The sequence below is a fragment of the Psychrobacillus sp. FSL W7-1457 genome, from assembly GCF_038593405.1.
GTDB lineage: Bacteria > Bacillota > Bacilli > Bacillales_A > Planococcaceae > Psychrobacillus.
In genome coordinates, this window is record NZ_CP151993.1 from 57,672 (window position 1) to 115,342 (window position 57,671).

The following is a 57,671-nucleotide window of genomic DNA, read 5'->3' on the forward strand; positions in this document are numbered from 1 at the left end:
TTCTATTCTTTGACGAACCATTTCAAGTAGAAAAAGTATTCTTGATTGTACTATTACTTGCTGGAGTAATTGGGTTGAAATTAATTACAAAGGAAAAAGTTCAGGAAAGGAGTGAATCTTAATGGCTTGGATTTCATTAATTTTAGCAGGTGTTTGTGAAATGTTCGGAGTGGCGATGATAAGTAAATTGCATAAAGATCGTAATTGGCAAGCGGTAGTACTCTTAATACTCGGATTTGGAGCAAGTTTTCTTCTTTTGGCTTATTCCATGAAAACTCTTCCTATGGGAACAGCGTATGCTATTTGGACAGGTATTGGAGCCTCTGGAGGAGCGATATTAGGTATGGTTTTATATGGAGAATCTAAAGACCCGAAACGACTAATTTTTATTGGAATGATTTTAGGCGCCGCTGTTGGCCTAAAACTCGTATCATAAGATGATACGTGATGGATATATCTTTAAGCTAAATGTGGAATAATTATTTATAGGCTGCCTCTCCCTTCCTAAAAAAATAATTTCACTATAATTTATTTAGCAAATGAGTCAATTTTATAAATATCATCATTCTGGGAAAGTTATTACAATAAAGCAGAAATCAATTATTAAAAAGCATATATATGTCATATTCAATCTAATCGTTAAGATTTGTTATATAAAAATAAAGTATGATTTAACAAAAAAATATATATATTACTTGTTTTGTCATGTATTTGTCAAGAGATAATTCCTTGAAAAAAACCCTCTTTTCCTATATAGTCAAAAGAGGAAATTAGCCCACTGGAGGGAATATCAAATGACAAATACCTATGCAGTTGTTTTGGCAGCTGGTAAAGGCACTCGTATGAAATCTAGTCTATATAAAGTATTACATCCTGTGTGTGGAAAACCAATGGTAGAACATGTTATTGATAACATGGATCAGGTAGGGGTAGAAAGAATCGTGACTATTGTTGGTCATGGTGCCGAATTAGTGCAAAGTAAGCTTGGAAGCAGAAGCGAATATGCTTTACAATCTGAGCAACTAGGTACAGCACATGCTGTTTTACAAGCAGAAGAAGCTCTTTCTAACCTGAAGGGAACAACTATTGTTGTGTGTGGCGATACTCCTTTAATAACAGCAGAAACTATTAAGGAATTGCTTAAACATCACAAAGAAACAAATGCAAAAGCTACTATTTTGACTGCAATAGCAGATGATCCAGCTGGTTATGGACGAATTATTCGTACTGAGCAAGGGAACGTTAAGTCTATAGTAGAAGACAAAGATGCAAATTCAGAAGAGAAGCTTGTCAAAGAGATTAACTCTGGTACTTACTGCTTTGACAACGAAGCATTGTTTAAATCATTAAAGTTAGTAAAAAATGAAAATACTCAAGGTGAGTATTATTTACCTGATGTTATTGGAATTTTACAACAAGATGGAGAAGTTATTTCTGCATATGCAGCGAAAGACTTTGATGAAACGCTTGGAATTAATGATCGTGTTGCACTATCGCAAGCAGAACAAATTATGCGTGCTAGAATAGCCAAACACCATATGCGTGAAGGGGTAACTATTATAGACCCTCAAAGTACATATATAAGCAGTGAAGCAACAATTGGCTCTGACACTGTTCTACAGCCAGGAGTTATCATTGAGGGTAAGACAATTATCGGAGAAAAATGTACAATTGGCCCAAATAGCCACATAGTCTCTAGTGTCATTGGTGATGAAACAACTATTCACTCTTCTGTTGTATTATCAAGTGAAGTTGGTAACCATACCTCAGTAGGCCCATTCGCACACATACGACCAGACTCTGAATTGGGTGACCAAGTTAAGATTGGTAACTTTGTGGAAGTGAAAAAATCGGTAGTTGGCAATGGGAGTAAAATCTCTCACCTAAGCTATATGGGCGATGCATCTATAGGAACTAATGTGAATATTGGTTGCGGAGCTATTACGGTTAATTACGACGGTAAAAATAAATTTGTAACAACTATTGAAGACGATGCATTTGTTGGATGTAATTCTAATCTAATAGCACCTGTAACAATCGGTAAAAAGGGATATATAGCAGCTGGATCTACGATTACTAAGGATGTTCCAGGTGAAGCACTTGCTATTGGTCGTGCTCGACAAGAAAACAAAGAAGGCTACGTAAACAAACTCAATCTAAAATAACCAATTACTATTCAGGAGGATTATCATGACTCATCGATATGAAAATGCCAAACTAAAAATATTTACTCTTAATTCGAATAAGAAATTAGCAGAAGAAATTGCAAAAGAGGTTGGAGTTCCGCTAGGGAAAAGTACTGTAACAAGATTTAGCGATGGCGAAGTCCAAATTAATATCGAAGAGAGCATACGTGGATGTGATGTATTTATCGTTCAATCCACTTCAGGTCCTGTAAACGAAAATATAATGGAATTATTAATCATGTTAGATGCAGTTAAACGTGCTTCTGCTCGTACCGTAAGTGTTGTATTACCATATTACGGATATGCTCGACAAGACAGAAAAGCTCGTGCTCGTGAACCGATCACAGCTAAGCTAGTAGCTAACCTGCTAACTTCTGCTGGAGCAACTCGCGCAATTGTTTTAGACTTGCATGCACCACAAATCCAAGGTTTCTTCGATATTCCAATCGATCATTTAGTAGCTGTGCCTATCTTATCTGACTACTTCTTAACGAAAAACCTAGATCCTTCTCAAATTGTTATTGTTTCACCTGACCATGGTGGAGTTACTCGTGCACGTAAAATGGCAGACCGTTTGAAAGCGCCAATTGCTATTATTGATAAACGACGTCCACGCCCTAATGTTGCAGAAGTAATGAACATAGTTGGTAATGTAGAAGGAAAAACGGCAATTTTAATCGACGATATTATTGATACTGCGGGAACTATATCGATTGCTGCTGCGGCCTTAATGGAAAGCGGTGCAAAAGAAGTGTATGCATGTTGTACACACCCAGTGCTATCGGGGCCAGCAATTGAACGTATAGATAACTCTGTTATTAAAGAATTGGTTATTACAAACTCTATTCAATTACCAGAAGATAAGCACTCACCAAAAATTAAAGAACTATCAGTTGCAAAATTATTAGGTGATGCAATTGTTCGTGTATTTGAAGAAAAATCTGTAAGTACTTTGTTTGATTAATCTCATAGATGTTTGAATCATCCTCCCGAAGGGTATCTTATCTTTAGTTACCAATTACATCGGGAGGATGATTTTATTTATGGCTACGATTATTAAAGCACAAAAGAGAGAACATAAAAACAATACCAAGCTAAGAAATAGTGGGTACATACCGGCAGTTGTATATGGTTTTGAAACAGAGTCTCAACCAATTGCGGTAGATGAAAAAGATTTAATAAAAACATTACGTGAAGTTGGTAGAAATGGCGTAATGAAAATTGATGTAGAAGGTCAATCTCTAAACGTTGTATTGAATGATTATCAAATGAATATATTAAAGGCTCAAATGATTCATGCGGACTTTCTCGCGATTAATATGAAGGAAGAATTAGAAGTAAGTGTAACAGTTAACACAACTGGAACTTCTGTAGGTGTCTCAGAGGGTGGATTACTTCAACAGCCAAACAGAGAACTTACTGTTATTGTAAAACCTTCCGATATTCCAGATTCTATAGAAGTAGATGTAACTAATATCGCTATCGGTGATACGCTAACAGTTGGAGACGTTCGTGAAAAGGTAGATTATAAAATAGTCGAAGATGACGACTATACTTTAGTAACTGTATCTGCTCCAAGAGTTGAGACAGAATCGGATACTGAAACAGAAGCTGAGGCAGATGCCGAAGGAACAGAAGAAGCATCCTCAGAGGAATAAAGTAATAGGGTGAGTCCCTACTAAAATTATGCAAGCAATCCTAAAGGCGAGAATGATGTTTAATCGACATTCTCGTCTTTAGTTATGCACCGATACAATTATTAGTTTAGGAACTGGGTTCCATTCTTTTGCTTTAAAAGAAGGTGATGTTCCAAGTGAACAAACTGATTTATGGGCTTTACTCATCCCTCTTATGTTAAAATAAAAGAAATAAGGTTAAAAGGAATGGAAAGAAATGAAAATGATCGTTGGCCTAGGAAACCCAGGCAAGCAATATGAAGGAACAAGACATAATATTGGTTTTCATGTAATAGATGAACTGTCCAAGCGTTTAAACATTCCCCTCAATCAATCAAAATTTAATGGAATGTACGGCGCTGGCTTTGTAGGAACTGAAAAAGTGATGCTTCTAAAACCTTTAACATATATGAATTTATCGGGAGAATGTATCGTTCCGATGATGAATTATTTTGATGTAGAGGATGAGGAATTAGTTGTTATTTATGATGATTTAGACTTACAAGCTGGGAAGCTACGACTTCGCCAAAAGGGAAGTGCGGGAGGTCATAACGGGATTAAGTCCATCATTCAACATTTGGGTACACAGGAATTTAATCGAATTCGAATCGGAGTGGACCGTCCAAAAAACGGGATGAAGGTTCCAGACTATGTACTCTCCAATTTCACCAATGAAGAAAAACCAGAAATTGATTTAGCGATTAAAAAGAGCGCGGATGCTTGCGAACAATGGTTTACGAAGAGCTTTCTTGAAGTAATGAATGTTTTTAATGGTGCATAAAAGTTGAAGTAAAAGCCTATACTTCCTAAAAAGGGGGTTAATGGCTATGCCGATTCGTTATAGATGTCGCCATTGTGAAACAGAAGTTGGTCAGCTACCATTCGATTCCATAGACGAGGCTTTTTTAGAAAAACACAATATTGAGCCAGAAGAACAACACATATATATACAAACGGGGGCTGAGGGAGATTATACGATACAGTGTATTTGTGAAGAGTGTCAAACCTCTTTGCAAAAGTTTCCTAGCTATTATGCATTAAAAAAATGGATACAGTAAACGCTTTGGCACACTTCGTGCACAAAGCCTTTTTCTGTTTTTAATTGTAGCGTAAATCGTTTGTATGTTTATTAGATAAGGGTGGGTGAAAATGGAATTACTAAGTAATGTATTAATCGAAGATAAACAAATGCAAAAGCTAGTGAAAGATTTAGAGAATGGTATAGACCAAACATTAATCACGGGTCTATCAGGAAGCGCACGTGCTGTCTTTACTAAAATGCTTCATAAGGAATTAGATAAACCCATTCTGATTGTTACACCGAACCTTTTACACGCTCAAAAGCTTGCTGAGGATTTAGTCAAGCTAATTGGAGAAGACTTAGTTCGTTTATACCCAGCCGATGAATTGATAGCTGCAGATATAACTATTGCCAGCCCCGAATTGCGTGCACAACGTTTAGAAACATTAGATCACATGTTAAATATAAAAAAAGGTGTCTATATTGTTCCAGTGTCTGGCCTGAAAAAGCGAATGGGGAACGTAGAGGATTGGAAAAATAGCTCCATCTCCCTGAAGGAGGGAGAGGATCTTGTATTAGACAATTTCCTGCAAGGTTTAGTAGACATGGGTTATGTACGTCAGCCGATGGTTACCACTCCAGGAGAGTTTGCATTACGAGGCGGTATTATAGATATATATCCACTATATTTGGAAGATCCTATTCGGATAGAGTTATTTGACACAGAAGTAGATTCCATTCGTACCTTTTCTGCAGAGGATCAACGGTCATTAAAAAAATTAAAAGACGTTCGTATTTTACCTGCGACTGAATATGTTTTAACAAAAGAGAAAAAAATGATGCTAGCACAAAAGCTCGAGGAAGCATTAGCGGAAAGCTTGAAAAAGGTTAAGCTGTCGGATATTAAAGAAAAATTTTATCAAAATATACAACAGGATATAGAACTTTTAAAACAAGGAGAACAACCAAAGGAGTTTATGAAGTACATCTCCTTGATAGAAGAAGACAGCTTTTTAGGAAGTTATTTTGATCCACAAGGAATTGTTATGTTCGATGAGCTTGGAAGAATCCAAGAAGTAACAGAGACTTTGGAAAAAGAAGAAAATGATTGGTATCTTTCCTTATTAGAAGAAGGGAAGACTGTCCATAGTGTAAAACCGTCGTACCACTTGAAAGAAATCATTCATATGCTTTCTAACTATAAGGTGTACCTATCATTATTTTCACGTACTTTTTCTGGCATTGTTATAAAGAAGGCGATGAGCGTTTCGTGTAAGCCTATGCAAAATTTCCATGGACAAATGCATCTGCTAAAAAATGAAACAGAGAGATTTGCTCAAGGTAAATTTAGAGTAATTATTTTAGCAGATGGTAAAGACCGTGTTCAAAAAGTCCATACGGTTCTAGAAGATTATGAAATAGTTTCCCAGATTGGTACGTCTACAAATGATTTAAATAACCCAGGAATTTTTATCGTAGAGGGAGATCTGGAAGCAGGTTTCGAATTACCTCTTCAAAGAATAGCCGTCATAACGGATTCGGAATTGTTTAAGCAAAAGAGTAAGAAAAAATCTCGTACACAAAAAGTGACGAATGCTGAACGTATAAAAAGCTATTCAGAAATAAAGCCTGGAGATAATGTTGTACATATCCATCATGGGATAGGGAAATATATAGGAATAGAAACCTTGCTTGTGAACGGCGTTCATAAAGACTATTTGCATATACGTTATCGAGGCGAGGATAAACTCTATGTACCAGTAGATCAAATAGATCTTATCCAAAAGTATGTTGCTTCAGGGGAAAAGGATCCGAAGCTTCATAAATTAGGCGGAACCGATTGGAAGAAAACAAAATCCAAAGTTTCAGCGGCAGTTCAAGATATTGCAGATGAGCTGATCAAGCTCTACGCTAAGCGTGAGGCTGAGGTTGGATATGCTTTTGAGCCTGATGGAGAGATGCAGCATACCTTTGAGGCAGCTTTCCCGTATGAGGAAACTGAGGATCAGCTACGGACAATTCAAGAGGTTAAACGAGACATGGAGAGACCAAGACCGATGGATCGTCTAGTTTGTGGCGATGTGGGCTATGGTAAGACCGAGGTTGCGATCCGTGCTGCTTTTAAAGCTGTGATGGAAGGAAAACAGGTAGCATTTCTATGTCCTACTACCATTCTTGCGCAACAACATTATGAAACGATGTTGGAGCGTTTTCAAGACTTCCCAATTGAGGTAGGGATGCTAAGCCGTTTCCGCACAAAGAAGCAACAGGCAGAAACAATTACCGGACTGAAAAAGGGTCTAGTGGATATAGTAGTTGGAACTCACCGTATCCTGTCAAAGGATGTAGAATATCAAGATTTAGGGCTATTGGTAGTGGATGAGGAGCAACGTTTTGGAGTTAAGCATAAAGAAAAGATTAAGCAGCTTAAAACAAACGTTGATGTTTTAACGCTTACTGCCACTCCAATTCCTCGTACCCTCCATATGTCGATGATTGGAGTTCGGGATTTATCCGTTATTGAAACTCCCCCTAAAAACCGTTTCCCAGTGCAAACATATGTAATGGAATATAACGGAGCTTTAGTTAGGGAATCTATTGAGAGAGAACTGGCTAGGGGAGGACAGGCATTTTTCCTATACAACCGCGTTGAGGACATCACTCGAAAGGTTGATGAGATACAAATGTTAGTCCCAACGGCTAGAGTAGGCTATGCACATGGGCAAATGTCCGAGACGGAGCTAGAGTCTGTCATTATCAGCTTTTTAGAGGGAGAGTATGATGTCCTTGTGACAACTACTATTATAGAAACTGGAATTGATATACCGAATGTTAATACGTTGATCATCCATGATGCGGATAAAATGGGGCTGTCCCAGCTGTATCAGCTACGTGGACGCGTAGGTCGTTCTAATCGTGTGGCTTATGCCTACTTAATGTATCAAAGGGACAAAGTGTTAACTGATGTAGCAGAAAAAAGGCTACAGGCGGTTAAGGAATTTACAGAGCTTGGATCTGGCTTCAAGATAGCGATGAGAGATTTATCTATCCGAGGAGCAGGAAATCTATTGGGCTCACAGCAGCACGGATTTATTGATTCGGTAGGATTTGATCTATATACGCAAATGCTAGAAGAAGCTATACAAGAAAAACAAACTGGAACTAAAAAAGAAGAAGTACAAGATATTGAAATTGTATTAGGAGTAGAAGCATATATTTCAGATGAGTATATTGCAGATGGATATCAAAAAATTCAAATGTATAAGCGAGTCAAGGCAATGGAAACAGAAGAAGAGTATTTGGACATTGTTGAAGAATTACAGGACCGTTTTGGAGATATGCCTCTAGAAACGGAAGTACTTCTTAGAATTGCTCGTATGAAGGTCTGGGGTAAAATTGCTGGAATAGAATCTATTAAAGAAGCCAATAAGATAACATCCATTAGGCTGAGTGAGTCTGGAACACAATCTATTGATGGTGCATTACTGTTAGAGGAAACGATGAAGTTTGGTCGTGCTGTAGGCTTTAATGTAGATAAGGGCAACTTAGTTGTCACCATAGATGAGCGTAAAATAGGAAAGTTAAATACGTTTGATGTATTAGAAGAAATAATGAGTTTATTACCTAAAGCAAAAAAGAAATTAGAAGTAAATTAACGTATTGCATATTATTGGGTAATGTGAGGCATACTATGGCAGAAATGAACTTTAATTTCCATTCTGTCGAAAGAGAGGCACACATTACATGAAAGCAACAGGCATAGTACGTAGAATTGATGATCTAGGTAGAGTTGTAATTCCAAAAGAAATACGTAGAACCCTTCGTATACGAGAAGGTGATCCTTTAGAAATCTTTACAGACCGAGAAGGAGAAATTATCCTAAAAAAATATTCTCCAATTAGTGAGCTTGGAGACTTTGCAAAAGAGTATGCTGAAACGCTTTATGAAACGTTAGGTACGCCAGTACTTATTAGTGATCGCGATGAAATGATTGCTGCAGCAGGGTTATCTAAGAAGGATTATTTAAAACGTCGTTTAAGTTCCGACGTTGAGGATGTAGTGAATAATAGAACAATGGTAGTGGAAAAGCATGAAAACTCAGTAGAATGGGTACCGGGAGTAGTTGAAACAGTTAAATCCTACTGTATCGCCCCAATCATTGCTTCTGGCGATCCGATAGGCGCTATATTCCTATTCTCTAAAGTGCATTTTATCGGAGAAGCAGAAATGAAAGCTATCGAAACAGCAGCTAATTTCTTAGCAAAGCAAATGGAGAGCTAAATGAACCTTCCTCTTGTACAAGAGGAAGGATTCTTTATATTCATGTATAATAGTGCTATTGCTGGATGGAAGAAGGATTTAAAAATGAGTAATGATTGGAATATGAAATCGTATATGAAGGGCGCTGCCATGCTAACGGTGGCAGCAATTATCGTGAAACTACTTAGTGCAGTTTATCGCGTACCCTTTCAAAACCTAGTCGGCGATGAAGGCTTTTACATTTACCAACAGGTTTATCCTTTTATTGCGATTATTACAACTTGGACTTCTTTTGGCTTTGCTATAGCACTTTCCAAAATTTTGTCTGATTATAAAGCGAATGGGAAAACCTTTGCAATCCCTAAAATAAGAAAAATTGCTTTTTATTATATCGGAATTATTTCTATTATATTTTTTGTTTTCTTATTTTTTGGTGCAAATTTATTAGGCAGTTTTATGGGGGATGTCCAACTAGCTCAGCTTTTAAGAGCAGGATCCTATGTCATTCTGCTTATGCCACTCCTTGCAGTCCTAAAAGGAGAATTTCAAGCAGAGGGACGAATGGGGACAGTTGCTTATGCTCAGATACTAGAGCAGGCCATTCGTGTTTCGGTTATTTTACTCGGGACCTGGGTAGTTCTCTTAAATAGCTCTGATTTATATAAAGCGGGTAGTATGGCGATGTATGGAGCAGTTGCTGGAGAATTGGGAGGAGTAGTTTTCTTAGGAATAGTCTATTGGAAGATTACAAAGAAAACAGGTAAAGAAGAGAGTGTAGGATCGGTGCCTGTATGGCCCATCGTAAAGCAACTGACGATGCTAAGTATAAGTGCAAGTATAAGTGCATTGCTATTTTTACTTCTTCAACTGGTAGACTCCTTCACAGTATTTCAGTTACTAATAGATAATGGAATGGGTAGACAAGAGGCGATGGAGAAAAAGGGCGTATATGATCGAGGCCAACCACTCGTACAGCTTGGTATTGTCATCGCCTCTACCCTTTCTCTTTCTATCGTGCCTCTTGTTGCACATCGTTTAAATAAAGACAAAGGAAGAACGGCCCAACCATTTATGCAGTTGACGTTTAGAATAGCCTTTACGTTTGGAATTGCTGCCGCATTAGGACTTATTGCAGTACTTCCATATTTAAACGAAATGCTGTTTAAAACGCGTGCAGAATCTATTACTCTCATGGTATTTTCTTTGCAGATAATTTGGATGTCTTTAATATTAACATTCATGGCCATGCTTCAAGGAGGGGGGAAGGTGAGAGTTCCAACCCTAATCCTATTACTTTGTGTGTGCTGTAAATGGATATTAAACGGTATACTAATACCTAGTTATGGTGTAATTGGTGCTGCCTGGTCGGGGAATGCTAGTTTAGCTATTGCATGTATGTTGATGTTGCTTTACTTTAAAAAACAGTGGAAAATACGCTTCGCTCCCAACAGTTTTTATAAGGGAGTTGCTCAGGCATCATTAGTTATGTTCGTAATCGTTATTGCTTATACTAGGCTTATAGATCATTTTCCAGTTGAAATTTTATCTAGCAGAGTGGAGGCAGTAGTCATTTCACTTAGTTCGGTAATGCTTGGTGCAATAGTTTTTATCTTTCTATTGACGAAAAGACGTGTAATTGCAGAGAAAGAATGGTTCTTACTTCCCTTTGGAAGAAGAATGGCCAAGCTCCAGCTTTGGCTAAATAAAGAAAAGTAAGGTTGTGAGAAGATGCACGAGATTACAATAATCGGACTTGGGGCCGGTGATTTAAATCAGCTTCCACTAGGGATTTATAAAAAGTTAAAAAATGCAACCCATTTATATGTTCGTACAGAACAGCATCCAGTCCTTCAAGAGCTTCAAACAGAGGGCGTAACATGGACTAGCTTCGATGCTATTTATGAAAAGAATGATCAATTTGAGAATGTGTACAAAGAGATAGTGGAAAATCTTCTGAAGCTGTCAGCTGTAAATCCAATAATTTATGCTGTTCCTGGCCACCCTTTAGTAGCGGAGCAAACCGTGCAACTATTGGTTCAGGCTGAAAAACAAGGCAAGGCAACGATTACTATAGAGGGCGGGCAGAGCTTTCTAGACCCTATTTTTGGAGCTCTTCGCATAGATCCTATAGAAGGATTTCAATTGTTAGACGGAACTAGCTTTAAGCGAGATGATATACAGATGAATTCTCACGTTTTAATAGGGCAGGTTTATGATTCCTTTAGTGCTTCAGACGTTAAGCTAACACTAATGGAAAAGTATCCGGACGATTTCGAGGTCACAATAGTGACAGCGGCAGGTTCCTCCGAAGAAGTTTTAAAAAAGGTGCCTTTATTTGAACTGGATCGGGAAATGGAATTAAATAATTTAACCACCTTATACGTTCCACCTATTCATGAAAAAGAAAGTCGTGTAAAGGAATGGCAAACTCTTCGAGAGGTGGTAGCCCAGCTGCGGGGTCCTAATGGGTGCCCTTGGGATAAGGAACAAACTCATACAACCTTGAAAAAATATGCAGTAGAAGAGGTTTACGAGCTACTTCAAGCAATAGACGAGGAAGATGACGATCATATTGTAGAAGAGCTGGGAGATGTACTGTTACAGGTTTTCTTACATGCTCAAATAGGAGAAGACAATGGATACTTCAGTTTAGAGGATGTACTAGCTTCTATAACTGAAAAAATGATTCGAAGACATCCGCATGTTTTTGGAGATGTAGAAGCAAATAGTACAGAACAAGTATTAAGTAATTGGCAAGAGATCAAAGCAAAAGAAGGTAAGAAAACGTCAAAATCTTTATTAGAGGATGAATTACGAACGGAATCGTCTCTACTGACCTCCTTTAATTATCAAAAAAGAGCTGCCAAAGTTGGCTTTGATTGGCCAGAGGTTTCTGGAGCTTGGGAGAAGTTTGAGGAAGAACTGCAGGAGTGGAAGGCTGAGCTCTTGTCTAATGATAAAGAAGCGCAAACAGATGAGCTGGGAGATTTATTATTTACCGTGGTGAATTTAGCACGTTTTTACGGACTATCTCCAGAGCTTGCCATGATGCAAGCAAATCAAAAATTCAAAAGAAGATTTGAATATATAGAACGATGTGTTCAACAAAACAGAGGAAGCTTTGAAGATTATAACTTAGAGGAGCTTGACCAGTTTTGGAAGGATGCCAAAAAATTAGAGAGGCAGTGAGGATATGAGATTAGATAAATTTCTAAAAGTTTCAAGACTTATTAAAAGAAGAACATTAGCTAAAGAGGTAGCGGATCAAGGACGTATTACCATTAATAATAAGGTGGCAAAGGCTAGCTCTGACGTTAAGGTTGGTGACGAGCTATCTATTCGTTTCGGCCAAAAGGTTGTGACTGCATCCGTGGACGGGATTAAAGACTCTGCTAAAAAAGAAGAAGCTGCATCCATGTTCACCATTATTAAAGAAGAGAGATTAGAGAAGGTAGATCCTCAGTTCATTGACGATGAAGATTAGGAGAAAGATTATCTTGGTTTTCAAAGATTACGTTTAAAGTGGAAGATGATAGTCTTCCTTTCCGGCTAAATCTATTAAGAATAAATTCTTTTAAAAAAAAGCATGAGATTGTGTCATGCTTTTTTTATATGGAGCATACAATAGATTAGGACAAGGAGAGGAGAGAGTATATGCAATATCAAGCAGAGAATCAAACTATCACAATTCCGTCGGGGGATCACTTAATTTCACTAAGAAATCGTAAAAGAATGGACTTAACATCTGTAAAAGCAATCGAACGATTTGATCAGCAGGAATTTTATGTACGTACATCTCAAGGAACCCTTCATATCAAAGGAGAGGACTTGAAGATTGTCCATCTAGATGTTGATAAAGGACTTCTAACTTTGGAGGGCATTGTACGATCTATGGAGTACGATGAGGAACAAAGTTCAGACGGTGCTAGAGGATTACTTCATAAATTATTCGGATGACACTTTCTCTACAGTTTTATAGTTTAATGCTAATGATCGGCAGCGGTATTTTAGTTGGTGCTGTAATAGAAGGAACGCGTTTTATAACGGAGCATACTCCCAAGCGTTCCTTTGTTTTTAAATATCAGGTAGTGTTAGAAATAGTTATTTGGATTTTAATGGGACTAGCGACCTTTTACATTCTTTTTAATGTACGAGACGGGATTTGGAGAATTTATGATCCACTTGCACAAGTGTTAGGAATTCTCCTTTACCAGTTATTTTTTCAGCCCGTCTTTCGGTTAGCTGGAAGAATCTTTTTGCGTTTGGTAGTAAAGCCGATTTGGTTCATAATTCGGACCATTTTTAGGATTCTTGGAAAAATTATATCTTTTATCATACTTATTATCAGTTTAATAATAAAACCATTCCGTACTCCATACAAAAAATTAAAGCTATTGGCACTACAGAAATTGCCAAAAATAAGTTATAATAAAAGATACCAAAAATATAAGAAAAAATATAAGAAAAGATAGGAGAGAACGATGTGAGGCAGAGACAAATACAAAAAGAACCATATGAAAAACAAGTGGCATCTATAAATACAGATTATTTACGCTCTGTTCAACGTCGCGAATCTCGTATAAAATCTAAAAAAGTTCGGTTATTTAGACGGTTAGCAGCATTCTTTATCGTTTCAATCGCGGTAACTGGATTTTTAATAATGACCCTTGTGAACAGCCATCAAACATTAGCAGAGAAAAAGGAACAGCAGGTCCAGGTAGAAGAAGAACTAGCAAAAGTTCAAGAAGACCAAGAAATGCTCAAAATTCAAATCTCTAAGTTAAATGATGATGATTACATCGGAAAGCTATTAAGAAAAGAGTTTTTCCTTTCAGAGGACGGCGAAATTATCTTCTCTCTTCCAGAGGAAAATGATAAGTAAATTAAAAAAAACCAATTTGAAGAGAGTGGTCTTGTTGACACTCTTTTTTTGTTAGCTATAATAAAAGATAGGATATGTATAAAAAAACTATACAAATTCATTTTTTAAGGACCGCTTAAATTTTAAGGAGGAGCATTTTTTTTATGTCAATTGAAGTAGGCAGCAAGGTACAAGGTAAAGTAACAGGAATCACTAACTTCGGAGCATTTGTCGAGCTTCCAGGAGGCTCAACTGGTCTAGTTCACATTAGTGAAGTTGCAGATAACTATGTGAAGGATATTAATGATCATTTAAAAGTGGGCGACATGGTAGAAGTTAAAGTGATGAATGTTGAAGCGGATGGCAAAATCGGCTTATCTATTCGTAAAGCAAAGCCACAAGCAGAAAGACCAGAGAGACCAGAACGTCCTCAGCGTCCACGCAGTAATAACCGCCCGAACGATCGTGATCGTCCGAGCAAAGAGAATTTTGAGCAAAAAATGGCGAGATTCTTAAAGGATAGTGAAGATCGTTTGACTACGTTAAAACGCGCAACTGAATCTAAACGCGGTGGTAGAGGCGCAAAACGAGGATAACATGCTGTCTGTTTTATCGGTAGAAAAAATGTTTAATAGATGTAGAAAGGTGCTAGCTTAGCTAGTGCCTTTTTTGTATTGGCTATGTTAAAGGTTAGGGTTGATTTATGATGCAAAGAAATCTTAAATCAGAGAGTAGAATTGATTTCCGCACCAGCCGGACGCTTTCCACGGGGTGAGCGATAAGCCATCACCCATCGCTTACGCGCGTGGTTGTGATGTCTTATCTGTCTCACTCATCCCGTAGGAGTCGCCGTCTGGCGCTCCAATCAATAAATGGGAACTAGCATCGGTAAAGCGCTAATAAATTTACTCGCATAAACAAAGCTAAAAACTGTCACCAACCCCAATTTCATCATCTATTTATGTTCTTAATAGCCATTTGAAAGTTCCTTTGTTTATGTTTACAGTCACTATAAAAAAAATTTTCAGTCAAAATCAACCAATAACTTAAACAAAGCTTTTGTATTTAAAATATTTTCAAAATACACACAATTAAGGTAATATTTAATTAGTACAACCATGAAAAAGAGTATGAATAGTTAATTCTAGGAATTTATTGTAGGAGGATGAGTGATGACTAAGGATGAAATTCTATATGCACATCAAAAATACTTACATTGGTTAACTTTTCTTGAGAAGATGAGTGAAGATGAAGGGAATACTCCTTATAGAGAAGGGAAATGGACTCCAAACGAGATTGTAATGCATCTGGCAGAGTGGGATAAGTTTACCTTGCAGGAGCGTCTACCTCTAATGAAAGAAGGGGAAAAACATCAAGCGTACCCGAATTTCGAAGACTTCAATGCAAAAGCTGCAGCCCTTGCTCATGAACAAACATTTAAAGAAACCCTTGCTCATGCAAAAAAGCAACGTGAAGCGATCATGGCAGAGCTTCAGAAAATTGATGAAGTAGAATGGGATAGATACTTTTATATTGGTGACCATTCAAGTACTATACGAAATTATTTTACAGACTTCATCGAGCATGATCTACATCATCAAAAACAAGTAACACCGGAATATAATAACTAACCTCTCAAAAACCCGTTAGACAATTTTCAAAAGGTCTACGGGTTTTGTTCTTTGGGAAGTAAATAAGAAATTGCGATTTCCGTTCCAGTCGGACGCTTTCCGCCGGCATGGCCTCAGCCTCCTCGTCGCTGCGCTCCTGCGGGGTCTTCACCTCATGCTATTCCGGCAGGAGTCGCCGCCTTTCACTTCAATCACTTAGTATTCCTACTATGCAAATTAATGTTCTGCACAATTTCAAGCAATATAAAAATACATTCTGGAAAGATTTAAGTATCCTACTACAAAATTTTAGAAAGAATTAATATTTGAAGATTCTAATATGAATCAACTAATTAAACACTAGGTTTAGAAGATTATAAATGATCTACAATATGATAATCTCCATTTTTCTTTGCAGGCGCATAGTCTTTCCGATATATTATCGTACAGATATATCTCCAACTGTTGCATTAGGTTAACTATGCTTAGTGATCATCACTGGTAGGCTTGCCTAAAGAAAACCCTTCAAACAAGCGCCCACCATAAGGCTGAAGCATCTCGTCGACAATCTCGACAATCTTCTCTTTTTCACGATGCTTGTAATAGGCATCGAAGGCTTCCGTAAATTTAATTGCAAATGATTCGTCAAATTGTTTCAAAGCACGATACCCCCATTTAGACGTACCCGTCCACTGCCGATTTGTTCTTAATACAAATTCATTGGCTAGATCTAAGAGGGAATGGACGACAAATAGCTCCTCTTGGGTATTTGTACAGCCAATAAAATCATCTAAAACATCTGTAAGAAAATAGCGTTTCATCGTAATAGTCTCTTTAGACCATTCCCTCGGTCCATTCGACAATAGTACGCGAGCCTCTTCTTGAATAGGGGACAATACCCCTTGCCCCTTTAATACCACTCCCTCCGCGACCATCTTTGGAAGGGAAGGCTTAGCCCTTTCACAATCCAGCTCAAAGAATTGCTTGTAGGAGCTCAAACTATGGGCAAATACCTCTATTGGCCATCCTTCTAAGTATAGAGATTCTCTATAGGAGGTGAGAATGTGCTCATCGAATATTACAATATCCAAATCAGAGGTGGAGGTACCTTCTCCTCGAACAACACTCCCAGCTAAAATGGCTCCTAGACAATGAGGAAAGTATTGCTGAACAAAATGCTCAGCTACTACAAGTGGATCACTTTTCTTCTTAAACATTTACCTGCCTCCTTTGATAAAAGGATAACAAAAAAGAGGTTGCAAGTATGCAACCTCTTTTTAAAGATGACCCCTACGGGATTCGAACCCGTGTTACCGCCGTGAAAGGGCGGTGTCTTAACCGCTTGACCAAGGGGCCGTATAAATGGCGGCCGAGGGGATCGAACCCCCGACCTCACGGGTATGAACCGTACGCTCTAGCCAGCTGAGCTAGGCCGCCGTTATAACAACAAATATCATATTACAAGCGTTTGGACAAAGTGTCAATACTTTTTTAAAAAGATATTCATAAATATTCATTTACGAAAAAAACTGACAATTTATGTGCGGATAATAACCTAGGAATACGTTGGTTTTCGAGTGGTCCAGGGCCAAATGCATCATTCAATATTTCAGGGAATTCAAAACGTGGTATATCAGGTCGAAAAGTTTTTGAGAGTGGTGCCAGGAAGAGACATACTTTTTGAGATCCACTAGGTATACTTCGAACATGAGTTGAATAGGGAGGAATACAATATGAAAACTATTTACGAACAAGAGCAAAAAAGAAGTTTCACATGGAGAAGGGTAGTTGAAAATATTCAAGCAAGAAAGGTCACCTTAACCTTAATGGTGACATTCTTTGTTCTTTCATTTTTCTTAGCCCAGGTTGTTCTATTCGAAGCGTCAGTACCATTTTTCTTGCCTATTTGGGCATTGGTTAGCTTAAGATTTCAACGATTTATTCCTTGGACATTTGCAGGAGCACTATTAGGAAGCTTGACGCTTGGATTAGGGCAATTGATGATTCATGTATTTCAGGGTATTTTCTTTACGCTTCAAGGAAAGAAGCTGATAAATAAAATCCCTATTCCCTTATTTGTATTAATAGATGTCGTATTGATCCAGGTTCTTTGGCAATTCGCTTCATATGGGGGCTCAGTTCCAGTTTCTGTTTGGTTAGCGATAGGGTACGAAGGTGTATTGAGCTTGTTCATGACAATCTTTTTGTTTCAGTTGTTCATTCCATTACCCGAATTGATCCATAAAAAATGGACAATGGAAAGGATGGGCTCTGCTTTATTGATAGGGGCCCTAGTGCTAACTGGTATGTCATCCTTTATCATTGGTTATGTTTCGGTTCCATTAATACTTGCACATTTAGTAATTGCTGTTGCTGCCGCGGTAGGAGGTGTTCAACTTTCTACTGTTGTGGCAGTCCTGGCGGGCACGGTATTAAGTATTTCCACCTTAAGCTTTAGTGGAATGATTGCGGTTTATGCCTTGACCGGCTTCTTAGCGGGTCTCCATAAGAGATTTGGCAGGCTTTGGCAGGCATTCAGTATGCTTGGAGCCACATTTTTCTTTCTGTTATATGATCGAACGTTACCTCTAGATTCGGTTTATATCGGCTCATTGGTAGCGGCCTCGCTAATCTTTTTTATGATTCCTTCTGCATGGATTAAGGATTTGAAGGAACAACTTTATCCTGACACGACGCATGTCTTATTGAGAAGACAGAAGTGGATGACTGAAAAGGTGAATCATCAGTTACAGGAATTTCAACACTTTGTGGATTTCATTACGCGTTTTATATCAGATCGATTTGAACCTAAAGCAGCAAGTGAGGAGAGGGTAGAAGCATTAGTAACTTGTCAGTCTTGTTTTCATTATGAAAAATGTTGGGGGGCAAAATCAAACGGCATACCGAGTCTAATTCAACAGTGGGAGGAGCAACCTAAAAAAGCGAGGATACAGTTAGAAAAGAAAATGCAGTTTAAATGCGTTAAACCATTACAAATAATGCACGAATTAAAGGAGAGGGAGGCGAAAAGAAAGCTAGCCTATGAAATGCAGCATGGTAAAAAGATGTTTGCATTAAAATTGAGAGATATGGGAAATCACATGAGTGAGCTGATGAACAACTTAGAAAATAATGTTGCGTTGTATACATCGCAGGAGGAAGAGGTGAAACAGAAATTTCAGCAATGCAATATTCCATTTTATCAAATAGATGTATTGAACATTGATGTGGGTCAGATGGAGGTAGTCTGCTGTTTGCCAATAGAAGCTAGAGGTAAAATGATAGGGGAAAGGTTAATAATTCCGATTTTATATGAGCTATGGAAGGAACCTTTTGAAATAACTTCGATGAAAGAAGTTCATCACCCATATGAACATATTCAAGTATCATTTAAATCTTCTGTCCGATTTAGTGTTTCACACGATATATTTACTTCTTCTAGTAAAAATACAATCTATTCAGGAGATGCACATGCCGTTTTCCAGCTACACCCGGGGTTATTAGCAGTTATTTTATCAGATGGGATGGGTAATAATGTAGAGGCACATAGGGAAAGTAGGAGGGTAATGCAGTTTATGAGGGAATGTCTTCATAAGAAAATGGATCCTGAGACAACTATGCATACATTGCATTATATGATGAGTCTACAAGATGACTCAGATAGCTATGCTACGGTAGATCTGGCTTTAATAGATTTACAAAAGGGAGAGTTGTGGTCCTGGAAAGCTGGTAGTATGTCTACGTATCTAATTCGAGGTAATGAGATGCGTAAAATTGAAAGTAAGCATGTGCCATTTGGCTTTTTGCCTACTTTTTCAATAGAGGCGAAAAAGGTCGATATTAAAGATGGAGATATATTATTAATGCTATCAGATGGTGTGTTCTCAGCAAATACAACAATAGAAAAACAGGAGGCCTACTACAAAAAGGTGTTACAGGATCCTACAATGAGTGCAGAAAAATTTGTGAAGATTTTAGAGGAAACCTACTCATTGCCAGGAGATGATAGAACTGTAATCTTTATGCAGGTGAAGCATGCTGTACCGGAATGGTCGATATTTTCACCAAGACAAGCCGCAAAATTTCAAGAAAAAATGGTACACTAGACTAGTATAAATGTTTATAGAGAAGTGAATTATGAAGATAGATTATTGTTAAGGGAGAGATGAGAAGATGCATCCATTCGTTCGAAAGGTGAAGCAATATATAGACCAGCACCGATTGATTGAAGAAAAAGAGCGTCTTCTTATCGCTTGTTCTGGCGGTACAGACTCTGTTGCAGTGGTACTAGCCATGAGGGAACTTGCGGTTTTTTACAGTTGTGAGCTTGGTATTGTTCATACAGATCATCAATTGCGTGGAAAAGAGTCTGCCGAGGACCTCGAATTCGTCAAGGAATTAGCTAATCGGTTAAAACTCCCTTTCTATTCTGCTGCGTTAGAGGTGATGAGTAGAGTAGAACAAGAAGGGGGAAATGTTCAAGTTATTTGTAGGCAGGAGCGTTATTCCTTTTTCGATGAGGTGATGGAAACCTATAATTATAACAAGCTTTTGTTGGGACACCATGCAGATGACCAAATAGAAAATGTCTTGATGTCGTTAATAAGAGGTACTATTAGCTCCACGATAACGGGGATTCCAAAAAAGAGACCTTTTTCAAGTGGTCAAATAATCCGTCCTTTTCTAGGTGTTACAAAGCAAGAGATTGCAACGTATCTAAAGGACCAACAACAACTTCATAGACATGACCCAAGCAATGACAAACATACATATACAAGAAATCGAATTCGCCATCGATTAGTGCCTCTCTTGAAAGAAGAAAATCCAAATATAAGCGATCGCATAATGCATTTTGTAGAGAAACAGCTTCAGGATGAAAAGTACCTTCAAGAGATAGCGGCCAAAAAGTATGAACAGCTTGTGACGGTTAATGAGGAAGGGGCATTGGTTATAGATTCTCTAAGCTTTTCTACAGTTCCCATTGCTTTACAAAGAAGAGTGATTCTACTACTATTAGAGTATCTATACAAAAACTCCGATATACTACTTAACGATCGATTGATTGAATCCATTCTCGCCGCTTGCAATAATCATGAAGGTAATGAGGTATTACACTTACCAAATGCTTTTCATCTCACTCGCCATTACAACCACATACAATTTAGCGCTCATAAAACGGCACCTGTTATACGTGGGGAATTTGTTTTGTCGGAAGATTGTTGGATCAATTGCGGTGCTGGCTTTTCCATCTACTTAACGCGAAACTTAACAGACGATCTTTCCCAAGAGAAATGGTTTGTACAATTAGAAAACCACCACTTTCCGCTTTCTATAAGACAGAAGGTACAAGGTGATCGAATACGTATCAAGGGAATGTCCTCTTCTAAAAAAGTTTCCCGTCTATTTATCGATGAGAAGGTCTTACCAGAGGATAGGATGAGTTGGCCACTGCTTGTGCAAGCTAACAATGATATAATTGCAGTAATTGGCTTACGCTACGGAGAATTATTTTCAAAGCAACACAGCTCGCAGAACTATGTGATGTTTGTAAAGCGAGATAAATGACTAGGGGGACTAGAAATGCTAGAGAAAGATATTCTAGAGATTTTATTGACAGAAGAACAAATTCAAGAAAAAACAAATGAGCTTGGAGCTATGCTTACTGCAGATTATGCGGACCAATTTCCCCTTGCTATCGGAATTTTAAAAGGTGCAATGCCATTTATGTCTGATTTGATGAAACGAGTGGATACATACATCGAAATGGACTATATGGACGTTTCTAGCTATGGAAATGCTACTGTTTCTTCTGGTGAAGTGAAAATTGTAAAAGATTTGAATACAAGTGTAGAGGGCCGAGATATTTTAATTATTGAGGATATCATTGATAGTGGGATGACATTAAGCTATTTAGTAGATCTATTCAAGTATCGTAAAGCAAAATCTATTAAGATTGTCACATTATTGGATAAGCCGACAGGCAGAAAAGTAAAGTTAGAAGCTGATTATGTTGGTTTTATAGTTCCAGATGCTTTTGTTGTTGGTTATGGATTAGATTACGCAGAAAAATACAGAAACTTACCGTACGTTGGTGTTCTTAAAAAAGAAGTTTACTCTTTTTAAATTAGAAGCTGCAAAGCTCTATGAAAGTCATTGATAGATATGAACAAAGCCTTAAAATTTTGTTCTTTTTTAGAAGGCTTTTCATTGTACGCCAAAAAAAACGTATGTTAAGATAATCATTAGTTTTTCTGTTTACCTTGTGAGGAGGCTAGGAATGAATCGAGCATTGCGCTACGCCATATTGTATTTATTGATATTTTTTGTGATTGTAGGAATATTTGCTACGTTTAATACAAATAATACCCCTACTAAAAATATTCGTTATGATGAATTTATGACTTCACTTTCAAAAGGTGATGTTACTAGCTTTTCAATGCAACCTGAACAAGGAGTTTACTTTATAGAAGGTTCTATGAAGGGCTATGAAGAAGGAGAAAAGTTTTTAACTAAACTTCCTTACAATAGTGAAAAAGTGCTAGAGAGAATAGATTCACTAGCAACTGCAAACAACGTACAAATTGATGTTATTGAAACTTCAAAAACTAGTGGCTGGGTACAGTTCTTTACCGGTCTACTTCCTTTCTTGATTATCATCATTTTATTCTTCTTCTTATTGAGCCAATCACAAGGCGGTGGTAACCGTGTGATGAACTTCGGTAAGAGTAAAGCAAAACTGTATGATAATGACAAGAAAAAAGTGAAATTCCCAGATGTTGCTGGGGCAGATGAAGAAAAAGCAGAGTTAGTAGAAGTTGTAGACTTCTTGAAAGATCCACGCAAGTTTGTAGAAATTGGAGCACGTATACCTAAAGGGATTCTTTTAGTAGGTCCTCCAGGTACTGGTAAAACGTTACTAGCACGTGCTGTAGCTGGTGAAGCTGGAGTTCCATTCTTCTCTATCAGTGGTTCTGACTTCGTAGAGATGTTCGTTGGGGTGGGTGCATCCCGCGTACGTGATTTGTTTGAAAATGCAAAGAAAAATGCGCCTTGTATTATTTTCATAGATGAAATTGATGCAGTTGGTCGTCAACGTGGAGCAGGTCTTGGTGGCGGTCATGATGAGCGTGAGCAAACACTAAACCAATTACTTGTTGAGATGGATGGTTTTGGAGCTAACGAAGGTATTATTATCATCGCAGCTACAAACAGACCAGATATTTTAGACCCGGCTCTTCTACGTCCTGGACGTTTTGACCGTCAAATTACAGTAGGTCGCCCAGATGTTAAAGGTCGCGAAGCAGTGCTTCAAGTACATGCACGCAACAAACCTTTAGATGATACAGTTGACTTGAAAGCAATTGCTCAACGCACACCAGGATTCTCTGGAGCAGATTTAGAAAATCTTTTAAATGAAGCTGCCCTGGTAGCTGCTAGAAGAAACAAAACAAAAATTGATATGTCAGACATTGATGAAGCAACAGACCGAGTTATTGCTGGACCAGCTAAATCTGGGAAAGTAATATCTCCGAAAGAACGTAAAATTGTTGCCTTCCATGAGGCTGGACACGTAGTAGTAGGTTTAACACTAGATGACGCAGAAGTCGTTCATAAAGTAACTATTGTTCCTCGTGGCCAAGCTGGCGGATATGCAGTAATGCTTCCAAAAGAAGATCGTTACTTCATGACTAAACCAGAGCTTCTGGATAAAGTTTCAGGATTACTAGGTGGTCGTGTTGCAGAGGATATCGTCTTTGGAGAAGTTTCTACAGGAGCTCATAATGACTTCCAACGTGCTACTGGTATCGTCAGAAAAATGGTTACGGAATATGGTATGAGTGACAAGCTAGGACCAATGCAATTTGGTCAAACTCAAGGAGGAAATGTCTTCCTAGGTCGTGACTTTAACTCAGAGCAAAATTATTCAGATAAGATTGCATATGAAATTGATCATGAGATGCAAACGATGATCAAAGAGCAATACGAACGAACTAAACAGATCTTAACAGAGAAACGCGATTTGTTAGATTTAATCGCAAATACGTTATTAGATGTTGAAACGTTAGATGCTGCTCAAATTTTACATTTACAAGAGCATGGAACACTACCTGTTCGTGAATACGATCAAAACGACCAAAAGGTTGATTTGAGTAAGGAAAAGGATTCCGATGCTACAGGAGCTTCTTCTGATCCGACAATTGGTGATTTACCATCAGAAAAAGGCACGTCTCATGAGACAGGTCCTATTCTAGAAGAACGTACAGATGGTACTTCAGATCCAATTCAAGAAAAGCGTCCAACTGATAAATAAAATATATAGCTGAGTGATTTTCGTCTTTAGGCGAGTCACTCAGCTTTTTTATTTCTCGGGAAATATGGTATGATGTGTTGGAAATCTACGTAAAAGTGAGGAAAATCTTCATGATACTTGTGCTTGATACAGGAAATACAAATATTGTACTAGGAATTTACCATAATGATCAGCTGATTCATCACTGGAGAATGGAGACGGACCGTCGTAAAACAGAGGATGAGTTCGGGATGCAGGTCAAAGCACTCTTTTCTCATGTTAATATAACTTTCGAACAAATAGAAGGTATTATCATTTCCTCAGTAGTGCCACCAATTATGTTCTCCTTAGAAGCTATGTGTAAGAAGTATTTTGGTATAAAACCCTTAGTTGTAGGTCCCGGTGTAAAGACGGGATTGAATATAAAATATGAAAATCCTCGTGAAGTCGGTGCGGATCGCATTGTTAATGCAGTAGCAGCTATTCATGAATATGGAGCACCTTTAATTATTGTGGACTTTGGTACTGCCACCACTTACTGTTATGTAAATGAAAAAGGTGAGTACTTGGGTGGTGCTATTGCGCCAGGAATCGGTATTTCGACAGAAGCATTATTTGAAAAGGCTAGTAAGCTTCCAAGAATTGAGCTTACTACGCCTGAGCATGTAATCGGTAAAAATACTGTTTCAGCAATGCAGTCTGGTATTGTTTTTGGATACGTTGGGCAAGTGGAGGGCATTGTAAATAGGATGAAAAAAGTTTCTAAAGTAACTCCCAAAGTTATATCTACAGGAGGACTTGCTCCTTTAATAGGTAATGAAACAACGATTATGGATATGATTGATCCTTTTCTTACGTTAAAAGGATTGTATTTAATTTATCAACGAAATATAGATGAAAGAGGTATGAGATAAAATGAATGATTATTTAGTTAGAGCTTTAGCTTTTGAAGGAAGCGTAAGAGCATTTGCAGTTCGTACAACAGGTACGGTAGGTGAGGCACAGCAGCGTCATCAAACATGGCCAACTGCTTCTGCGGCATTAGGTAGATCTATGACCGCTGCAGTTATGATGGGAGCAATGTTAAAGGGTGACGATAAGTTAACAGTTAAAGTAGAAGGAAATGGTCCTATTGGTCCTATGATCATCGATAGCAATGCTAAAGGTGAGGTGCGTGGATATGTAACAAATCCTCAAGTACATTTTGATTTAAACTCAGTCGGCAAGCTTGATGTTCGTCGTGCAGTTGGAACAGAGGGTACTTTAACAATTGTCAAAGATCTAGGGATGCGAGACTTCTTTACGGGACAAGTACCAATAGTTTCTGGAGAAATTGCAGAGGATTTCACTTACTATTACGCTATTTCAGAACAAGTTCCGTCCTCAGTAGGTCTAGGAGTATTGGTTAACCCAGACAACTCCATTTTGGCTGCTGGTGGGTTTATCATTCAGTTATTACCAGGGACAGATGACGAGACTATAACAATTATAGAAGAACATTTAAATAAGATGGAGCCGGTGTCTAAGTTAATCGAAAGAGGATTGACTCCAGAGGAACTCTTATTTGAAATTCTTGGGAAAGAAAACGTTCAAATATTAAATGAAATGCCAGTACAGTTTGAATGTAATTGCTCTAAAGATCGATTTGGTAGTGCAATTATCAGTCTTGGGGAAAGTGAAATCCGTGACATGATTGAAGAAGACGGTGGTGCTGAGGCTCAATGTCATTTTTGTATGGAAAAATATAATTACTCAGTAAATGAATTGGAGTCTTTTATCGATGAAATCAATTCATAATAATGTTCCAACTCAACCTAAACGACGTTTAAAAACGAAACCGGTACTTATTGTACTAGGTATACTTTTACTTGGAAACTTACTTTGGTTTATAGCTTGGTTAATACCAAATGATCAACAAGCAAAGGCATCCGAAGAAGTCGCTTCAGTTGATGGAAAGATTATTACGAAAGAGCAATGGATGGCTTCCATGGAAACAATTTACGGAAAAGAAGTATTATTAGATATGGTAAACGCAGAGGTCATGGAGGCTGCTGCGAAGAAAAACGATATTAAAGTAACAGATGCAGAGATAGATCTGGAGCTAGCGCTTATTAGGTCAACAAGGGAAGGTACAGACACTTCCCTTCAAGCATATGACGATGAGATATTACGAAAGAAAATTAGGTCCCGCCTTATTTTAGAGAAGGTATTAGCAAAAGATGTTAATGTAAAGGAAAAGGATATTAAGGATTTCTATGAAAATAATAAAAATCTATATAATATCCCAACTTCCTACCGTACTAGCGTTATTTACGTGTCTACAGAAGAGGAAGGGAAAGCTGTTTTAAAAGAGCTCAAGGATGAATCGTCCTTTGATGGTCTGGCAAGAGAGCGTTCGACAGATCCAAGTTCTGCAAGCTTAGGTGGAGACGTGGGTTATATCTCTAAAGGTACTGATTCGATAGATGAAGCTTTAGTTGAAGCATTAGAGAATGTTAAAGAAGGAAAGACTAGCGGAGTTATCGCTCTTAAGGATGGCCGTTATGCAATAGCACTTGTAAAGGATATATTTGAAGGACAAGCATTCTCTTATGAGAAAGTAGAAGGTCATATAAAGAGAGAGCTGGCACTAAGTCAAATAAATCAATCTGTAACACAAGAATCATTCTGGCAGGAATATAAAGCAGAATGGATATATGGAGAACAGTAAAAATAAGGCTTTAAACCGCCCTCCAATGTTGGATGAATCTAACAATGGAGGGCGATTTTTATAGACGGCGCAAGAGATTGTCGGGAATATACCATGCTGCTCTCCCTACTGAACGCGAAATGGATTCATTTTGAAAACAAATGTATATAAGAGTCTAAAGTCCCGTAGAATATATAGAACAAGAATTAAAATTTTTGTTTGTACTGTAGTAAAAGGGGTAGGTTAGTATTTATGGCAATGTGGGTGAACTGCTTATTTTAAAAGAATCGTCAATAATAAAATTTACTTTATTTGGCGAACTGTATTAATTGACAGTAGTTCTCAAAGATTGATATGATATAGGAAATAAAACCTATCAATCAAGTAGGGATTAGGAGTGAATCGTAGAATGGCAAAATTAGCGAATAGTGTAGCAGATTTAATAGGTAAAACACCGATTGTTAAATTAAACAGAGTGACTAGCCCAGAAGATGCTGAGGTTTATGTGAAATTAGAATACTTTAACCCTGGAAGCAGTGTAAAAGATCGTATTGCTCTAGCAATGATAGAAAATGCCGAAAAAGAAGGCAAATTAAATGCAGAAAGCACGATTATTGAGCCTACAAGTGGTAACACAGGAATCGGGCTAGCAATGATTGCGTCTGCAAAAGGGTATAAAGCTGTATTAGTAATGCCAGACACAATGAGCTTAGAGCGTAGAAATTTACTTCGTGCATATGGTGCTGAATTAGTGTTAACACCTGGAGCTGATGGTATGAAGGGTGCAATTGCGAAGGCGCTAGAACTATCGAATGAAAACGGTTGGTTTATGCCACAACAATTTAATAACCCTGCAAATCCAGAGGTGCACCGTTTAACAACTGGTCCTGAAATTGTAGAAGCATTTGACCAATTAGATGGATTTGTTGCTGGAATCGGTACAGGTGGTACAATTACAGGTGCTGGTGGCGTGTTAAAGGAAAAATTCCCAAACATCCACATTGCTGCAGTTGAACCAAAGGATTCAAGTGTCCTTTCTGGTGGTAAACCAGGACCACATAAAATTCAAGGAATTGGTGCTGGTTTTATACCGGAAGTATTAGATACAGATTTATACAATTCCATCATTCAAGTTTCTAACGAGGATGCTTATGCTACTTCTCGTGAAGTTGCTAAAAGTGAAGGGATTTTAGGTGGAGTATCTGCAGGTGCTGCTATTTACGGAGCACTTCAGTTAGCAAAACAACTTGGTAAAGGTAAAAAAGTTCTTGCAGTTATCCCTGACAACGGGGAACGTTACTTGAGTACACCTCTTTATCAATTTGAAGACTAATTTATATGTGTTCGGGATTATAATTTCATAAGAGTTGATTTAACGAGAGGGAGTTTGTTTACTTCCTCTCTTTTTTGTGGCAAAAAGGAATAGTTTCACGTTAAGATGAAGTCAGATTGTTTTTAGGGGGAAATGAAAATAATGGGATTACATCTTCATACGCATTCATTTCAAATGTTTAAAGAGGCATTTTTTTATGGATATAAAGAGCTTACCAAAAATGAAACACATCATCTGTTCTTAGAGAGTGGGAGAGGCGGTCATATTTCTGTCGCAGCCTGGAATCCATTAGCTACTATTAAGTCTGAGGAGAAGGGCATCCATGTTAAGTGGAGAGAAGGAGGGGAGGAATCTATAGAGGGTGAGCCTTTAGATGAGCTAGAGCGCCTCATTGCAAACTATAAGATTTCTTACGATAGCAACCTTCCTGACTTTCAAGGGGGAGCAGCTGGTTTTATTAGCTACGATTATGCTAGAAAGATAGAAGTACTACCAACCCATTCAGAAGATGATTTGCATATACCGGATATATACTTTTATCTACTAGATAGCTGGGCTGTGTTAGATGTGGAGACTGAAACAGTAACATTGATGAAGCTCTCTAGTAGTAGTGAGGATTTAGAGGATATGGAAGAGCGATACAAACAGGCAGCCGATCAGGGCATATCCTCTAGAATCTTCTTGCCGGGAGCTGCGATGGAAGTTCAAGAGGATTCATCGAAGCTACATGTGTCGATGAGTTCAGAGGAATTTGAAGCAGCTACGCTAAAAATTCAAGAATATATTGCTCAAGGAGACGTTTTCCAAGTTAACTTATCAGTTCGTCAATCTAAAGAGTTAAAAGCATCAGCCATTGAAATGTACGAGGCTTTGCGTACCTTCAACCCTTCTCCTTATATGGCATATATCCAGTCACCAGAGTTTGCGGTAGTTTCAGGATCTCCTGAGTTATTGGTAAAGAAAAAGGGGTTTGAGCTATCTACAAGACCAATCGCTGGTACAAGGCCAAGAGGGAAAGACGAGGCAGACGATCTTTTATTGGCCAATGAGCTGATTGAAAATGAAAAAGAGCGTGCTGAGCACGTCATGCTTGTAGATCTGGAGCGGAACGACATAGGGCGCGTTTCTGCTTATGGCACAGTGGAAGTGGACGAGTTTATGGTGATTGAGCGTTACTCCCATGTCATGCATATTGTTTCAAATGTTAAGGGGCAGCTACGCCAAGGGGTGACAAACTCAGAAATAGTTCGAGCAATGTTCCCAGGTGGAACCATTACTGGAGCACCAAAAATAAGAACCATGGAAATCATAGATGAGTTAGAGCCTGTTCGAAGAGGACTATATACAGGTTCTATAGGATGGCTTGGATACACCGGGGATATAGAGCTTAATATCGTTATACGGACGGCATTTATACAAGATAGAATGGCTCATATACAGGCAGGGGCAGGTATAGTAATTGATTCGAAGCCTAGTGCAGAATATAAAGAGTCCATAAACAAAGCAAAGGCTTTATGGCAAGCAAAGGCCATGGCGGAAGGAGGAAGCAAATGATTTTGATGATTGATAACTATGATTCCTTTACCTACAATTTAGTGCAATATATCGGGGAATGTGGTGTAGAGATAAAGGTGGTTCGTAATGATGAGCTTTCCATAGAAGACATTGAGCAATTATCACCTCAAGTTATTGTTGTTTCTCCAGGTCCCTGTACCCCGAACGAGGCAGGTATCAGCTTAGAAGTAATCACCTATTTCGCCGGGAAAATACCTTTGCTAGGGGTTTGTTTGGGACATCAATCCATTGGCCAAGCTTTTGGGGGTAATGTAATTCGTGCAGAACGACTAATGCATGGGAAAACGTCTCCGGTCTTTCATGATGGTAAAGGTGTTAATAAGAATATGCCTAACCCGTTCCTTGCTACTCGCTATCATTCTTTAATAGTAGAGAGAGGCTCACTTCCAGACTGTCTCGAAATTACATCCTGGACAGCGGAGGGAGAAATAATGGGAATACGCCATAAGGATTTTCCAGTAGAGGGTGTACAGTTCCACCCGGAGTCTATCATGACGGAGGAAGGAAAAAAACTAATCCAAAACTTTGTGCATGACCACTGCTATGCTAAGGAGCTGTCCTAAATGGAGGCTTGGAAGAATGGGCAATTATATAAAGCTAGTGAATTAACGGTATCAGCCTATGATCATGGCTTCTTATATGGACTTGGCTTTTTCGAAACGTTTCGCACCTACAATGGCAACGTATTTTTATGGGATGAGCATTGGTTGAGACTCAAAGAGGCACTGGCCGATTTTCGTATAGACTTGCCTTATGACAAGCAGGCCATTTTGGAGGCTGTGAATTTATTAACAGAAGCGAATAAAGGGGAAGACGGGTATTTTCGTTTAAACGTTAGTGCAGGTATTCATGATCTGGGATTACAGCCAAACAATTATCAGGAACCAACCGTTATTTTATATCGAAAGCCCCTTGTTCCGATGATACGTGGTAAAGAGAAGTCAGCAGTCTGGTTAAAGACTGTCAGAAATACTCCGGAGAGCAGCATTCGTCATAAATCCCACCACTTTGCAAACAATGTTCAAGCGAGGTTTGAACTAGACTCACTAGCTGATCAGGAAGGGATTTTTATAAATACCTCAGGTTTTGTGGCAGAAGGTATTACTTCTAATGTCTTTTGGGTTAAGGGTGGGAAAGTCTATACTCCCTCTGTTGAAACTGGAATATTAAATGGAACGACGAGGAAATGGATTTTAAAAAATTGTACAAGCGATATAGAAGAAGGCTTTTACACAAAGACTCATTTAGAATCTGCAGAAGAGGTTTTTATAACAAACGCAGTTCAGGAGCTGGTTCCGATTAAAAGTATTGACGGGAAACAGTTTTTAGGAAATCTCGGACCTGTTTACAAAGAGCTTCACAAACAATACGTTGCGTGTATTCAGGGAAAAAGGAGAGCATAGCATGAATTTAAAACATAATTTACAACCGTTTAAAGCTGGAGGAGTCACTCTAGATTTTCGAAATGAAACGATTATAATGGGTATTCTTAACGTTACACCGGATTCCTTTTCGGATGGTGGAATGTTCAATGAGATAGAGCAGGCTGTCGGTAGAGCAAAACAAATGGTAGCCGAAGGAGCTAAAATAATAGATGTTGGGGGAGAGTCCACAAGACCAGGATATACACCAATATCTGATGAAGAAGAAATTGGGCGTGTTGTGCCGGTTATCCAAGCTATTAGCCAACAAGTGGACGCAATCATTTCTATTGATACGTATAAATCAGCTGTAGCTAGAGCAGCTATAGAGGCCGGTGCGCACGTCATTAATGATATTTGGGGAGCTAAGAAAGATCCGGAGATTGCCAATGTGGCAGCCGAATTCAATGTCCCAATTATACTCATGCACAATCGAGATGATGAGGACTATGTAGATTTTTGGATAGAGGCGAAGAAGGATTTAGAAGAAAGCATCCATATTGCCAGGACAGCAGGTGTACCTCATGAAAACATTTGGTTAGACCCTGGCATAGGATTTGCAAAATCTCATGATCAGAATATTTTAATGATGCAGCATTTAGCTGACCTCGTGGCTATGGGCTACCCAGTATTGTTGGCCACTTCCCGTAAGCGTATGATTGGCAATGTATTAAATTTGCCAGTGGACGAACGTGTGGAGGGTACTGGAGCAACAGTATGCTATGGTGTCCAGCTTGGCTGTCATATAGTGAGAGTTCATGATGTCAAGGAGATGGGAAGAATGACGAAAATGATGGATGCTTTATTAGGCAAAGGCATCGAGATGAAAGCGGAGGCTTAACAGATGGACTATATTCATTTAAATGATTTAGAATTTTACGGATTTCATGGGGCACTTCCAGAGGAAACAAAGCTCGGGCAAATTTTTAAAGTAACGGTGACTCTTGCCTGTGACTTAAAAAAAGCCGGGGAAACAGATAACTTAGACGAGACGGTTAACTATGCTGAGGTATTTGAGCTCTGTAAGGAAATCGTGGAGGGAAAACCTTATTTGTTAATAGAAGCTGTTGCGGAAAGAATTGCTTCTCGAATACTGGAGCAGTATAAGGAAAAAGTAAGTGGATGTCGAATACACTTAGTGAAACCAAATCCTCCGATAGTAGGGCATTACTCTTCAGTCGCTGTCGAAATAACAAGGGGTATATTATGAACGTAGCGTACATTTCCTTAGGATCGAATATAGGGAATCGATTAGAGTATTTACAAGAAGCAGTTGGTTTATTGAAGGAGACACAACAGATAGATGTTCTGAAGGTGTCGTCGGTCTACGAGACAGCTCCAGTCGGTTACGTGGACCAAGCGGCATTTTTAAATATAGTTGTAGAACTGAAGACTTTATTTACGCCACATGAATTATTATCAAAATGCAATGAAATAGAGGACTTACTAGGGAGAAAGAGAATAGTTCGCTGGGGTCCAAGAACAGTAGACCTTGACATTTTGTTGTATAATGAAGAAAATATGAAAACAGAAGACCTCATTATTCCTCATCCTAGGATGGCAGAAAGAGGCTTCGTGCTTGTTCCGCTTATGGAGTTAAATCCTAATATAATCGATCCGCGGACAAAACAAGCTTTTTCGAATTTAGTGCAAGACCAGAAAGAGGGCGTCCATTTATGGAGAAAGTTCGATGGGGTCGACGCATTCGTGCATTTCGAAGGTTAAAGATGATCAAGCAAGTCGAGCTTGCAAAAGAAATGGATATGTCTGTGTCTATACTTGGGAAAATTGAACAAGGTAAGCGAGCTCCAACCGAAGCACAGTTGGAAAAGATTGCTGCCATACTTGATATAAAGCTAGAAGAACTAAAAGGAGAAATAGAGGCAGGTGACGATAAATGACAAATGCACCGACTAAGCCATTTCAAATTGGTAACCATGTAATGGATAACCGAGTGGTTTTGGCACCCATGGCTGGTATTTGTAACTCAGCATTCCGTCTAACGGTTAAAGAGTTTGGAGCGGGACTTGTCTATGCTGAAATGATTAGCGATAAGGGGATTGTTCAAAAAAATGAAAGAACATTAAGCATGCTTTACATTGATGAACGTGAAAATCCATTGTCTTTGCAAATCTTTGGCGGTGAAAAAGAAACGCTAGTAGCTGCAGCGCAATATGTTGATCAGCACACTTCAGCCGATATTATTGATATTAACATGGGTTGCCCAGTGAATAAGATTATAAAATGTGAGGCTGGGGCAAGATGGCTCTTAGACCCTAACAAGATATATGAGATGGTATCTGCAGTTGTAGATAATGTAAAAAAACCTGTAAGTGTAAAAATGCGTACAGGCTGGGATGAAGAACACTTATATATGGTAGAAAATGCACAAGCAGTCGAGCGCGCTGGTGGAGCAGCCGTTGCCGTACACGGACGTACTCGTGTACAAATGTATGAGGGAGAAGCAAACTGGGACTTAATTCGACAAGTTAAAGAAGCAGTCAATATTCCCGTCATCGGTAATGGGGACGTGAACACTCCACAAGATGCAAAACGTATGTTAGATGAAACAGGCGTCGATGGTGTAATGATCGGACGAGCAGCATTAGGTGATCCATGGATGATTTATCGTACAGTGGAATATCTTGAAACAGGCGAGCTAAAGCCTGAACCTACTGTGCAAGAGAAGATAGACGTGTGTTTATTACATTTTGATCGGCTGACTGCTCTTAAGGGAGAGCATATTGCGGTCCGTGAAATGCGCAAGCATGCATCTTGGTATCTTAAAGGAATCCGTGGAAACGGGACGGCTAGAAATATGATTAACCAAACAGAAACTGCACAAGAGCTTAAGGATTACTTGCGCTTCTTTGCAGAAGAGTCTTTAAAGGAATATAATGAGGCTAGCACAATTCTTGCTTAATTTAGTGGGCTGTCACATCAAGTGACGGCTCTTTCCGTATTTTATTTAGTCGTTAGGTTCAGTGACAGAAATAAAAGATGAAGTAAACACTGAAATTGTGTACAATAAATGCAACGTAAAGGATACTTGCGAATAATAGATTGTAAAAGGAGTGAAGGAAATGTCTAACATGGAAGAATTAAATGATCAACTTTTGGTGAGACGCCAGAAGATGACTACGATACAAGAAAAAGGATTAGATCCATTTGGCGGAAAGTTTGAAAGAACTCATTTAAGTGACCAAGTCGTTTCTGAATTTGAAGAGTTCACAAAAGAGCAGTTAGAAGAAACGCCTCACGAAGTAGTAATAGCTGGGCGAATCATGACGAAGCGCGGAAAAGGAAAAGCAGGGTTTGCGCATATACAAGACCTAGGCGGCCAAATTCAGATTTATGTACGAAAAGATGCAATTGGTGAAGATGCTTACGAGCTATTTACTACAGCAGACTTAGGTGACATCGTAGGAGTTCGAGGTAAAGTATTTAGAACTCAGGTAGGTGAATTGTCAGTAAAAGCAACAGAGTTTACCTTCTTAACTAAATCCTTACGTCCAATGCCAGAGAAGTTCCACGGTTTAAAAGATGTTGAACAACGCTACCGTCAACGCTACTTAGATTTAATGACTAGTGCTGAAAGCAAAAACACTTTTATCACTAGAAGCCGTATTATTCAATCTATGCGTCGTTACTTAGATAGCCAAGGCTATTTAGAAGTAGAGACACCATTGTTACATACTGTGGCAGGGGGAGCAGCAGCTCGTCCGTTTATTACTCATCACAATGCATTAGATATGGAGCTTTATTTACGAATTGCAATTGAATTACACTTAAAGCGTCTAATTGTGGGCGGTTTAGAAAAGGTTTATGAAATAGGCCGTGTATTCCGTAATGAAGGTGTATCTACTCGTCATAATCCTGAATTTACAATGATCGAATTATATGAGGCATACGCTGACTATAAAGACATCATGAATCTAACAGAAAATCTAGTAGCACATGTTGCTCAAGAAGTTCTTGGCTCTACTACAGTTATGTATGGAGATGATGAGATCAATCTTGCTCCTGGTTGGAGACGCTGGCATATGGCGGATGCAGTCAAAGAGACTTCAGGAGTTGATTTCTGGAAAGAGATGACGAAAGAAGAAGCTCATGCCTTGGCTAAAGAACATGGAGTAGAAGTAAAACCTTCTATGGAAGTGGGACATGTACTAAATGAATTCTTTGAACAAAAAGTAGAAGAAACTTTAGTACAACCAACATTTATCTATGGACATCCAGTAGAAGTTTCTCCACTTGCGAAGAAAAATCCAGAGGATGGACGTTTTACAGATCGCTTTGAGCTGTTTATTGTTCGTCGTGAGCATGCTAATGCTTTCACAGAGTTAAATGATCCTATCGATCAACGTAATCGCTTTGAAGCGCAATTAGAAGAGAAAGCTGCTGGAAACGATGAAGCACATGAAATGGATGAAGATTTCTTAGAGGCATTAGAATATGGAATGCCACCAACAGGTGGACTAGGAATTGGAATAGATCGTTTGGTAATGTTATTAACAAACTCCCCATCTATTCGCGATGTTTTATTATTCCCTACTATGCGTCATAGAGATTAAAGAGTTTAAGAAAGGGACACTACTACTAGTAGTGTCTCTTTCTATTTATACGACTATATATTGGGTGAGAATTATTTTAATTATTTTACTTTTAAAAAGCCCTTGTAAAAGGTGCTGGCAGGGTGGTATAGTAATCAAGTTCCCAATTTTACTTCTAAATCTCACGAAAATAACTTAAAAAAAGTTGTTGACATTGAAAAGTAGATTTGGTAAGATAATAAAGTCGCCAAAACGAACGGCGCAATGAACATTGAAAACTGAACATGCAAAACGTTAAGACATACAGCATCAACAAGCTTCGGCTTGATTGACGCAAAACAATTTTGACATCATTTAATGATGATGCCAGCAAAACAAAATGAGCTTTTTAAGTTCTCTATTATGGAGAGTTTGATCCTGGCTCAGGACGAACGCTGGCGGCGTGCCTAATACATGCAAGTCGAGCGGATGATGAAGAAGCTTGCTTCTTCTGATTTAGCGGCGGACGGGTGAGTAACACGTGGGCAACCTGCCCTGTAGATTGGGATAACTCCGGGAAACCGGGGCTAATACCGAATAATCCATTCCCTCACATGAGGAAATGTTAAAAGACGGTTTCGGCTGTCACTACAGGATGGGCCCGCGGCGCATTAGCTAGTTGGTGAGGTAACGGCTCACCAAGGCGACGATGCGTAGCCGACCTGAGAGGGTGATCGGCCACACTGGGACTGAGACACGGCCCAGACTCCTACGGGAGGCAGCAGTAGGGAATCTTCCACAATGGACGAAAGTCTGATGGAGCAACGCCGCGTGAGTGAAGAAGGTTTTCGGATCGTAAAACTCTGTTGTGAGGGAAGAACAAGTACGAGAGTAACTGCTCGTACCTTGACGGTACCTCATTAGAAAGCCACGGCTAACTACGTGCCAGCAGCCGCGGTAATACGTAGGTGGCAAGCGTTGTCCGGAATTATTGGGCGTAAAGCGCGCGCAGGCGGTCCTTTAAGTCTGATGTGAAAGCCCACGGCTCAACCGTGGAGGGTCATTGGAAACTGGGGGACTTGAGTACAGAAGAGGAAAGCGGAATTCCAAGTGTAGCGGTGAAATGCGTAGAGATTTGGAGGAACACCAGTGGCGAAGGCGGCTTTCTGGTCTGTAACTGACGCTGAGGCGCGAAAGCGTGGGGAGCAAACAGGATTAGATACCCTGGTAGTCCACGCCGTAAACGATGAGTGCTAAGTGTTAGGGGGTTTCCGCCCCTTAGTGCTGCAGCTAACGCATTAAGCACTCCGCCTGGGGAGTACGGTCGCAAGACTGAAACTCAAAGGAATTGACGGGGGCCCGCACAAGCGGTGGAGCATGTGGTTTAATTCGAAGCAACGCGAAGAACCTTACCAGGTCTTGACATCCCGCTGACCGGCCTAGAGATAGGCTTTTCCCTTCGGGGACAGCGGTGACAGGTGGTGCATGGTTGTCGTCAGCTCGTGTCGTGAGATGTTGGGTTAAGTCCCGCAACGAGCGCAACCCTTGATCTTAGTTGCCAGCATTCAGTTGGGCACTCTAAGGTGACTGCCGGTGATAAACCGGAGGAAGGTGGGGATGACGTCAAATCATCATGCCCCTTATGACCTGGGCTACACACGTGCTACAATGGACGGTACAGAGGGTCGCAACCCCGCGAGGGTGAGCAAATCCCATAAAACCGTTCTCAGTTCGGATTGTAGGCTGCAACTCGCCTACATGAAGCCGGAATCGCTAGTAATCGTGGATCAGCATGCCACGGTGAATACGTTCCCGGGCCTTGTACACACCGCCCGTCACACCACGAGAGTTTGTAACACCCGAAGTCGGTGGGGTAACCCTTTTGGGAGCCAGCCGCCGAAGGTGGGACAGATGATTGGGGTGAAGTCGTAACAAGGTAGCCGTATCGGAAGGTGCGGCTGGATCACCTCCTTTCTAAGGATATATTCGGAATACAGATCTTTATCTGTATCTTAACGTTTTGCAGTTCAGTTTTGAATGTTCATTCTATATGAGCATTTAAAGCTTTTTAACTTGTTCTTTGAAAACTGGATAAAACGACATCAAAAAAAGAAACAAACGCAAGATATTCAAATTGTGATCACTTACGTGATTGCAAGTGTAGTACTTTTAACTTTTAGGTTAAGTTAATAAGGGCGCACGGTGGATGCCTTGGCACTAGGAGTCGATGAAGGACGGCACTAACACCGATATGCTTCGGGGAGCTGTAAGTGAGCTTCGATCCGAAGATTTCCGAATGGGGAAACCCACTGCCCGTAATGGGGCAGTACATTTGCGTGAATACATAGCGCATCTGAGACACACCCAGGGAACTGAAACATCTAAGTACCTGGAGGAAGAGAAAGAAAATTCGATTCCCTGAGTAGCGGCGAGCGAAACGGGAAGAGCCCAAACCAAGAGGCTTGCCTCTTGGGGTTGTAGGACACTCTATACGGAGTTACAAAAGAATGAGCTAGACGAAGCGATCTGGAAAGGTCCGCAGGATAGGGTAAAAGCCCCGTAGTCAAAAGTTCATTCCCTCCAGAGTGTATCCTGAGTACGGCGGAACACGTGAAATTCCGTCGGAATCCGGGAGGACCATCTCCCAAGGCTAAATACTACCTAGTGACCGATAGTGAACCAGTACCGTGAGGGAAAGGTGAAAAGCACCCCGGAAGGGGAGTGAAATAGACCCTGAAACCGTGTGCCTACAAATAGTCAAAGCCCGTTAACGGGTGATGGCGTGCCTTTTGTAGAATGAACCGGCGAGTTACGATTACATGCGAGGTTAAGTTGAGAAGACGGAGCCGCAGCGAAAGCGAGTCTGAATAGGGCGAATGAGTATGTGGTCGTAGACCCGAAACCAGGTGATCTACCCATGTCCAGGATGAAGGTGAGGTAACACTTACTGGAGGTCCGAACCCACGCACGTTGAAAAGTGCGGGGATGAGGTGTGGGTAGCGGAGAAATTCCAATCGAACCTGGAGATAGCTGGTTCTCTCCGAAATAGCTTTAGGGCTAGCCTCAAACGTTAGAATCTTGGAGGTAGAGCACTGTTTGGACTAGGGGCCCATCCCGGGTTACCGAATTCAGACAAACTCCGAATGCCAATGATTTATGTTTGGGAGTCAGACTGCGAGTGATAAGATCCGTAGTCAAGAGGGAAACAGCCCAGACCACCAGCTAAGGTCCCAAAGTATTTGTTAAGTGGAAAAGGATGTGGCGTTGCTTAGACAACCAGGATGTTGGCTTAGAAGCAGCCATCATTTAAAGAGTGCGTAATAGCTCACTGGTCGAGTGACGCTGCGCCGAAAATGTATCGGGGCTAAACAAATCACCGAAGCTGTGGATTGATACCTTTGGTATCAGTGGTAGGAGAGCGTTCTAAGGGCGTTGAAGTCAGACCGGAAGGACTGGTGGAGCGCTTAGAAGTGAGAATGCCGGTATGAGTAGCGAAAGATGGGTGAGAATCCCATCCACCGTATGACTAAGGTTTCCTGAGGAAGGCTCGTCCGCTCAGGGTTAGTCGGGACCTAAGTCGAGGCCGATAGGCGTAGACGATGGACAACAGGTTGATATTCCTGTACCACCACCCCACCGTTTGAGTGATGGGGGGACGCAGTAGGATAGGGTAAGCGTGCTGTTGGTTATGCACGTCCAAGCAGTGAGGTGTGAGTGTAGGCAAATCCGCACTCTGTAACATTGAGCTGTGATGGCAAGGACGTATGTCCGGAGTTCCTGATTTCACACTGCCAAGAAAAGCCTCTAACGAGGTGGGAGGTGCCCGTACCGCAAACCGACACAGGTAGTCGAGGAGAGAATCCTAAGGTGAGCGAGAGAACTCTCGTTAAGGAACTCGGCAAAATGACCCCGTAACTTCGGGAGAAGGGGTGCTCTTTTGGGTGAATAGCCTAGAAGAGCCGCAGTGAATAGGCCCAGGCGACTGTTTAGCAAAAACACAGGTCTCTGCAAAACCGTAAGGTGAAGTATAGGGGCTGACGCCTGCCCGGTGCTGGAAGGTTAAGAGGAGTGCTTAGCGCAAGCGAAGGTGCGAATTGAAGCCCCAGTAAACGGCGGCCGTAACTATAACGGTCCTAAGGTAGCGAAATTCCTTGTCGGGTAAGTTCCGACCCGCACGAAAGGCGTAACGATCTGGGCACTGTCTCAACGAGAGACTCGGTGAAATTATAGTACCTGTGAAGATGCAGGTTACCCGCGACAGGACGGAAAGACCCCGTGGAGCTTTACTGTAGCTTGATATTGAATTTTGGTGCAACTTGTACAGGATAGGTAGGAGCCTTAGAGCCCGGAGCGCCAGCTTCGGAGGAGGCGTCGGTGGGATACTACCCTGGTTGTATTGAAATTCTAACCCATACCCGTAACCCGGGTAGGAGACAGTGTCAGGCGGGCAGTTTGACTGGGGCGGTCGCCTCCTAAAGTGTAACGGAGGCGCCCAAAGGTTCCCTCAGAATGGTTGGAAATCATTCGAAGAGTGTAAAGGCAGAAGGGAGCTTGACTGCGAGACCTACAAGTCGAGCAGGGTCGAAAGACGGGCTTAGTGATCCGGTGGTTCCGCATGGAAGGGCCATCGCTCAACGGATAAAAGCTACCCCGGGGATAACAGGCTTATCTCCCCCAAGAGTCCACATCGACGGGGAGGTTTGGCACCTCGATGTCGGCTCATCGCATCCTGGGGCTGTAGTCGGTCCCAAGGGTTGGGCTGTTCGCCCATTAAAGCGGTACGCGAGCTGGGTTCAGAACGTCGTGAGACAGTTCGGTCCCTATCCGTCGTGGGCGTAGGAAATTTGAGAGGAGCTGTCCTTAGTACGAGAGGACCGGGATGGACACACCGCTGGTGTACCAGTTGTTCTGCCAAGGGCATCGCTGGGTAGCTATGTGTGGACGGGATAAGTGCTGAAAGCATCTAAGCACGAAGCCCCCCTCAAGATGAGATTTCCCATTACGCAAGTAAGTAAGATCCCTCAAAGACGATGAGGTAGATAGGTTCGGGGTGGAAGCGTGGCGACACGTGCAGCTGACGAATACTAATCGATCGAGGACTTAACCAAATTGTTTGTTTCTAAGATGTCAGTTTATTCAGTTTTGAAAGAATAAATTTTTATTAAATTAATGCTTGTAATAATCTACATAGTTGATATAATAGAACTTGTCTTTCAATAATTATTCAAGTCTAGTGATGATGGCGAAGAGGTCACACCCGTTCCCATACCGAACACGGAAGTTAAGCTCTTCAGCGCCGATGGTAGTTGGGGGTCTCCCCCTGCAAGAGTAGGACGTCGCTGGGCTTGCAATAAAAAAATATTACCCAGGAGGATTAGCTCAGCTGGGAGAGCATCTGCCTTACAAGCAGAGGGTCGGCGGTTCGAGCCCGTCATCCTCCACCATAATTTTACTCCTGCCGGAGTAGCTCAACTGGTAGAGCAACTGACTTGTAATCAGTAGGTTGAGGGTTCAAGTCCTTTCTCCGGCACCATTTTCCGAGCCATTAGCTCAGTTGGTAGAGCATCTGACTTTTAATCAGAGGGTCGAAGGTTCGAGTCCTTCATGGCTCATTCACTTTTGTGAAATAAATATGCGGGTGTGGCGGAACTGGCAGACGCACTAGACTTAGGATCTAGCGCCGCAAGGCGTGGGGGTTCGACTCCCTTCACCCGCACCATTTAACTTAATAACCGAGCGGAAGTAGTTCAGTGGTAGAACACCACCTTGCCAAGGTGGGGGTCGCGAGTTCGAACCTCGTCTTCCGCTCCAAAGATTCATTAAAGTGCCGGGGTGGCGGAACTGGCAGACGCACAGGACTTAAAATCCTGCGGTAGGTGACTACCGTACCGGTTCGATTCCGGTCCTCGGCACCACTTTTATGAATAATTAGCGCCCGTAGCTCAATTGGATAGAGCGTCTGACTACGGATCAGAAGGTTGTGGGTTCGACTCCTGCCGGGCGCGCCATATAACGGGAAGTAGCTCAGCTTGGTAGAGCACTTGGTTTGGGACCAAGGGGTCGCAGGTTCGAATCCTGTCTTCCCGACCAGTTATTATTATTTTGGGGCCTTAGCTCAGCTGGGAGAGCGCCTGCCTTGCACGCAGGAGGTCAGCGGTTCGATCCCGCTAGGCTCCACCATGAACATTGAAAACTGAACATGCAAAACGTTAAGACATACAGCATCAACAAGCTTTGGCTTGATTGACGCAAAACAATTTTTGACATCATTTAATGATGATGCCAGCAAAACAAAATGAGCTTTTTAAGTTCTCTATTATGGAGAGTTTGATCCTGGCTCAGGACGAACGCTGGCGGCGTGCCTAATACATGCAAGTCGAGCGGATGATGAAGAAGCTTGCTTCTTCTGATTTAGCGGCGGACGGGTGAGTAACACGTGGGCAACCTGCCCTGTAGATTGGGATAACTCCGGGAAACCGGGGCTAATACCGAATAATCCATTACCTCACATGAGGAAATGTTAAAAGACGGTTTCGGCTGTCACTACAGGATGGGCCCGCGGCGCATTAGCTAGTTGGTGAGGTAACGGCTCACCAAGGCGACGATGCGTAGCCGACCTGAGAGGGTGATCGGCCACACTGGGACTGAGACACGGCCCAGACTCCTACGGGAGGCAGCAGTAGGGAATCTTCCACAATGGACGAAAGTCTGATGGAGCAACGCCGCGTGAGTGAAGAAGGTTTTCGGATCGTAAAACTCTGTTGTGAGGGAAGAACAAGTACGAGAGTAACTGCTCGTACCTTGACGGTACCTCATTAGAAAGCCACGGCTAACTACGTGCCAGCAGCCGCGGTAATACGTAGGTGGCAAGCGTTGTCCGGAATTATTGGGCGTAAAGCGCGCGCAGGCGGTCCTTTAAGTCTGATGTGAAAGCCCACGGCTCAACCGTGGAGGGTCATTGGAAACTGGGGGACTTGAGTACAGAAGAGGAAAGCGGAATTCCAAGTGTAGCGGTGAAATGCGTAGAGATTTGGAGGAACACCAGTGGCGAAGGCGGCTTTCTGGTCTGTAACTGACGCTGAGGCGCGAAAGCGTGGGGAGCAAACAGGATTAGATACCCTGGTAGTCCACGCCGTAAACGATGAGTGCTAAGTGTTAGGGGGTTTCCGCCCCTTAGTGCTGCAGCTAACGCATTAAGCACTCCGCCTGGGGAGTACGGTCGCAAGACTGAAACTCAAAGGAATTGACGGGGGCCCGCACAAGCGGTGGAGCATGTGGTTTAATTCGAAGCAACGCGAAGAACCTTACCAGGTCTTGACATCCCGCTGACCGGCCTAGAGATAGGCTTTTCCCTTCGGGGACAGCGGTGACAGGTGGTGCATGGTTGTCGTCAGCTCGTGTCGTGAGATGTTGGGTTAAGTCCCGCAACGAGCGCAACCCTTGATCTTAGTTGCCAGCATTCAGTTGGGCACTCTAAGGTGACTGCCGGTGATAAACCGGAGGAAGGTGGGGATGACGTCAAATCATCATGCCCCTTATGACCTGGGCTACACACGTGCTACAATGGACGGTACAGAGGGTCGCAACCCCGCGAGGGTGAGCAAATCCCATAAAACCGTTCTCAGTTCGGATTGTAGGCTGCAACTCGCCTACATGAAGCCGGAATCGCTAGTAATCGTGGATCAGCATGCCACGGTGAATACGTTCCCGGGCCTTGTACACACCGCCCGTCACACCACGAGAGTTTGTAACACCCGAAGTCGGTGGGGTAACCCTTTTGGGAGCCAGCCGCCGAAGGTGGGACAGATGATTGGGGTGAAGTCGTAACAAGGTAGCCGTATCGGAAGGTGCGGCTGGATCACCTCCTTTCTAAGGATATATTCGGAATACAGATCTTTATCTGTATCTTAACGTTTTGCAGTTCAGTTTTGAATGTTCATGTATATTAATATTTTTAATAGATATGGAAATTCAAAGAGGGCCTATAGCTCAGCTGGTTAGAGCGCACGCCTGATAAGCGTGAGGTCGATGGTTCGAGTCCATTTAGGCCCACCATACCTTTTTTTATTTCGGGGCCTTAGCTCAGCTGGGAGAGCGCCTGCCTTGCACGCAGGAGGTCAGCGGTTCGATCCCGCTAGGCTCCACCAACGAAATAATTTGTTCTTTGAAAACTGGATAAAACGACATCAAAAAAAGAAACAAACGCAAGATATTCAAATTGTGATCACTTATGTGATTGCAAGTGTAGTACTTTTAACTTTTAGGTTAAGTTAATAAGGGCGCACGGTGGATGCCTTGGCACTAGGAGTCGATGAAGGACGGCACTAACACCGATATGCTTCGGGGAGCTGTAAGTGAGCTTCGATCCGAAGATTTCCGAATGGGGAAACCCACTGCCCGTAATGGGGCAGTACATTTGCGTGAATACATAGCGCATCTGAGACACACCCAGGGAACTGAAACATCTAAGTACCTGGAGGAAGAGAAAGAAAATTCGATTCCCTGAGTAGCGGCGAGCGAAACGGGAAGAGCCCAAACCAAGAGGCTTGCCTCTTGGGGTTGTAGGACACTCTATACGGAGTTACAAAAGAATGAGCTAGACGAAGCGATCTGGAAAGGTCCGCAGGATAGGGTAAAAGCCCCGTAGTCAAAAGTTCATTCCCTCCAGAGTGTATCCTGAGTACGGCGGAACACGTGAAATTCCGTCGGAATCCGGGAGGACCATCTCCCAAGGCTAAATACTACCTAGTGACCGATAGTGAACCAGTACCGTGAGGGAAAGGTGAAAAGCACCCCGGAAGGGGAGTGAAATAGACCCTGAAACCGTGTGCCTACAAATAGTCAAAGCCCGTTAACGGGTGATGGCGTGCCTTTTGTAGAATGAACCGGCGAGTTACGATTACATGCGAGGTTAAGTTGAGAAGACGGAGCCGCAGCGAAAGCGAGTCTGAATAGGGCGAATGAGTATGTGGTCGTAGACCCGAAACCAGGTGATCTACCCATGTCCAGGATGAAGGTGAGGTAACACTTACTGGAGGTCCGAACCCACGCACGTTGAAAAGTGCGGGGATGAGGTGTGGGTAGCGGAGAAATTCCAATCGAACCTGGAGATAGCTGGTTCTCTCCGAAATAGCTTTAGGGCTAGCCTCAAACGTTAGAATCTTGGAGGTAGAGCACTGTTTGGACTAGGGGCCCATCCCGGGTTACCGAATTCAGACAAACTCCGAATGCCAATGATTTATGTTTGGGAGTCAGACTGCGAGTGATAAGATCCGTAGTCAAGAGGGAAACAGCCCAGACCACCAGCTAAGGTCCCAAAGTATTTGTTAAGTGGAAAAGGATGTGGCGTTGCTTAGACAACCAGGATGTTGGCTTAGAAGCAGCCATCATTTAAAGAGTGCGTAATAGCTCACTGGTCGAGTGACGCTGCGCCGAAAATGTATCGGGGCTAAACAAATCACCGAAGCTGTGGATTGATACCTTTGGTATCAGTGGTAGGAGAGCGTTCTAAGGGCGTTGAAGTCAGACCGGAAGGACTGGTGGAGCGCTTAGAAGTGAGAATGCCGGTATGAGTAGCGAAAGATGGGTGAGAATCCCATCCACCGTATGACTAAGGTTTCCTGAGGAAGGCTCGTCCGCTCAGGGTTAGTCGGGACCTAAGTCGAGGCCGATAGGCGTAGACGATGGACAACAGGTTGATATTCCTGTACCACCACCCCACCGTTTGAGTGATGGGGGGACGCAGTAGGATAGGGTAAGCGTGCTGTTGGTTATGCACGTCCAAGCAGTGAGGTGTGAGTGTAGGCAAATCCGCACTCTGTAACATTGAGCTGTGATGGCAAGGACGTATGTCCGGAGTTCCTGATTTCACACTGCCAAGAAAAGCCTCTAACGAGGTGGGAGGTGCCCGTACCGCAAACCGACACAGGTAGTCGAGGAGAGAATCCTAAGGTGAGCGAGAGAACTCTCGTTAAGGAACTCGGCAAAATGACCCCGTAACTTCGGGAGAAGGGGTGCTCTTTTGGGTGAATAGCCTAGAAGAGCCGCAGTGAATAGGCCCAGGCGACTGTTTAGCAAAAACACAGGTCTCTGCAAAACCGTAAGGTGAAGTATAGGGGCTGACGCCTGCCCGGTGCTGGAAGGTTAAGAGGAGTGCTTAGCGCAAGCGAAGGTGCGAATTGAAGCCCCAGTAAACGGCGGCCGTAACTATAACGGTCCTAAGGTAGCGAAATTCCTTGTCGGGTAAGTTCCGACCCGCACGAAAGGCGTAACGATCTGGGCACTGTCTCAACGAGAGACTCGGTGAAATTATAGTACCTGTGAAGATGCAGGTTACCCGCGACAGGACGGAAAGACCCCGTGGAGCTTTACTGTAGCTTGATATTGAATTTTGGTGCAACTTGTACAGGATAGGTAGGAGCCTTAGAGCCCGGAGCGCCAGCTTCGGAGGAGGCGTCGGTGGGATACTACCCTGGTTGTATTGAAATTCTAACCCATACCCGTAACCCGGGTAGGAGACAGTGTCAGGCGGGCAGTTTGACTGGGGCGGTCGCCTCCTAAAGTGTAACGGAGGCGCCCAAAGGTTCCCTCAGAATGGTTGGAAATCATTCGAAGAGTGTAAAGGCAGAAGGGAGCTTGACTGCGAGACCTACAAGTCGAGCAGGGTCGAAAGACGGGCTTAGTGATCCGGTGGTTCCGCATGGAAGGGCCATCGCTCAACGGATAAAAGCTACCCCGGGGATAACAGGCTTATCTCCCCCAAGAGTCCACATCGACGGGGAGGTTTGGCACCTCGATGTCGGCTCATCGCATCCTGGGGCTGTAGTCGGTCCCAAGGGTTGGGCTGTTCGCCCATTAAAGCGGTACGCGAGCTGGGTTCAGAACGTCGTGAGACAGTTCGGTCCCTATCCGTCGTGGGCGTAGGAAATTTGAGAGGAGCTGTCCTTAGTACGAGAGGACCGGGATGGACACACCGCTGGTGTACCAGTTGTTCTGCCAAGGGCATCGCTGGGTAGCTATGTGTGGACGGGATAAGTGCTGAAAGCATCTAAGCACGAAGCCCCCCTCAAGATGAGATTTCCCATTACGCAAGTAAGTAAGATCCCTCAAAGACGATGAGGTAGATAGGTTCGGGGTGGAAGCGTGGCGACACGTGCAGCTGACGAATACTAATCGATCGAGGACTTAACCAAATTGTTTGTTTCGATTAATGATGTCTTTTATCCAGTTTTGAGTGAACAACTCAGTAGGGTTTCAATACATGTATTGAAAGCCGAAAAGGTCTAGTGATGATGGCGAAGAGGTCACACCCGTTCCCATACCGAACACGGAAGTTAAGCTCTTCAGCGCCGATGGTAGTTGGGGGTCTCCCCCTGCAAGAGTAGGACGTCGCTGGGCACCAAAGCAAGTCGTCACCGAGTAATCGGTGGCGGCTTTTTTGTTTTATCTTTATCAAAAGCTAGAAAAAAGGAAATAAAGCTGGAATTTCTTTATCTCCAATCCCAAAAGTATATTTTTCACTTCAAATTAAAAATTCCCTTACCAGTCTCAAAATTTATAGGCAATGATGAATGTTCGTGAGCTATATACCAAAATTCGTTCACTTTTTTTAAACAATATGTGATCCGATTTGTCATTTGACGAATTTTCTCATCAGATTCTTCTTGGTGAGCAGCAAAAGTTACAGCACAATATATAAATGCAAGATGTGAATTTTCTTCAACGACTAGGTCACTAAAATCAACTTTGAGTAGACTGCGATCCTCGCTCAATCCGTTAAACCACTCTACCACGCTTGCCTCCCATGAAGAAATCCCCTTGCTCTCCCAGTTCTCCCAGGAATCATAAATATGCACATCAGGTGCATACATAGATAAGAATTTTTCAACATCTTTTTCGTAAATTGCTGTTTTGTAATTTTCAAGTACGTCTTGAACCTTTAAAAAAACCTCGGTCATTTAATGCAACCCCTTTCTAATTTAAAGATGTAAGAGTGTTGATATAAATATATTCTATACTCGAACATTTTTTCCTCCTTCAACTAACCTAACTGTTAGCTTTAGTATAACTTCCATAATACCCCTGAAGACAACCCTTAGCTTTAATAAATCTGAATTCTACTTTACTTTCTCACTAGTATGCTTTCTATTAAGAACATAAATAGATGATGAAAATGGGGTTGGTGACAGTTTTTTAGCTTTGTTTATGCGAGTAAATTTATTAGCGCTTTCTCGATGCTAAATCTATTTACATTTATTGATTGGAGCGCCAGACGGCGACTCCTACGGGATGAGTGAGACAGATAAGACATCACAACCACGCGCGTAAGCGATGGGTGATGGCTTATCGCTCACCCCGAGGAAAGCGTCCGGCTGGTGCGAAAAATCAATGCTATTCTCTGATCTAAGATTTCTTTGGATCATAAATCAACCCTACCCTTTAACATAGCCTTAAAAAAGAACTTAATATAATGCAAAAAACTTTTAAAATAAACTGAAAATTATTTACTTCTTTCTAGTACTGCTGTTATACTATAGATAGAACAGAGAGGTGAATCTAAATGAACTGTAAAAAAGCGCTTATATTAAGCTTATTACTATTTCATATTTTACTTTCTGGATGTAGTGATAGTGATAAGCAAGGAGGGGAGGAGGTGTCTAAAGATAAGGAAGAGACGAGTACAAATGTTTCTTTAGAAAGGGTAGAGGGAGTGTGGGAAGGATCCATTAACGTTCCTAATCAACCACTCCCAATTAGTATTAAATTTACAAGAGAAGAAGGCTTGATTAGTATCCCGATTCAAGGATTAAATAATCACCCATTAACAAACATTTCCTTAAGCGATAAGGATATTACCTTTAACATGCCACTTCCGGGACAAAAAATCACCTTTGCTGGGAAGCTGCAGGATGAAATAATGGCAGGTACGTTTACACAACAAGGTCAGTCGTTTCCATTTGAACTTAGTAAGGTAACTGATGTAGCTAAGGCTGAGGATTTAGAAGAATTAGAAGTAAATGGAGGGAAAATGGTTGGTCAAATAGAGATTCCTGAGGGGGAAGGACCGTTCCCACTCATGATCATTCTTGCTGGCTCGGGACCCACCGATCGTAATGGTAATTCATTATTAATGGTAGGGAAAAATAATAGCTTAAAAATGATCGCAGAAGAATTAGCTGCAGAAGGAATTGCCAGCATCCGCTACGACAAAAGAGGAGTTGGCTTAAATATGGGCCTTGCTACTAAAGAAGAAGACTTAAGATTTAACCACTATATTGAGGATGCTGTCGCCTGGGCAGAATTTGCGAAGGAAGACGACCGTTTTAGCGACATAGGATTCATCGGACACAGTGAGGGTTCTCTTGTAGGAATGATTGCTGCTCAAGAGACAGAAGCGACTGTATTCGTATCATTAGCAGGTGCAGGACGGCAAATAGATGAAATTCTATTAGAACAGTTAAGAAATCAGTTGCCAAGTGAGCTTATGAGTGAATCTGAAAAAGTAATTGAGAAGCTTAAGCGAGGTGAACAGGTAGAGGAAGTGTCGAATGAATTACACAGTATATTCCGTCCATCTGTACAACCTTATATGATTTCCTGGCTTCAATACCATCCTATTGAACAAATTAAAAAGTTGGATGCAAGAATATTACTTATAAACGGTACAGCAGATTTGCAAGTCCCTAGTAGTGATGCTGAGCTTCTACATCAAGCAAAAGATTCTGAGCTTCTAATAATTGAGAGAATGAACCATGTGCTAAAAGAATCCCCATCTGATGAGACAGGGAATATGGCGACATATACAGATCCAAGTCTACCGTTAGCAGAAGGTCTAATGGATGGCATAATTGAATTTATAAAGTAAAACAACAGAAACTGAACAAATAAAAAAAACGCTGAACGGTGAGTTCAGCGTTTCAACCTACACAATAGGCTTTTGTTGCTTTTGCTTTCTTCGAATATCTGCAATCGTTGGGATACACATACCTATCAGTATAATGAGGATACCGATAACTTGTAACCAAGTAAGTGCCTCGCTTAACACAAGTACAGATACCATTACAGCTACTGGTAATTCCATTGCACTTAGAATAGATGAAACTGCGCCGCCAACTTTTGGTACAGCGATTACGAAGAAATAAATAGGGATAATGATACCTAGTAATCCTAAGCCTAGTCCCAAGTAAAGTAGAGATTCCGTAAACAGTTTACCGTTCCACATGATTTCAGGACTTTGGAAGACAGAGATCATTAAAGCGGCGATAAAGGAAACCCAAAGTAAACGAGTAGTAGTATTCATTCCCTCTACTTGTTTAGTATTAATGTTCATATTAAGTGAGAAGGAAATTGCTGCTGCGAAACCGTATACCCAGCCTCTCCAGTCAATTCCACTCAAATCGACATCTAATACCCCTGCAGCTAGCAATGTACCGGCGAATAAAATAACAAGGGAGATAACTTCCGCTCGAGAAGGTAATCTTTTTCTTATTATACAATCAATCAAAGTACCGATCCACGTAAACTGGAAGAGCATCACTACTGCTAGGGAGGCTGGTAAATATATAAGGGCTTGTCCATAGACAATACCCGTAGTTGCTGTAAAAATCCCTGCTAACAGTATAATTTTAAACCCGCCATACAGACGTGGTATTTTTCTTTGTGTCACCACATAGATGACTAACGCTAGTAGGAAACCAACAATGTATTGACTAGAAACAGCTTCTGAAGCTGTATATCCTTGTCCAATTGCTAATTTCACCATAGTTGATAAAGTCCCGTAACAGCTGGCTGCGAAGACAACCATTAAGGGGTAGATCCATAATTTCATAACCTTGCTTCTCCTTCAATCAGGGGCCTACCGTTTTCACCATGTGATAGAAAGGCTCGCCAATAATGGTCCAAGGACATACAGTTTCAAATCCTAGACGATTATATAAGCGGATTGCAGCCTCTTTCTCAGTTTCTACATTCAAGGAGAGTTTCCCGCCACCATTATTTTTGACTACTTGTTCAGCAAAATTTAACAGCTTCGTTCCAATACCATGTCCACGATAGGTTGGATCGACCACTACAGTATCTATATACCATTCTTCAGGTAGCGTCTCTTTGTCTATCGTCACCTGTGTTCCCTTTTTGGCTGAAAGATACTGCTCTAAATTAGCATCCAAAGTAACTGCTTGTTCAGCAGTATAAAAAACTAGTACGCCAGCAATTTGACCATCCATTTCTGCAACGTATGTATTTAAAAAGGAATGACGATTGCTAGTTTGAGTAAATAAGTGAATGAACTCCTGGGTGATCGCTGATTCTTCAGTTTCTCCAGTCATTTGCATCGAAATGTCACCGATAGCTTCCATAATTAGTGGAACTGATGATTTGGCATCTGCTTTAATAGCTTTTCTTATTACAATTTCCATTCAATTCACCCCCCAATTTGCTATTATAACATAGTTTGTGAAAGCTTTCTTTTATATATGCTGTAATTGGAAATTAAAAAAAGGAGGAATCATATTGGATCTTTCAACAATACCTTGGGAATTAATATTACCCATTATTATTTTACAATTCATTTTAATGATTGTTGCCTTTGTAGATCTGATAAAGGTATACGACACAAATGGTCCTAAGTGGCTTTGGGCAATAATTATTTTCATATCAGGAATAATAGGTTCTATTATCTATTTCATAGTGGGGAGACGTAACGAATGAATACATTACTAACTGTTCAATCATTAACCAAGCAATATGGAAGAGAAAAAGTAGTGAAAGATGTTTCCTTTTCATTAATGAAAAATACTTCTACAGCCTTAATCGGTCCCAATGGTGCAGGTAAAACAACTACACTTTCTATGCTTACAGGACTAGTAAATCCATCGTTTGGCGATATTATTCTGGAGAATAATAAGGAGGACGCGCGCAGGATGATAGGTTTTTTACCTCAATATCCTAAGTTTTTCTCATGGCTTTCTGCAATTGAATTTACAGAGATGACTGCAAAGTTAAGTGGGGTAGATGCTAGAGTTGCCGTGAAGGAGTCAGAAAAAATCTTAGATTTTGTGGGGCTCGGAAATGTTAAAAAGAAAAAAACAGGTACGTTTTCTGGAGGGATGAAACAACGATTAGGATTAGCACAGGCAATTGTACATAATCCATCCCTTCTTTTATTAGATGAACCAGTTTCTGCATTGGATCCAGTAGGCAGAAGAGAGATTTTAAATCTTTTAAAGGAACTTCAAGAAAGAACTACTATTCTTTATTCGACTCATATTTTAAATGATGCGGAAGAAATGACGGATCAGCTATTATTTTTGAGAAATGGTGAGCTGGTAGAGCAAGGCTCATTATCAGATGTACGCGAAAAATATGCAAATCCTATGATTAAAATTATCTTTTCCTTAGAAGAAGAGGCTAAAGATTTTGCAAGTAGCTCCCCGTGGAATGTGACACAAAAAGGGTCTTCTGCCTGCATTCCTATAAGGGAAAACGAACCGCGAATGCAAGAGATTTTAGCATATGCGTCTGTAGGAGATTGGTCTGTTCAAAGGGTAGAGAAGGCATCAGCTAATCTCGAAGAAATATTTATGCAGGTGGTGAACAAACAATGAATACATTTTTTATTTTGTTTCAAAAGGAATGGAGAGAAAACATCCGTAATTTTAAGATTCTCTGGATTCCCCTTGTATTTATTCTTTTTGGGATTACAGAGCCTGTCATGAACTATTACATGCCTCAAATCCTAAGCTCTGTTGGAAATTTACCTGAAGGAACAGTCATCGAGTTTCCTTCAATGACCTCTGAACAAATATTAATGTCCACCATTAGTCAATATCAGTTAATCGGTATGTTAGTAGTTATTCTAGCTTTTTCAGGTATTATTTCAAGGGAACGAAAGAATGGCACGGCAACTTTATTATACGTTCGACCACTTTCATTTACAGGTTATGTAGGAAGTAAATTAGCAATCTTGAGTATAATTGTTTTGGGTAGTTTTATTTTAGGAATAGTAGCTAGCTTATATTATACATCCATACTTTTTGGAGTGATAGATTTCTTAAGTTTTATAGAATTTACTAGTATTTATGTTCTGTGGCTTTTATTCGTGATTAGTATTGTTTTATTTACTAGTGCTGCCTTATCAACTGGAATGGCTTCTACCGTGTCTTTTGTGTTGGTAATAATTGTTCAGGTTATAGATGGGCTGCTAGGCACATACTGGACTATCTCACCATGGAAGTTGCCAATGTATGCTGGTTATGTTTTGAACGGTGATGTTGAAAGTAGCTCATATATCTGGAGTATCTTAATTACGGTATTAGCAATCAGCTTCTTATTCATTGGGGCAGTTTTTTTTACCAAAAACAACGTCTGGAAATCTAAAATATAATTCGAGGAGATTTATATATGACATTACGTAACTCGGATCGTTTTATCACTTCTTACAATAGATTAGATAAAATCATGAGAGATATAGCCGGTACTCAGGAACACTTATCCTTTTTTAGGTTAATCGATTTCGCTAAGAAAAAAAACGCTGTACTAAGACGATATGAAGCAGACCTTCGAGAATATGGAGACTTAAGAAACGCAATCGTGCACCATCGTACAACTATGGAATATGCGATAGCAGAACCTCATGAAGAGGTAGTAGCAAAGATGGAAGAAATCGAGGAGGCATTAAGCAAGCCCGTCACAGTAGGGAATATGTTCTCCGGAGAAGTAACTACCTTTCAGGAAACAGATTCTTTAAGCTATGCACTTCAGGTTATTAAGGATAAGAAATACAATCAATTTCCTGTGTATAATGGGGATAAATTTAAAGGTCTTATCACACCTGTAGGAATTACTATGTGGATGGCGAGTAAAGTAGAATCAGAGAATTTCTCGAGAAAAAAAGCAACCTTGGGTGAAATTCTGAAGCATGAAAGTAATAGAGAGAATCACCGCTTTGTTGAAGCAGAGATGTCCGTGTATGAGGCGCTAGAAGTTTTTAAATCAGCAATTGGACGAGGAAAGAGATTAGAAGCACTGCTAATTACTAAGGATGGAAAACTGAGTAACCAACTAATAGGAATTGTAACTCCAATGAGTATGATGAAAATTTAAAAATAGTCATCTATTAGATGACTATTTTCCCTTTTATGACGTAAAATGGAAGTAGACGTGATTTTATCATGTAAACTATAATAGGATGGAGGATTGTATGTGAATACGTATGAAGAGGAGCGTTTACATTATAAAGATGGATCGCCAATAAAAACGTCAACTGAGATGACTGTAATGGAATGGATCATCACGATGCTGATTATGGCTATTCCTATTGTTAATCTGGTTATGTTATTCATTTGGGGATTTGGTAATCCAGACCCAAGACGTAATTTTGCTCGAGCATCACTTATTTGGATGGCTATTTCTATAGGGTTAGTTATAATAATATATATTGTTATAATAGTATTCTTCCTCGCTGCATTTCAAGGTGTAAATTATTAGCACTTATTTCCTGGGAAATTATAATAACCGACAAAATTTAACAATCCCCATTCATTTATGGGGATTTATTAAATTTCTCAGAGGTATCGTTTTTTGCAAATAGACTAGGAGATTTTAGATGAAAAAATGGATTTTTTTATTAGTAGTGATATTAGCTGTGCTACTTTACATAGGGAACACTCGAGTAAGTATAAACGAAGTCGTGATAGAGTCAGAGAAGATTCCAGCTAGTTTTAATGATTGGAAGATCTTACAAATATCCGATTTACATGATGCCAAATTTGGTGACAACCAAGCAAAACTCGTACATAAGATTAAGGATGTAAACCCGGATATTATTTTTATCACGGGAGATATAATCGACAGCAATCGATATGACTTACAAAGTAGTCTGGATCTAGTCAATCAAATTATTAGTATAGCACCGATTTACTATGTTACTGGAAATCATGAAATTGCTACAAATGATGTTAATCATATTAAAACTTCTTTACTGGAAATTGGTGTACGTGTTTTAACTAATGAGGAAGAAATGATTGAATATAATGGAGAGCAAATGCGTATTATCGGACTTGAAGATCCTTTAAGTGGTTTGCTTGTTCGTGATCAGCTAGAGAACTTTGAAAGCAGCGAGGATTATACCCTGGTGTTATCTCATAGACCAGAGGTATTTCAGGATTATGTTAACTCTGAAATGGATTTAGTATTTTCAGGACATGCGCATGGAGGTCAATTTAGAATCCCAGGGTTAGGCGGGTTGGTGGCGCCAGGACAGGGGTGGTTTCCAAAATTCACTGCGGGAACATTTAAAGAAAACGGAACGACTATGATTGTTAGTCGTGGTTTAGGGAATAGCTTGGTTCCTATTAGAGTCTTTAACACTCCAGAGTTAATCGTAGCTACATTAAAAAGTATATAAGCACACTCTGTAAAGGTGATTTGTTTTTAAAGGTATTATCTGTTCATTTCAAACAGATAGTGCCTTTTTTGAATTGTAATCTTCGAATTAAATAAAAAAAGCGAGTGTCGGTACGATTATCGTCCTCCTACTCGCTACAAATAATTACTTTTCAACTATTTGAAAGGTCTCTAAAATAGATCGGAAATTCGAACCATGTCCTTCTGCTGCCTCTAGAAAGTACTTTTGTGTAACAACAAAGCTACCTCCAACGCCATTATCTATGATGTAGATATCACCAACAGGACTATCCCAGTTGGTTAGCCCCGCTGAATCATGGTTAATGGCATGTAGCCAGTATCCTTCCACAGGTTCAGAAACCTTCTCCGTTTCTTTAGGGCTGGTATAGTCAACACTCATTTGTGTCTCGAGAATGGGAAGTAGTTCTTCAGGGGATTGATCATTTATCTGTTCTATTTTTAATGAAACCTCTGGATATTTTTCTTCTAAGGGTACTTTAGTAGTAATGGTATCCGATTGATCACCTTCCACTAACTTATATATATCTTCGTCAAAGGTAATCGTGTAATCGACTTGTTTTTTAGAGGGTTCATATGCAGACCCCTTCGGATCAGGTTGTTGATTTTCCTCAACTATCTCTTTACTAGGAGCTTCAACCTCACTAAACAAATTGGGCAAAAATATGACTAAAATGGACAGCAATGCAATAAGAGTAAGAGACAGAACCAAAAACTTCTTTTTCATTTATTTCACTCTCCTCCTTTTAAATAAAGGATCATACATTCAAACATTGCATAAGCAACGGTATTGTTATTAAAGTATTAGACGTGAAATATGGAAAAAAGTAACTGGTAAATCAACGATTATTTAAACCATCCTTTTTCTTTAAAACGAGATATTGCTTCAATTCTGTTACCCACTTGAAGTTTTTCTAATATTACTGATATATAGTTTCGTACAGTACCGGGAGTAATGTATAACTCGTTTGCAATTTCTTTTGTATTTTTTCCATTGGCGATCAGTTCAAGAACCTGACTCTCTCTGTCTGTTAAAGGATTTTCTTCCTCAAAGGCCATATCAACTAATTCGGGAGCATAGATCCGCCGTCCATCCATAATTATTCGGATGGAATTAGCTAGCTCCTCACTTGGACTATCCTTTAAGAGATAACCATTGACTCCTGCTTTTCGCGCTCTTTCAAAGTAGCCAGATCGAGCAAAGGTAGTTAATATAATTACCTTACATGTGTGATCCTTTAATTCCTCCGCTGCATCCAGCCCACTTTTAATAGGCATTTCGATATCCATAATACAAATATCAGGTTGAAGCTGCTTAATAAGAGCCAGAGCTTCCTCTCCGTTATTTGCTTTACCTATTACTTCCATGTCTTCTTCCAAATTTAGAAGAGATCCAAGTGCTCCTAAAACCATTCGTTGATCTTCAGCGATGACAATTCGTATCATGTCTAATCCTCCTGCCGTGTTTGTAATATTACATTTGGTACTCTGATATTAATTGTTGTACCGTTTTTTGAATAAATATCGAGGGTACCATTAACAAATTCCAGACGCTCCCTAATACCTTGCAATCCATGACCTTTAATCCAGTCCTTACTAAGATCTAAGCCTTTTCCATTATCGTGTACTTTTAATAATGTTTCTCTTGCTGACTGCTTTAATGAAATAGAACAGGCAGTGGCTCCACTATGCTTTACAACATTAGTCACGGATTCCTTCAGACACATACTTAGCATATTTTCAACAATTGGCGGTGTTTTAACAAGATGAAGGGAGCCACTAAACTTACAAGAAATACCTGCTGCATTAAGTATTTGCTGCACTCTATAAATCTCATCCTCTAATTTAGTACCACGCATGTTCGTAACGAGCTCACGTACTTCTTTTAAAACAGAACGAGCTGTTTGGTGAATATCTTGGATTTCATGCTTAGCTGCTTCAGGGTCCTTATCCATTAGCCTTCCAGCTAAGTCGCTTTTCAAACCTATCAATGAAAGCTTTTGGCCGAGTGTATCATGTAGGTCTCTTGCTATTCTTTCGCGTTCTTCTATAACCATATATTGAGCAATACGCTGATTAGCATCTTCTAGTTGGCCTTCTAGCATTTCTCGCTTATGACGATTATAAGTACTAAAAGGCAATAAAATTACCCCAAGTATACATATAACCAAAAATGGCCATTGAGAAAAAAATAGTTCTATTTTTATATAAAAGCCGATAATGACAGCAGTTAAGGTGGAGACAATATTTAGGCTATATATTAAGAAAAAGCCCAATCTTTGTGTAATATTCCCGATAAAAAAGGAAAGAAAGATAGAAAAGTAAATATAGCCATAATAATAGGTCATCAATAAGCTAATTATTATTTCAATAGCTAAGCAAACATATAAAAACCAACCTGTCGACTTAAAAGAAAGACGGTATGCAAGAAAGAATATTCCTGTAAAGAGCAGACCTATAATGATTTCAGATAGCTCGTTTGAACGAAAGATAAAGAAAAAAGGAAAGATACAAAATACAACCCAAGCATAAATACTTAGCCAGGGAGCTTTAGGGAAAATCTGATACCATTTATTCATTTAACAGACACCTTTCACATATACACTTTCTTTTATTATAAAGTAAAACCATCCCCTAGTGGATAAGGAATGGTTTTAAGAGAGGTCTATTTTCCTTCGATTGTTTTATTTTTAGCATTTAGATTAATTGCATCTTTAGATTGTTTAAGCAAATGCTTAATCTCTTTAAAGGTTACAAAGCTTTTGTTCTCTTCATCAAATAAACGGAAATGAATA

At 40.6% G+C, this 57,671-nt stretch carries 49 protein-coding genes, 13 tRNA genes and 6 rRNA genes (2 of these 68 cut by a window edge); 58 read left to right on the forward strand and 10 right to left on the reverse strand.

Going from position 1 to position 57,671, the window contains the following annotated elements:
- The 17 genes from NSQ95_RS00285 to NSQ95_RS00365 form a co-directional block, all read left to right on the forward strand.
- Positions 1-122, forward strand: the final stretch of a protein-coding gene (locus NSQ95_RS00285; protein WP_340886169.1) for a multidrug efflux SMR transporter. It extends 220 nt beyond the left edge of the window; 122 of the gene's 342 nt are visible here — the last part of the coding sequence; its start codon lies off the left edge, out of view; the stop codon is at positions 120-122.
- Complete coding sequence (locus tag NSQ95_RS00290; protein ID WP_340886172.1) at positions 122-436, forward strand: multidrug efflux SMR transporter; 315 nt, start codon at positions 122-124, stop codon at positions 434-436. The genes NSQ95_RS00285 and NSQ95_RS00290 overlap by 1 nt, the downstream gene beginning before the upstream one ends.
- Before the next feature lie 358 nt (positions 437-794).
- Positions 795-2,165 (forward strand): bifunctional UDP-N-acetylglucosamine diphosphorylase/glucosamine-1-phosphate N-acetyltransferase GlmU, encoded by a 1,371-nt coding sequence (gene glmU / locus NSQ95_RS00295; protein ID WP_342560091.1) that lies wholly within the window; start codon positions 795-797, stop codon positions 2,163-2,165.
- Positions 2,166-2,190: 25 nt separating this feature from the next.
- Positions 2,191-3,150 (forward strand): ribose-phosphate diphosphokinase, encoded by a 960-nt coding sequence (locus NSQ95_RS00300; RefSeq protein WP_169360353.1) that lies wholly within the window; start codon positions 2,191-2,193, stop codon positions 3,148-3,150.
- Positions 3,151-3,229: 79 nt separating this feature from the next.
- Positions 3,230-3,844, forward strand: coding sequence for a 50S ribosomal protein L25/general stress protein Ctc (locus NSQ95_RS00305; protein WP_169360354.1), 615 nt, complete (start codon positions 3,230-3,232; stop codon positions 3,842-3,844).
- Between the two features lie 235 nt (positions 3,845-4,079).
- Positions 4,080-4,643: an aminoacyl-tRNA hydrolase gene (gene pth / locus NSQ95_RS00310; RefSeq protein WP_169360355.1), complete on the forward strand. Its 564-nt coding sequence runs from the start codon at positions 4,080-4,082 to the stop codon at positions 4,641-4,643.
- 46 nt (positions 4,644-4,689) lie between these two features.
- On the forward strand, positions 4,690-4,920 hold the full coding sequence (locus NSQ95_RS00315) for an anti-sigma-F factor Fin (RefSeq protein WP_251556961.1): 231 nt from the start codon (positions 4,690-4,692) through the stop codon (positions 4,918-4,920).
- A 91-nt stretch (positions 4,921-5,011) separates the two neighbouring features.
- Positions 5,012-8,539 (forward strand): transcription-repair coupling factor, encoded by a 3,528-nt coding sequence (mfd, locus tag NSQ95_RS00320; RefSeq protein WP_340886182.1) that lies wholly within the window; start codon positions 5,012-5,014, stop codon positions 8,537-8,539.
- Positions 8,540-8,627: 88 nt separating this feature from the next.
- A complete protein-coding gene (gene spoVT / locus NSQ95_RS00325; protein WP_169360358.1) occupies positions 8,628-9,164 on the forward strand; it encodes a stage V sporulation protein T in 537 nt (178 codons plus the stop codon).
- On the forward strand, positions 9,165-10,859 hold the full coding sequence (locus NSQ95_RS00330; protein ID WP_342560092.1) for a polysaccharide biosynthesis protein: 1,695 nt from the start codon (positions 9,165-9,167) through the stop codon (positions 10,857-10,859).
- 12 nt (positions 10,860-10,871) lie between these two features.
- Entirely contained in the window at positions 10,872-12,332 is a 1,461-nt protein-coding gene (gene mazG, locus NSQ95_RS00335) for a nucleoside triphosphate pyrophosphohydrolase (RefSeq protein WP_342560093.1), read from the forward strand.
- 4 nt (positions 12,333-12,336) lie between these two features.
- A complete protein-coding gene (locus tag NSQ95_RS00340) occupies positions 12,337-12,627 on the forward strand; it encodes an RNA-binding S4 domain-containing protein (RefSeq protein ID WP_251556966.1) in 291 nt (96 codons plus the stop codon).
- Positions 12,628-12,797: 170 nt separating this feature from the next.
- Entirely contained in the window at positions 12,798-13,100 is a 303-nt protein-coding gene (yabP, locus tag NSQ95_RS00345; protein ID WP_169360362.1) for a sporulation protein YabP, read from the forward strand.
- Positions 13,097-13,615: a spore cortex biosynthesis protein YabQ gene (gene yabQ / locus NSQ95_RS00350; protein WP_342560094.1), complete on the forward strand. Its 519-nt coding sequence runs from the start codon at positions 13,097-13,099 to the stop codon at positions 13,613-13,615. The genes yabP and yabQ overlap by 4 nt, the downstream gene beginning before the upstream one ends.
- Positions 13,616-13,626: 11 nt before the next feature.
- Complete coding sequence (locus NSQ95_RS00355) at positions 13,627-14,025, forward strand: septum formation initiator family protein (protein WP_342560095.1); 399 nt, start codon at positions 13,627-13,629, stop codon at positions 14,023-14,025.
- Positions 14,026-14,168: 143 nt separating this feature from the next.
- Positions 14,169-14,600, forward strand: coding sequence for a S1 domain-containing RNA-binding protein (locus NSQ95_RS00360; protein ID WP_169360364.1), 432 nt, complete (start codon positions 14,169-14,171; stop codon positions 14,598-14,600).
- Between the two features lie 576 nt (positions 14,601-15,176).
- Positions 15,177-15,635, forward strand: a complete 459-nt coding sequence (locus NSQ95_RS00365) for a DinB family protein (protein ID WP_342560096.1) — start codon at positions 15,177-15,179, stop codon at positions 15,633-15,635.
- Positions 15,636-16,099: 464 nt separating this feature from the next.
- On the opposite strand, the gene NSQ95_RS00370 is transcribed toward NSQ95_RS00365, so the two are convergent.
- The 3 genes from NSQ95_RS00370 to NSQ95_RS00380 form a co-directional block, all read right to left on the reverse strand.
- Positions 16,100-16,831, reverse strand: coding sequence for a nucleotidyltransferase domain-containing protein (locus tag NSQ95_RS00370; RefSeq protein WP_169360366.1), 732 nt, complete (start codon positions 16,829-16,831; stop codon positions 16,100-16,102).
- A gap of 67 nt (positions 16,832-16,898) precedes the next feature.
- Positions 16,899-16,970, reverse strand: a tRNA-Glu gene (locus NSQ95_RS00375).
- Positions 16,971-16,977: 7 nt separating this feature from the next.
- Positions 16,978-17,051, reverse strand: a tRNA-Met gene (locus tag NSQ95_RS00380).
- Positions 17,052-17,347: 296 nt separating this feature from the next.
- Between NSQ95_RS00380 and NSQ95_RS00385 the strand changes: the two genes are divergently transcribed.
- The 34 genes from NSQ95_RS00385 (at position 17,348) to rrf (NSQ95_RS00550) (ending at position 46,851) form a co-directional block, all read left to right on the forward strand.
- A complete protein-coding gene (locus NSQ95_RS00385) occupies positions 17,348-19,720 on the forward strand; it encodes a SpoIIE family protein phosphatase (RefSeq protein WP_342560097.1) in 2,373 nt (790 codons plus the stop codon).
- Between the two features lie 67 nt (positions 19,721-19,787).
- The gene (gene tilS, locus NSQ95_RS00390; protein ID WP_340886203.1) at positions 19,788-21,179 is read left to right on the forward strand and encodes a tRNA lysidine(34) synthetase TilS; all 1,392 of its coding nucleotides are present in this window, start codon (positions 19,788-19,790) and stop codon (positions 21,177-21,179) included.
- 15 nt (positions 21,180-21,194) lie between these two features.
- Positions 21,195-21,737 carry a hypoxanthine phosphoribosyltransferase gene (gene hpt / locus NSQ95_RS00395; RefSeq protein ID WP_169360369.1) on the forward strand — a complete coding sequence of 181 codons (543 nt, stop codon included), beginning with the start codon at positions 21,195-21,197 and terminating at the stop codon, positions 21,735-21,737.
- A 154-nt stretch (positions 21,738-21,891) separates the two neighbouring features.
- Positions 21,892-23,925, forward strand: coding sequence for an ATP-dependent zinc metalloprotease FtsH (ftsH, locus tag NSQ95_RS00400; RefSeq protein ID WP_340886207.1), 2,034 nt, complete (start codon positions 21,892-21,894; stop codon positions 23,923-23,925).
- A 110-nt stretch (positions 23,926-24,035) separates the two neighbouring features.
- Positions 24,036-24,818, forward strand: a complete 783-nt coding sequence (locus NSQ95_RS00405) for a type III pantothenate kinase (protein ID WP_340886210.1) — start codon at positions 24,036-24,038, stop codon at positions 24,816-24,818.
- Position 24,819: 1 nt separating this feature from the next.
- Positions 24,820-25,701: an Hsp33 family molecular chaperone HslO gene (gene hslO, locus NSQ95_RS00410; protein WP_169360372.1), complete on the forward strand. Its 882-nt coding sequence runs from the start codon at positions 24,820-24,822 to the stop codon at positions 25,699-25,701.
- Positions 25,685-26,614, forward strand: coding sequence for a peptidyl-prolyl cis-trans isomerase (locus NSQ95_RS00415; protein WP_340886214.1), 930 nt, complete (start codon positions 25,685-25,687; stop codon positions 26,612-26,614). Before hslO ends, NSQ95_RS00415 begins: the two co-directional genes overlap by 17 nt.
- A gap of 388 nt (positions 26,615-27,002) precedes the next feature.
- The gene (gene cysK / locus NSQ95_RS00420; RefSeq protein ID WP_340886216.1) at positions 27,003-27,926 is read left to right on the forward strand and encodes a cysteine synthase A; all 924 of its coding nucleotides are present in this window, start codon (positions 27,003-27,005) and stop codon (positions 27,924-27,926) included.
- A 141-nt stretch (positions 27,927-28,067) separates the two neighbouring features.
- On the forward strand, positions 28,068-29,480 hold the full coding sequence (locus NSQ95_RS00425; protein ID WP_342560098.1) for an anthranilate synthase component I family protein: 1,413 nt from the start codon (positions 28,068-28,070) through the stop codon (positions 29,478-29,480).
- On the forward strand, positions 29,477-30,064 hold the full coding sequence (gene pabA, locus NSQ95_RS00430) for an aminodeoxychorismate/anthranilate synthase component II (RefSeq protein WP_340886220.1): 588 nt from the start codon (positions 29,477-29,479) through the stop codon (positions 30,062-30,064). The genes NSQ95_RS00425 and pabA overlap by 4 nt, the downstream gene beginning before the upstream one ends.
- On the forward strand, positions 30,065-30,904 hold the full coding sequence (gene pabC / locus NSQ95_RS00435; RefSeq protein WP_340886222.1) for an aminodeoxychorismate lyase: 840 nt from the start codon (positions 30,065-30,067) through the stop codon (positions 30,902-30,904).
- Position 30,905: 1 nt separating this feature from the next.
- Positions 30,906-31,763: a dihydropteroate synthase gene (folP, locus tag NSQ95_RS00440; protein WP_340886224.1), complete on the forward strand. Its 858-nt coding sequence runs from the start codon at positions 30,906-30,908 to the stop codon at positions 31,761-31,763.
- A 3-nt stretch (positions 31,764-31,766) separates the two neighbouring features.
- Positions 31,767-32,132 (forward strand): dihydroneopterin aldolase, encoded by a 366-nt coding sequence (gene folB, locus NSQ95_RS00445; protein ID WP_342560099.1) that lies wholly within the window; start codon positions 31,767-31,769, stop codon positions 32,130-32,132.
- Positions 32,126-32,647: a 2-amino-4-hydroxy-6-hydroxymethyldihydropteridine diphosphokinase gene (gene folK / locus NSQ95_RS00450; protein ID WP_342560775.1), complete on the forward strand. Its 522-nt coding sequence runs from the start codon at positions 32,126-32,128 to the stop codon at positions 32,645-32,647. Before folB ends, folK begins: the two co-directional genes overlap by 7 nt.
- Positions 32,599-32,823 (forward strand): helix-turn-helix transcriptional regulator, encoded by a 225-nt coding sequence (locus NSQ95_RS00455; RefSeq protein ID WP_342560100.1) that lies wholly within the window; start codon positions 32,599-32,601, stop codon positions 32,821-32,823. Before folK ends, NSQ95_RS00455 begins: the two co-directional genes overlap by 49 nt.
- Positions 32,820-33,845 carry a tRNA dihydrouridine synthase DusB gene (dusB, locus tag NSQ95_RS00460; protein WP_298469509.1) on the forward strand — a complete coding sequence of 342 codons (1,026 nt, stop codon included), beginning with the start codon at positions 32,820-32,822 and terminating at the stop codon, positions 33,843-33,845. The genes NSQ95_RS00455 and dusB overlap by 4 nt, the downstream gene beginning before the upstream one ends.
- A gap of 160 nt (positions 33,846-34,005) precedes the next feature.
- Positions 34,006-35,496, forward strand: a complete 1,491-nt coding sequence (lysS, locus tag NSQ95_RS00465) for a lysine--tRNA ligase (RefSeq protein ID WP_251557205.1) — start codon at positions 34,006-34,008, stop codon at positions 35,494-35,496.
- Between the two features lie 378 nt (positions 35,497-35,874).
- Positions 35,875-37,428, forward strand: a 16S ribosomal RNA gene (locus tag NSQ95_RS00470).
- Positions 37,429-37,633: 205 nt separating this feature from the next.
- Positions 37,634-40,562 (forward strand): 23S ribosomal RNA (locus NSQ95_RS00475).
- Positions 40,563-40,683: 121 nt separating this feature from the next.
- A 5S ribosomal RNA gene (rrf, locus tag NSQ95_RS00480) occupies positions 40,684-40,799 on the forward strand.
- Between the two features lie 23 nt (positions 40,800-40,822).
- Positions 40,823-40,898 (forward strand) — tRNA-Val (locus tag NSQ95_RS00485).
- Positions 40,899-40,911: 13 nt separating this feature from the next.
- Positions 40,912-40,987: transfer RNA gene (locus tag NSQ95_RS00490), tRNA-Thr, on the forward strand.
- A gap of 6 nt (positions 40,988-40,993) precedes the next feature.
- Positions 40,994-41,066, forward strand: a tRNA-Lys gene (locus NSQ95_RS00495).
- A gap of 22 nt (positions 41,067-41,088) precedes the next feature.
- Positions 41,089-41,173, forward strand: a tRNA-Leu gene (locus NSQ95_RS00500).
- Between the two features lie 17 nt (positions 41,174-41,190).
- Positions 41,191-41,265: transfer RNA gene (locus NSQ95_RS00505), tRNA-Gly, on the forward strand.
- Between the two features lie 15 nt (positions 41,266-41,280).
- Positions 41,281-41,369 (forward strand) — tRNA-Leu (locus NSQ95_RS00510).
- A gap of 16 nt (positions 41,370-41,385) precedes the next feature.
- Positions 41,386-41,462, forward strand: a tRNA-Arg gene (locus tag NSQ95_RS00515).
- A 5-nt stretch (positions 41,463-41,467) separates the two neighbouring features.
- A tRNA-Pro gene (locus tag NSQ95_RS00520) sits at positions 41,468-41,544 on the forward strand.
- A gap of 14 nt (positions 41,545-41,558) precedes the next feature.
- Positions 41,559-41,634, forward strand: a tRNA-Ala gene (locus tag NSQ95_RS00525).
- A gap of 135 nt (positions 41,635-41,769) precedes the next feature.
- Positions 41,770-43,323 (forward strand): 16S ribosomal RNA (locus NSQ95_RS00530).
- A gap of 109 nt (positions 43,324-43,432) precedes the next feature.
- Positions 43,433-43,509: transfer RNA gene (locus NSQ95_RS00535), tRNA-Ile, on the forward strand.
- A gap of 16 nt (positions 43,510-43,525) precedes the next feature.
- Positions 43,526-43,601 (forward strand) — tRNA-Ala (locus tag NSQ95_RS00540).
- Positions 43,602-43,717: 116 nt separating this feature from the next.
- A 23S ribosomal RNA gene (locus NSQ95_RS00545) occupies positions 43,718-46,646 on the forward strand.
- A gap of 89 nt (positions 46,647-46,735) precedes the next feature.
- Positions 46,736-46,851, forward strand: a 5S ribosomal RNA gene (gene rrf / locus NSQ95_RS00550).
- Together the 16S, 23S and 5S rRNA genes with 11 tRNA genes alongside form the textbook arrangement of a ribosomal RNA operon.
- 119 nt (positions 46,852-46,970) lie before the next feature.
- Here the strand turns inward: rrf (NSQ95_RS00550) and NSQ95_RS00555 are convergent.
- Complete coding sequence (locus NSQ95_RS00555; RefSeq protein WP_342560101.1) at positions 46,971-47,411, reverse strand: nuclear transport factor 2 family protein; 441 nt, start codon at positions 47,409-47,411, stop codon at positions 46,971-46,973.
- A gap of 695 nt (positions 47,412-48,106) precedes the next feature.
- On the opposite strand from NSQ95_RS00555, the gene NSQ95_RS00560 reads away from it, so the two are divergent.
- Positions 48,107-49,318, forward strand: coding sequence for an alpha/beta hydrolase (locus NSQ95_RS00560; RefSeq protein WP_342560102.1), 1,212 nt, complete (start codon positions 48,107-48,109; stop codon positions 49,316-49,318).
- Positions 49,319-49,375: 57 nt separating this feature from the next.
- On the opposite strand, the gene NSQ95_RS00565 is transcribed toward NSQ95_RS00560, so the two are convergent.
- Both NSQ95_RS00565 and NSQ95_RS00570 read right to left on the reverse strand, forming a co-directional pair.
- Complete coding sequence (locus tag NSQ95_RS00565; protein WP_342560103.1) at positions 49,376-50,281, reverse strand: DMT family transporter; 906 nt, start codon at positions 50,279-50,281, stop codon at positions 49,376-49,378.
- 19 nt (positions 50,282-50,300) lie between these two features.
- Positions 50,301-50,870: a GNAT family N-acetyltransferase gene (locus NSQ95_RS00570; protein ID WP_342560104.1), complete on the reverse strand. Its 570-nt coding sequence runs from the start codon at positions 50,868-50,870 to the stop codon at positions 50,301-50,303.
- 94 nt (positions 50,871-50,964) lie between these two features.
- On the opposite strand from NSQ95_RS00570, the gene NSQ95_RS00575 reads away from it, so the two are divergent.
- The 6 genes from NSQ95_RS00575 (at position 50,965) to NSQ95_RS00600 (ending at position 54,859) form a co-directional block, all read left to right on the forward strand.
- Entirely contained in the window at positions 50,965-51,162 is a 198-nt protein-coding gene (locus NSQ95_RS00575) for a PLDc N-terminal domain-containing protein (protein ID WP_342560105.1), read from the forward strand.
- Entirely contained in the window at positions 51,159-52,058 is a 900-nt protein-coding gene (locus tag NSQ95_RS00580) for an ABC transporter ATP-binding protein (RefSeq protein ID WP_342560106.1), read from the forward strand. Before NSQ95_RS00575 ends, NSQ95_RS00580 begins: the two co-directional genes overlap by 4 nt.
- Complete coding sequence (locus NSQ95_RS00585; protein ID WP_342560107.1) at positions 52,055-52,837, forward strand: ABC transporter permease subunit; 783 nt, start codon at positions 52,055-52,057, stop codon at positions 52,835-52,837. Before NSQ95_RS00580 ends, NSQ95_RS00585 begins: the two co-directional genes overlap by 4 nt.
- A 17-nt stretch (positions 52,838-52,854) precedes the next feature.
- On the forward strand, positions 52,855-53,556 hold the full coding sequence (locus NSQ95_RS00590) for a CBS domain-containing protein (protein ID WP_342560108.1): 702 nt from the start codon (positions 52,855-52,857) through the stop codon (positions 53,554-53,556).
- Between the two features lie 99 nt (positions 53,557-53,655).
- Complete coding sequence (locus NSQ95_RS00595) at positions 53,656-53,940, forward strand: hypothetical protein (protein WP_342560109.1); 285 nt, start codon at positions 53,656-53,658, stop codon at positions 53,938-53,940.
- Between the two features lie 118 nt (positions 53,941-54,058).
- The gene (locus NSQ95_RS00600) at positions 54,059-54,859 is read left to right on the forward strand and encodes a metallophosphoesterase (RefSeq protein ID WP_342560110.1); all 801 of its coding nucleotides are present in this window, start codon (positions 54,059-54,061) and stop codon (positions 54,857-54,859) included.
- Positions 54,860-55,003: 144 nt separating this feature from the next.
- On the opposite strand, the gene NSQ95_RS00605 is transcribed toward NSQ95_RS00600, so the two are convergent.
- The 4 genes from NSQ95_RS00605 to NSQ95_RS00620 form a co-directional block, all read right to left on the reverse strand.
- On the reverse strand, positions 55,004-55,603 hold the full coding sequence (locus NSQ95_RS00605; protein WP_342560111.1) for a hypothetical protein: 600 nt from the start codon (positions 55,601-55,603) through the stop codon (positions 55,004-55,006).
- 119 nt (positions 55,604-55,722) lie between these two features.
- Complete coding sequence (locus NSQ95_RS00610) at positions 55,723-56,322, reverse strand: response regulator transcription factor (RefSeq protein ID WP_342560112.1); 600 nt, start codon at positions 56,320-56,322, stop codon at positions 55,723-55,725.
- 2 nt (positions 56,323-56,324) lie between these two features.
- Positions 56,325-57,455, reverse strand: coding sequence for a sensor histidine kinase (locus NSQ95_RS00615; protein ID WP_342560113.1), 1,131 nt, complete (start codon positions 57,453-57,455; stop codon positions 56,325-56,327).
- Positions 57,456-57,541: 86 nt separating this feature from the next.
- On the reverse strand, positions 57,542-57,671 hold the final stretch of the coding sequence (locus NSQ95_RS00620; RefSeq protein ID WP_342560114.1) for a fatty acid desaturase. It continues 923 nt past the right edge of the window; only the last 130 of its 1,053 coding nucleotides appear in the window; the start codon falls outside the window, past its right edge — the gene reads right to left on this strand; it ends in the stop codon at positions 57,542-57,544.

What these genes read in the sequence shown, in the direction of transcription:
- NSQ95_RS00600 (WP_342560110.1), top strand. Translation starts at nt 54,059, where the DNA reads ATGAAAAAATGGATTTTTTTATTAGTAGTGATATTAGCTGTGCTACTT.
- mfd (WP_340886182.1), top strand. Translation starts at nt 5,012, where the DNA reads ATGGAATTACTAAGTAATGTATTAATCGAAGATAAACAAATGCAAAAG.
- pabC (WP_340886222.1), top strand. Translation starts at nt 30,065, where the DNA reads ATGGAGGCTTGGAAGAATGGGCAATTATATAAAGCTAGTGAATTAACG.
- NSQ95_RS00305 (WP_169360354.1), top strand. Translation starts at nt 3,230, where the DNA reads ATGGCTACGATTATTAAAGCACAAAAGAGAGAACATAAAAACAATACC.
- NSQ95_RS00370 (WP_169360366.1), bottom strand. Translation starts at nt 16,831, where the DNA reads ATGTTTAAGAAGAAAAGTGATCCACTTGTAGTAGCTGAGCATTTTGTT.
- hslO (WP_169360372.1), top strand. Translation starts at nt 24,820, where the DNA reads ATGAATGATTATTTAGTTAGAGCTTTAGCTTTTGAAGGAAGCGTAAGA.
- yabP (WP_169360362.1), top strand. Translation starts at nt 12,798, where the DNA reads ATGCAATATCAAGCAGAGAATCAAACTATCACAATTCCGTCGGGGGAT.
- folB (WP_342560099.1), top strand. Translation starts at nt 31,767, where the DNA reads ATGGACTATATTCATTTAAATGATTTAGAATTTTACGGATTTCATGGG.
- spoVT (WP_169360358.1), top strand. Translation starts at nt 8,628, where the DNA reads ATGAAAGCAACAGGCATAGTACGTAGAATTGATGATCTAGGTAGAGTT.
- NSQ95_RS00365 (WP_342560096.1), top strand. Translation starts at nt 15,177, where the DNA reads ATGACTAAGGATGAAATTCTATATGCACATCAAAAATACTTACATTGG.
- pabA (WP_340886220.1), top strand. Translation starts at nt 29,477, where the DNA reads ATGATTTTGATGATTGATAACTATGATTCCTTTACCTACAATTTAGTG.
- NSQ95_RS00590 (WP_342560108.1), top strand. Translation starts at nt 52,855, where the DNA reads ATGACATTACGTAACTCGGATCGTTTTATCACTTCTTACAATAGATTA.
- NSQ95_RS00425 (WP_342560098.1), top strand. Translation starts at nt 28,068, where the DNA reads ATGGGATTACATCTTCATACGCATTCATTTCAAATGTTTAAAGAGGCA.
- NSQ95_RS00580 (WP_342560106.1), top strand. Translation starts at nt 51,159, where the DNA reads ATGAATACATTACTAACTGTTCAATCATTAACCAAGCAATATGGAAGA.
- NSQ95_RS00415 (WP_340886214.1), top strand. Translation starts at nt 25,685, where the DNA reads ATGAAATCAATTCATAATAATGTTCCAACTCAACCTAAACGACGTTTA.
- mazG (WP_342560093.1), top strand. Translation starts at nt 10,872, where the DNA reads ATGCACGAGATTACAATAATCGGACTTGGGGCCGGTGATTTAAATCAG.
- lysS (WP_251557205.1), top strand. Translation starts at nt 34,006, where the DNA reads ATGTCTAACATGGAAGAATTAAATGATCAACTTTTGGTGAGACGCCAG.
- NSQ95_RS00385 (WP_342560097.1), top strand. Translation starts at nt 17,348, where the DNA reads ATGAAAACTATTTACGAACAAGAGCAAAAAAGAAGTTTCACATGGAGA.
- NSQ95_RS00570 (WP_342560104.1), bottom strand. Translation starts at nt 50,870, where the DNA reads ATGGAAATTGTAATAAGAAAAGCTATTAAAGCAGATGCCAAATCATCA.
- cysK (WP_340886216.1), top strand. Translation starts at nt 27,003, where the DNA reads ATGGCAAAATTAGCGAATAGTGTAGCAGATTTAATAGGTAAAACACCG.
- NSQ95_RS00405 (WP_340886210.1), top strand. Translation starts at nt 24,036, where the DNA reads ATGATACTTGTGCTTGATACAGGAAATACAAATATTGTACTAGGAATT.
- NSQ95_RS00290 (WP_340886172.1), top strand. Translation starts at nt 122, where the DNA reads ATGGCTTGGATTTCATTAATTTTAGCAGGTGTTTGTGAAATGTTCGGA.
- glmU (WP_342560091.1), top strand. Translation starts at nt 795, where the DNA reads ATGACAAATACCTATGCAGTTGTTTTGGCAGCTGGTAAAGGCACTCGT.
- NSQ95_RS00455 (WP_342560100.1), top strand. Translation starts at nt 32,599, where the DNA reads ATGGAGAAAGTTCGATGGGGTCGACGCATTCGTGCATTTCGAAGGTTA.
- yabQ (WP_342560094.1), top strand. Translation starts at nt 13,097, where the DNA reads ATGACACTTTCTCTACAGTTTTATAGTTTAATGCTAATGATCGGCAGC.
- NSQ95_RS00340 (WP_251556966.1), top strand. Translation starts at nt 12,337, where the DNA reads ATGAGATTAGATAAATTTCTAAAAGTTTCAAGACTTATTAAAAGAAGA.
- NSQ95_RS00315 (WP_251556961.1), top strand. Translation starts at nt 4,690, where the DNA reads ATGCCGATTCGTTATAGATGTCGCCATTGTGAAACAGAAGTTGGTCAG.
- pth (WP_169360355.1), top strand. Translation starts at nt 4,080, where the DNA reads ATGAAAATGATCGTTGGCCTAGGAAACCCAGGCAAGCAATATGAAGGA.
- NSQ95_RS00360 (WP_169360364.1), top strand. Translation starts at nt 14,169, where the DNA reads ATGTCAATTGAAGTAGGCAGCAAGGTACAAGGTAAAGTAACAGGAATC.
- NSQ95_RS00610 (WP_342560112.1), bottom strand. Translation starts at nt 56,322, where the DNA reads ATGATACGAATTGTCATCGCTGAAGATCAACGAATGGTTTTAGGAGCA.
- NSQ95_RS00605 (WP_342560111.1), bottom strand. Translation starts at nt 55,603, where the DNA reads ATGAAAAAGAAGTTTTTGGTTCTGTCTCTTACTCTTATTGCATTGCTG.
- NSQ95_RS00330 (WP_342560092.1), top strand. Translation starts at nt 9,165, where the DNA reads ATGAACCTTCCTCTTGTACAAGAGGAAGGATTCTTTATATTCATGTAT.
- NSQ95_RS00565 (WP_342560103.1), bottom strand. Translation starts at nt 50,281, where the DNA reads ATGAAATTATGGATCTACCCCTTAATGGTTGTCTTCGCAGCCAGCTGT.
- folP (WP_340886224.1), top strand. Translation starts at nt 30,906, where the DNA reads ATGAATTTAAAACATAATTTACAACCGTTTAAAGCTGGAGGAGTCACT.
- tilS (WP_340886203.1), top strand. Translation starts at nt 19,788, where the DNA reads ATGCATCCATTCGTTCGAAAGGTGAAGCAATATATAGACCAGCACCGA.
- NSQ95_RS00615 (WP_342560113.1), bottom strand. Translation starts at nt 57,455, where the DNA reads ATGAATAAATGGTATCAGATTTTCCCTAAAGCTCCCTGGCTAAGTATT.
- NSQ95_RS00585 (WP_342560107.1), top strand. Translation starts at nt 52,055, where the DNA reads ATGAATACATTTTTTATTTTGTTTCAAAAGGAATGGAGAGAAAACATC.
- ftsH (WP_340886207.1), top strand. Translation starts at nt 21,892, where the DNA reads ATGAATCGAGCATTGCGCTACGCCATATTGTATTTATTGATATTTTTT.
- dusB (WP_298469509.1), top strand. Translation starts at nt 32,820, where the DNA reads ATGACAAATGCACCGACTAAGCCATTTCAAATTGGTAACCATGTAATG.
- NSQ95_RS00555 (WP_342560101.1), bottom strand. Translation starts at nt 47,411, where the DNA reads ATGACCGAGGTTTTTTTAAAGGTTCAAGACGTACTTGAAAATTACAAA.
- NSQ95_RS00300 (WP_169360353.1), top strand. Translation starts at nt 2,191, where the DNA reads ATGACTCATCGATATGAAAATGCCAAACTAAAAATATTTACTCTTAAT.
- hpt (WP_169360369.1), top strand. Translation starts at nt 21,195, where the DNA reads ATGCTAGAGAAAGATATTCTAGAGATTTTATTGACAGAAGAACAAATT.